The organism is Tardiphaga sp. 862_B3_N4_1 (assembly GCF_051811085.1).
In the GTDB taxonomy this organism is placed as follows: domain Bacteria; phylum Pseudomonadota; class Alphaproteobacteria; order Rhizobiales; family Xanthobacteraceae; genus Tardiphaga; species Tardiphaga robiniae.
The window spans coordinates 571,337-628,503 of record NZ_JBPWQB010000002.1 but is presented as its reverse complement, the minus strand read 5'-3'; the positions used below and the strand labels follow the sequence as shown (position 1 = coordinate 628,503).

52 protein-coding genes (2 of these 52 running past the window's edge) are annotated in these 57,167 nt (G+C 62.5%); 27 read left to right on the top strand and 25 right to left on the bottom strand.

The window, feature by feature from the left end; all coding sequences use genetic code 11:
* On the bottom strand, positions 1-99 hold the 5' portion of the coding sequence (locus AB8B02_RS20195) for an ABC transporter substrate-binding protein (protein ID WP_439064996.1). 828 nt of this gene lie to the left of the window's left edge; 99 of the gene's 927 nt are visible here — the first part of the coding sequence; its start codon is at positions 97-99; its stop codon lies beyond the left edge, outside the window.
* Between the two features lie 122 nt (positions 100-221).
* On the opposite strand from AB8B02_RS20195, the gene AB8B02_RS20190 reads away from it, so the two are divergent.
* Together AB8B02_RS20190 and AB8B02_RS20185 are read left to right on the top strand one after the other, a co-directional pair.
* Entirely contained in the window at positions 222-1,220 is a 999-nt protein-coding gene (locus AB8B02_RS20190) for a fumarylacetoacetate hydrolase family protein (protein ID WP_439064995.1), read from the top strand.
* A 146-nt stretch (positions 1,221-1,366) separates the two neighbouring features.
* A complete protein-coding gene (locus AB8B02_RS20185; RefSeq protein WP_439064994.1) occupies positions 1,367-2,140 on the top strand; it encodes a cyclase family protein in 774 nt (257 codons plus the stop codon).
* A gap of 148 nt (positions 2,141-2,288) precedes the next feature.
* Here AB8B02_RS20185 and AB8B02_RS20180 read toward each other — a convergent pair whose 3' ends face one another.
* From AB8B02_RS20180 to AB8B02_RS20160, 5 genes are all read right to left on the bottom strand, one after another.
* Positions 2,289-3,026, bottom strand: a complete 738-nt coding sequence (locus tag AB8B02_RS20180) for an ABC transporter ATP-binding protein (protein ID WP_439064993.1) — start codon at positions 3,024-3,026, stop codon at positions 2,289-2,291.
* The gene (locus AB8B02_RS20175) at positions 3,007-4,806 is read right to left on the bottom strand and encodes a branched-chain amino acid ABC transporter ATP-binding protein/permease (protein ID WP_439064992.1); all 1,800 of its coding nucleotides are present in this window, start codon (positions 4,804-4,806) and stop codon (positions 3,007-3,009) included. Before AB8B02_RS20175 ends, AB8B02_RS20180 begins: the two co-directional genes overlap by 20 nt.
* Complete coding sequence (locus tag AB8B02_RS20170) at positions 4,806-5,663, bottom strand: branched-chain amino acid ABC transporter permease (RefSeq protein ID WP_068734444.1); 858 nt, start codon at positions 5,661-5,663, stop codon at positions 4,806-4,808. The genes AB8B02_RS20175 and AB8B02_RS20170 overlap by 1 nt, the downstream gene beginning before the upstream one ends.
* Positions 5,664-5,684: 21 nt before the next feature.
* Positions 5,685-6,884: an ABC transporter substrate-binding protein gene (locus tag AB8B02_RS20165; protein WP_089266254.1), complete on the bottom strand. Its 1,200-nt coding sequence runs from the start codon at positions 6,882-6,884 to the stop codon at positions 5,685-5,687.
* 336 nt (positions 6,885-7,220) lie between these two features.
* Positions 7,221-8,006 carry an SDR family NAD(P)-dependent oxidoreductase gene (locus AB8B02_RS20160; RefSeq protein WP_320445445.1) on the bottom strand — a complete coding sequence of 262 codons (786 nt, stop codon included), beginning with the start codon at positions 8,004-8,006 and terminating at the stop codon, positions 7,221-7,223.
* 91 nt (positions 8,007-8,097) lie between these two features.
* Here AB8B02_RS20160 and AB8B02_RS20155 point away from each other — a divergent pair, with 91 nt between their 5' ends.
* The 4 genes from AB8B02_RS20155 (at position 8,098) to AB8B02_RS20140 (ending at position 12,275) form a co-directional block, all read left to right on the top strand.
* Positions 8,098-8,583, top strand: a complete 486-nt coding sequence (locus AB8B02_RS20155; RefSeq protein ID WP_374725612.1) for a MarR family winged helix-turn-helix transcriptional regulator — start codon at positions 8,098-8,100, stop codon at positions 8,581-8,583.
* Positions 8,584-8,680: 97 nt separating this feature from the next.
* Positions 8,681-10,420 (top strand): L-arabinonate dehydratase, encoded by a 1,740-nt coding sequence (gene araD, locus AB8B02_RS20150; RefSeq protein ID WP_439064991.1) that lies wholly within the window; start codon positions 8,681-8,683, stop codon positions 10,418-10,420.
* 12 nt (positions 10,421-10,432) lie between these two features.
* Positions 10,433-11,152, top strand: a complete 720-nt coding sequence (locus AB8B02_RS20145) for a ribonuclease activity regulator RraA (protein WP_089265949.1) — start codon at positions 10,433-10,435, stop codon at positions 11,150-11,152.
* A 112-nt stretch (positions 11,153-11,264) separates the two neighbouring features.
* Entirely contained in the window at positions 11,265-12,275 is a 1,011-nt protein-coding gene (locus AB8B02_RS20140) for a L,D-transpeptidase family protein (RefSeq protein WP_439064990.1), read from the top strand.
* Positions 12,276-13,232: 957 nt separating this feature from the next.
* Here the strand turns inward: AB8B02_RS20140 and hemE are convergent.
* Positions 13,233-14,279: a uroporphyrinogen decarboxylase gene (gene hemE, locus AB8B02_RS20135; protein ID WP_439064989.1), complete on the bottom strand. Its 1,047-nt coding sequence runs from the start codon at positions 14,277-14,279 to the stop codon at positions 13,233-13,235.
* Positions 14,280-14,468: 189 nt separating this feature from the next.
* Here hemE and hemF point away from each other — a divergent pair, with 189 nt between their 5' ends.
* Positions 14,469-15,362, top strand: coding sequence for an oxygen-dependent coproporphyrinogen oxidase (gene hemF / locus AB8B02_RS20130; protein WP_309943510.1), 894 nt, complete (start codon positions 14,469-14,471; stop codon positions 15,360-15,362).
* A 159-nt stretch (positions 15,363-15,521) separates the two neighbouring features.
* On the opposite strand, the gene AB8B02_RS20125 is transcribed toward hemF, so the two are convergent.
* Together AB8B02_RS20125 and AB8B02_RS20120 are read right to left on the bottom strand one after the other, a co-directional pair.
* Positions 15,522-16,199 carry a heme oxygenase (biliverdin-producing) gene (locus AB8B02_RS20125; RefSeq protein ID WP_439064988.1) on the bottom strand — a complete coding sequence of 226 codons (678 nt, stop codon included), beginning with the start codon at positions 16,197-16,199 and terminating at the stop codon, positions 15,522-15,524.
* A gap of 98 nt (positions 16,200-16,297) precedes the next feature.
* Positions 16,298-17,269 carry a LysR family transcriptional regulator gene (locus AB8B02_RS20120; protein WP_175365608.1) on the bottom strand — a complete coding sequence of 324 codons (972 nt, stop codon included), beginning with the start codon at positions 17,267-17,269 and terminating at the stop codon, positions 16,298-16,300.
* Positions 17,270-17,424: 155 nt separating this feature from the next.
* On the opposite strand from AB8B02_RS20120, the gene AB8B02_RS20115 reads away from it, so the two are divergent.
* The 3 genes from AB8B02_RS20115 to AB8B02_RS20105 all read left to right on the top strand — a co-directional run bounded on the left by AB8B02_RS20115 (position 17,425) and on the right by AB8B02_RS20105 (position 20,806).
* Positions 17,425-18,435 (top strand): class 1 fructose-bisphosphatase, encoded by a 1,011-nt coding sequence (locus AB8B02_RS20115; protein ID WP_439064987.1) that lies wholly within the window; start codon positions 17,425-17,427, stop codon positions 18,433-18,435.
* A 141-nt stretch (positions 18,436-18,576) separates the two neighbouring features.
* Entirely contained in the window at positions 18,577-18,900 is a 324-nt protein-coding gene (locus AB8B02_RS20110) for a hypothetical protein (RefSeq protein ID WP_439064986.1), read from the top strand.
* Positions 18,901-19,108: 208 nt separating this feature from the next.
* Positions 19,109-20,806, top strand: coding sequence for a thiamine pyrophosphate-binding protein (locus AB8B02_RS20105; RefSeq protein ID WP_439064985.1), 1,698 nt, complete (start codon positions 19,109-19,111; stop codon positions 20,804-20,806).
* Between the two features lie 174 nt (positions 20,807-20,980).
* On the opposite strand, the gene AB8B02_RS20100 is transcribed toward AB8B02_RS20105, so the two are convergent.
* Complete coding sequence (locus AB8B02_RS20100; RefSeq protein ID WP_439064984.1) at positions 20,981-21,619, bottom strand: alpha/beta hydrolase; 639 nt, start codon at positions 21,617-21,619, stop codon at positions 20,981-20,983.
* Positions 21,616-22,557 (bottom strand): ring-cleaving dioxygenase, encoded by a 942-nt coding sequence (locus tag AB8B02_RS20095; protein WP_439064983.1) that lies wholly within the window; start codon positions 22,555-22,557, stop codon positions 21,616-21,618. Before AB8B02_RS20095 ends, AB8B02_RS20100 begins: the two co-directional genes overlap by 4 nt.
* A gap of 127 nt (positions 22,558-22,684) precedes the next feature.
* On the opposite strand from AB8B02_RS20095, the gene AB8B02_RS20090 reads away from it, so the two are divergent.
* A complete protein-coding gene (locus AB8B02_RS20090; protein ID WP_184511936.1) occupies positions 22,685-23,596 on the top strand; it encodes a LysR family transcriptional regulator in 912 nt (303 codons plus the stop codon).
* Here AB8B02_RS20090 and AB8B02_RS20085 read toward each other — a convergent pair.
* The 4 genes from AB8B02_RS20085 to AB8B02_RS20070 all read right to left on the bottom strand — a co-directional run bounded on the left by AB8B02_RS20085 (position 23,593) and on the right by AB8B02_RS20070 (position 29,193).
* Positions 23,593-25,671, bottom strand: coding sequence for an ATP-dependent helicase (locus AB8B02_RS20085; protein WP_439064982.1), 2,079 nt, complete (start codon positions 25,669-25,671; stop codon positions 23,593-23,595). The two genes, AB8B02_RS20090 and AB8B02_RS20085, sit on opposite strands and share 4 nt — an antisense overlap.
* 201 nt (positions 25,672-25,872) lie before the next feature.
* Positions 25,873-27,834, bottom strand: coding sequence for a methyl-accepting chemotaxis protein (locus AB8B02_RS20080; RefSeq protein WP_439064981.1), 1,962 nt, complete (start codon positions 27,832-27,834; stop codon positions 25,873-25,875).
* Between the two features lie 194 nt (positions 27,835-28,028).
* On the bottom strand, positions 28,029-28,433 hold the full coding sequence (locus tag AB8B02_RS20075) for a response regulator (protein WP_175365617.1): 405 nt from the start codon (positions 28,431-28,433) through the stop codon (positions 28,029-28,031).
* Positions 28,434-28,497: 64 nt separating this feature from the next.
* Entirely contained in the window at positions 28,498-29,193 is a 696-nt protein-coding gene (locus AB8B02_RS20070) for a Crp/Fnr family transcriptional regulator (protein WP_439064980.1), read from the bottom strand.
* Positions 29,194-29,419: 226 nt separating this feature from the next.
* Between AB8B02_RS20070 and AB8B02_RS20065 the strand changes: the two genes are divergently transcribed.
* Both AB8B02_RS20065 and AB8B02_RS20060 read left to right on the top strand, forming a co-directional pair.
* Entirely contained in the window at positions 29,420-30,208 is a 789-nt protein-coding gene (locus tag AB8B02_RS20065; RefSeq protein WP_414716894.1) for an ABC transporter ATP-binding protein, read from the top strand.
* Positions 30,205-31,728, top strand: a complete 1,524-nt coding sequence (locus AB8B02_RS20060) for a permease (protein ID WP_439064979.1) — start codon at positions 30,205-30,207, stop codon at positions 31,726-31,728. Before AB8B02_RS20065 ends, AB8B02_RS20060 begins: the two co-directional genes overlap by 4 nt.
* A gap of 62 nt (positions 31,729-31,790) precedes the next feature.
* Here the strand turns inward: AB8B02_RS20060 and AB8B02_RS20055 are convergent, their stop codons facing one another.
* Both AB8B02_RS20055 and glgX read right to left on the bottom strand, forming a co-directional pair.
* On the bottom strand, positions 31,791-32,639 hold the full coding sequence (locus AB8B02_RS20055; RefSeq protein WP_439064978.1) for a transglutaminase-like domain-containing protein: 849 nt from the start codon (positions 32,637-32,639) through the stop codon (positions 31,791-31,793).
* A gap of 143 nt (positions 32,640-32,782) precedes the next feature.
* Entirely contained in the window at positions 32,783-34,888 is a 2,106-nt protein-coding gene (gene glgX, locus AB8B02_RS20050) for a glycogen debranching protein GlgX (RefSeq protein ID WP_439064977.1), read from the bottom strand.
* A 127-nt stretch (positions 34,889-35,015) separates the two neighbouring features.
* On the opposite strand from glgX, the gene rocF reads away from it, so the two are divergent.
* The 3 genes from rocF (at position 35,016) to AB8B02_RS20035 (ending at position 38,062) form a co-directional block, all read left to right on the top strand.
* Positions 35,016-35,984: an arginase gene (gene rocF, locus AB8B02_RS20045; RefSeq protein WP_439064976.1), complete on the top strand. Its 969-nt coding sequence runs from the start codon at positions 35,016-35,018 to the stop codon at positions 35,982-35,984.
* Between the two features lie 131 nt (positions 35,985-36,115).
* Positions 36,116-36,388, top strand: a complete 273-nt coding sequence (locus tag AB8B02_RS20040; RefSeq protein WP_120287064.1) for a hypothetical protein — start codon at positions 36,116-36,118, stop codon at positions 36,386-36,388.
* 87 nt (positions 36,389-36,475) lie between these two features.
* On the top strand, positions 36,476-38,062 hold the full coding sequence (locus AB8B02_RS20035) for an alpha-amylase family glycosyl hydrolase (RefSeq protein WP_439064975.1): 1,587 nt from the start codon (positions 36,476-36,478) through the stop codon (positions 38,060-38,062).
* A 91-nt stretch (positions 38,063-38,153) separates the two neighbouring features.
* On the opposite strand, the gene AB8B02_RS20030 is transcribed toward AB8B02_RS20035, so the two are convergent.
* Positions 38,154-39,752, bottom strand: coding sequence for an ABC transporter substrate-binding protein (locus AB8B02_RS20030; protein WP_231079357.1), 1,599 nt, complete (start codon positions 39,750-39,752; stop codon positions 38,154-38,156).
* Positions 39,753-39,986: 234 nt separating this feature from the next.
* Between AB8B02_RS20030 and AB8B02_RS20025 the strand changes: the two genes are divergently transcribed.
* From AB8B02_RS20025 to AB8B02_RS19995, 7 genes are all read left to right on the top strand, one after another.
* Entirely contained in the window at positions 39,987-41,654 is a 1,668-nt protein-coding gene (locus tag AB8B02_RS20025) for an ABC transporter substrate-binding protein (protein WP_439064974.1), read from the top strand.
* A gap of 175 nt (positions 41,655-41,829) precedes the next feature.
* Positions 41,830-42,783, top strand: a complete 954-nt coding sequence (locus tag AB8B02_RS20020) for an ABC transporter permease (RefSeq protein WP_089265970.1) — start codon at positions 41,830-41,832, stop codon at positions 42,781-42,783.
* Positions 42,784-42,811: 28 nt separating this feature from the next.
* Positions 42,812-43,690 carry an ABC transporter permease gene (locus tag AB8B02_RS20015; RefSeq protein ID WP_170849596.1) on the top strand — a complete coding sequence of 293 codons (879 nt, stop codon included), beginning with the start codon at positions 42,812-42,814 and terminating at the stop codon, positions 43,688-43,690.
* 4 nt (positions 43,691-43,694) lie between these two features.
* Positions 43,695-44,756 (top strand): ABC transporter ATP-binding protein, encoded by a 1,062-nt coding sequence (locus AB8B02_RS20010; protein WP_439064973.1) that lies wholly within the window; start codon positions 43,695-43,697, stop codon positions 44,754-44,756.
* 1 nt (position 44,757) lies between these two features.
* Complete coding sequence (locus AB8B02_RS20005; RefSeq protein ID WP_439064972.1) at positions 44,758-44,955, top strand: hypothetical protein; 198 nt, start codon at positions 44,758-44,760, stop codon at positions 44,953-44,955.
* On the top strand, positions 44,952-46,367 hold the full coding sequence (locus tag AB8B02_RS20000; protein ID WP_439064971.1) for an amidase: 1,416 nt from the start codon (positions 44,952-44,954) through the stop codon (positions 46,365-46,367). The genes AB8B02_RS20005 and AB8B02_RS20000 overlap by 4 nt, the downstream gene beginning before the upstream one ends.
* Positions 46,364-47,347, top strand: coding sequence for an ABC transporter ATP-binding protein (locus AB8B02_RS19995; RefSeq protein WP_439064970.1), 984 nt, complete (start codon positions 46,364-46,366; stop codon positions 47,345-47,347). Before AB8B02_RS20000 ends, AB8B02_RS19995 begins: the two co-directional genes overlap by 4 nt.
* Positions 47,348-47,354: 7 nt before the next feature.
* On the opposite strand, the gene AB8B02_RS19990 is transcribed toward AB8B02_RS19995, so the two are convergent.
* The 3 genes from AB8B02_RS19990 to AB8B02_RS19980 form a co-directional block, all read right to left on the bottom strand.
* Positions 47,355-47,843 carry a CinA family protein gene (locus tag AB8B02_RS19990; protein WP_439064969.1) on the bottom strand — a complete coding sequence of 163 codons (489 nt, stop codon included), beginning with the start codon at positions 47,841-47,843 and terminating at the stop codon, positions 47,355-47,357.
* Positions 47,840-48,811, bottom strand: coding sequence for an MBL fold metallo-hydrolase (locus tag AB8B02_RS19985; RefSeq protein ID WP_439064968.1), 972 nt, complete (start codon positions 48,809-48,811; stop codon positions 47,840-47,842). Before AB8B02_RS19985 ends, AB8B02_RS19990 begins: the two co-directional genes overlap by 4 nt.
* 86 nt (positions 48,812-48,897) lie before the next feature.
* The gene (locus AB8B02_RS19980) at positions 48,898-49,812 is read right to left on the bottom strand and encodes a transcriptional regulator GcvA (RefSeq protein WP_439064967.1); all 915 of its coding nucleotides are present in this window, start codon (positions 49,810-49,812) and stop codon (positions 48,898-48,900) included.
* A 137-nt stretch (positions 49,813-49,949) separates the two neighbouring features.
* Between AB8B02_RS19980 and AB8B02_RS19975 the strand changes: the two genes are divergently transcribed.
* Positions 49,950-50,153 carry a DUF1127 domain-containing protein gene (locus AB8B02_RS19975; RefSeq protein ID WP_439064966.1) on the top strand — a complete coding sequence of 68 codons (204 nt, stop codon included), beginning with the start codon at positions 49,950-49,952 and terminating at the stop codon, positions 50,151-50,153.
* A gap of 30 nt (positions 50,154-50,183) precedes the next feature.
* A complete protein-coding gene (locus AB8B02_RS19970) occupies positions 50,184-50,795 on the top strand; it encodes a GNAT family N-acetyltransferase (RefSeq protein ID WP_439064965.1) in 612 nt (203 codons plus the stop codon).
* A gap of 108 nt (positions 50,796-50,903) precedes the next feature.
* Here the strand turns inward: AB8B02_RS19970 and AB8B02_RS19965 are convergent, their stop codons facing one another.
* Entirely contained in the window at positions 50,904-51,743 is an 840-nt protein-coding gene (locus tag AB8B02_RS19965; RefSeq protein ID WP_439064964.1) for an oxidoreductase, read from the bottom strand.
* Between the two features lie 118 nt (positions 51,744-51,861).
* On the opposite strand from AB8B02_RS19965, the gene AB8B02_RS19960 reads away from it, so the two are divergent.
* A complete protein-coding gene (locus AB8B02_RS19960; protein ID WP_439064963.1) occupies positions 51,862-52,770 on the top strand; it encodes a LysR family transcriptional regulator in 909 nt (302 codons plus the stop codon).
* A gap of 7 nt (positions 52,771-52,777) precedes the next feature.
* Here the strand turns inward: AB8B02_RS19960 and AB8B02_RS19955 are convergent, their stop codons facing one another.
* Both AB8B02_RS19955 and AB8B02_RS19950 read right to left on the bottom strand, forming a co-directional pair.
* Complete coding sequence (locus AB8B02_RS19955; protein WP_439064962.1) at positions 52,778-53,611, bottom strand: enoyl-CoA hydratase; 834 nt, start codon at positions 53,609-53,611, stop codon at positions 52,778-52,780.
* A 21-nt stretch (positions 53,612-53,632) separates the two neighbouring features.
* The gene (locus AB8B02_RS19950) at positions 53,633-54,334 is read right to left on the bottom strand and encodes an SDR family NAD(P)-dependent oxidoreductase (protein ID WP_439064961.1); all 702 of its coding nucleotides are present in this window, start codon (positions 54,332-54,334) and stop codon (positions 53,633-53,635) included.
* A 91-nt stretch (positions 54,335-54,425) separates the two neighbouring features.
* Between AB8B02_RS19950 and AB8B02_RS19945 the strand changes: the two genes are divergently transcribed.
* Positions 54,426-56,183, top strand: coding sequence for an acyl-CoA dehydrogenase family protein (locus AB8B02_RS19945; protein ID WP_439064960.1), 1,758 nt, complete (start codon positions 54,426-54,428; stop codon positions 56,181-56,183).
* A gap of 14 nt (positions 56,184-56,197) precedes the next feature.
* Here the strand turns inward: AB8B02_RS19945 and AB8B02_RS19940 are convergent, their stop codons facing one another.
* Positions 56,198-57,167: the 3' portion of an alpha/beta fold hydrolase gene (locus AB8B02_RS19940; protein ID WP_439065906.1), read on the bottom strand. Its footprint extends 176 nt past the window's final position; 970 of the gene's 1,146 nt are visible here — the last part of the coding sequence; the start codon falls outside the window, past its right edge; it ends in the stop codon at positions 56,198-56,200.

Genomic DNA, 57,167 nt, shown 5'->3' with positions numbered 1-57,167 from the left:
CGTTGTTGCAGTGCAACCGATCTGGAGCTTGGTCTGGGCATGCGCGGTGCCCGTCACAGCGAGCGTGGCCAATAGGGCTGCCACCGTCCACCTGGTCATGGTCGTCTCCCTCACCCGAGCATTTTTCGATCGTGAAGCAATCTTTGCGATCGCCTCTTGTTTATCGATATTTTTTTTGATCATATATTTTATCGAAGAACAAAAGCAAGTGGGAGACGCCAGTGAAGCTCGCGACATTTCGTGCCGGCGGCCAGCAGGATGGCCAAGCCAGGGTCGGTATCGTTCACGCCAACGATACCAAGCTGTTCGATCTCGCCAGCGCCGCGGCCCGCGATGGAGGCAATCCGGCCTTCGACTCGATGCTGGCGCTGATCGATGCCGGTGAGGCTGCACTCGATGCGGCGCGCAGTGCCTTCGAGAAACACGGCAGTGACGCAACGCTATCCGTGAATGTCGCCGGCACGGACATTCTCGCACCACTACCCGAGCCGCGGCAGATGCGCGATGGCATGTCGTTTCCGCTGCATATCCGGCAGTCGCCGCGTGGCCAGTTGAAGCTGGCTGCCCGTGCGAAGGGTGACATGGAAGAACTGGCACGGCTCGAAGCCGAGCCACTCGGCGAATTGCCCGAAGTCTATCGCCGCCAGCCGATCTACTACATCACCAACCGCTTCAGCGTACGCGGTACGAATACGACGGTGAAGTGGCCGCGCTACAGCAAGGTCATGGACTACGAACTCGAATTCGGCATCGTCACCAAGAACAAGGGCGCGAATATTTCCGCGGCCAAGGCGAAGGATCACATCTTCGGCTACACCATCTTCAACGATTTCTCGGCCCGCGACGCGCAGCGGCTCGAGATGGAAGGCCGCCTCGGCCCGGCCAAGGGCAAGAGTTTCGATGGCGGCAACGTGCTGGGGCCGTGGATCGTCACGCCTGACGAGATCGGCGATCCCTACAGACTGAAGATGGAATGCCGCGTCAACGGCAAGGTGCGTTCGTCCTCGACCAGCGAGGGCATGCTGTTCTCCTTCGAGGAGATCATCGCCCATGTGACGCAGGACGAGACGCTGATGCCCGGCGAATTCATCGGCTCCGGCACCGTCGGCAACGGCTGCGGCCTCGAACTCGGCTGGTATCTCGAACACAATGACGAGATCGAGCTCGAGGTCGAGAAGATCGGCGTGTTGAAGAACAAGGTGGTGCGGCAGGATATGTAACGCACATGCCTCTCCACGTCATTGCGAGGAGCGAAGCGACGCGGCAATCCAGAAGCAACAAGCGCAGACTGGATTGCTTCGTCGCAAGGGCTCCTCGCAATGACGACCGATAGGATCAAACAAAAAACGAAAATCGAGGAAATCCCATGCCCCGTCGCCTCATCGACATTTCCGTTCCCCTGCAGAATGACGTCCCCGCCGATCCGCCGGGCAATCATCCCACCATCAATTATGTCGATCACCAGCAGGGCCTGCCGCGGATGCTGCAGTTTTTCGACGGGCTGAAGGCCGAGGATCTGCCGGACGGGCAGGGCTGGGCGGTGGAGCTGGTGCAGCTCTCGACCCATAACGGCACGCATCTCGATGCGCCCTATCATTTCCATCCCACCATGAATCGCGGCGAGCGGTCATGGACCATTGACGAAGTGCCGCTGGACTGGTGTTTGCAGCCCGGCGTGAAGCTCGACTTCCGGCATTTCCCCGATGGCTATGTCGCGACGGCCAAGGACGTTGAAGAAGAACTCAAGCGCATCGGCCATACGTTGAGCCCGCTGGAGATCGTCGTCGTCAACACGTCTGCCGGCGTCAAATACGGTCAGCAGGACTACGTCATCTCCGGCTGCGGCATGGGCTATGAGGCCACCATGTATCTGCTGGAGCGCGGCGTGCGCCTCACCGGCATCGATGGCTGGAGCTGGGATGCGCCGTTCGTCTACACCGCAAAGAAATATGCCGAGACGAAAGATGCCAGCCTGATCTGGGAAGGCCACAAGGCCGGCCGCCATATAGGCTATTGCCATCTCGAGAAGCTCCACAATCTCGAACAGCTGCCGTCCACCGGTTTCATGGTGTCGTGTTTCCCGGTGAAGATTGAGAAGGCATCGGCTGGGTGGACAAGGGCGGTAGCGATTATTGATTGACGCGAACTGCCCGGGCCCTTGCTCGGAGATGTACTGACAGACTCCGTTCTCTCACAACGTCATGGCCGGGCTTGTCCCGGCCATCCACGTCTTGGCAGCGTGTGCAAAAGACGTGGATGCCCGGGACAAGCCCGGGCATGACGGCGTGTTAAACGGCCGCTTCATGCCCGAAATAGGCCCGCTCCAGCCGCTGAGGCAGGTTCGCTTCCGTTGTCGCAGCTTCGAGCACGATCCGTCCCTGCGACAGCGCATAGACGCGGTTGGCCGCAGCGAGCGCTTTCTCCACCAACTGCTCCACCAGCAGCACCGCAGTGCCCTGTTTCTGCAATTGCGCGATCACCGTCAGCACGCGGTCGACCAGTACCGGCGAGAGGCCTGCAGAGGGCTCGTCGAGCATCAGCAGCCGCGGCCGTCGCACGAGGCCCTGTGCCACCACCAGCATCTGCTGTTGTCCGCCCGAGAGTGACGCTCCGCGCTCATTGCGCTTCTCGGCAATCTCCGGAAAGAACGACAGCGCCTCATCGACACGCGCGTTGCGTTCGCCGCGCGGTAGGTCGTAGGCCGCGAGCAGCAGGTTTTCGGTCACGGTCTGCTGCGTGAACACGCGGTGGCCCTCGATCACATGCACCAGTCCGGCGCGCGCCGCCTCGCGCGGCGTGCCGTTGCTGATGTCGCGGCCATCGAAGCGAACGCTCGCCGCATTGACCGGCAGCAGGCCGGAGATGGCGCGCAACAACGTCGATTTGCCGGCGCCGTTGGGGCCGAGCAATGTCACCACTTCGCCGGCGGCGATATGCAGGTCGATGCCATGGAGCACGCGGATCTTGCCGTAGCCGGATTCCAGCGCGGTGACTCTGAGCAGCGGTTCAGCCTCCGAGGTAAGCACTGACGACCTCCTTGTGAACGCGGATTTCCGCCGGCGTACCGGCGGCGAGGATCTTGCCGAGGTTCAACACCGTGACCTGATCGCAGATGTCGAAGATCAGGTCGGCGTGATGTTCGACCAGCAGCACGCCGGTGCCGCGGCGGCTGATCGCCTTGATCAGTGCGCCCAGCCTCGTGATCTCGTCGCTGGAGAGGCCTGCGGCGGGTTCGTCCAGCAGCAGGAAGTCCGGCTGCAGCATCAAGGCGCGGGCGATTTCGATGAAGCGCAGCTCGCTGTGTTGCAGGCGATCGGCGCGGACATCGGCCAGCGCCTCCAGCCCGACGACGCCGAGCATCGCACGCGCCTGTGCGGTGAGCTTGCGTTCGTCGCGATGATGCCGTGGCAGCGACAGCAGCGCCTCGGCGAATGTCGCTTCGCCCTCGATGGTGCCGCCGACCATCACATTCTCAAGCACCGAGGCTTCGCCGATCACGCGCGGCGTCTGGAAGGTGCGGGCGATGCCTTTGCCGGCGCGCAGTTCCGGCATGCCCGGTGGTAGCGCGTCATCGCCGAGCGTGATGGTGCCGCCTTTTGCGGCGTAGTAGCCGGAGATCACGTTCAGCGTCGTGGTCTTGCCGGAGCCATTGGGCCCGATCAGGCCGTGGATCTGGCCGGGCTTCACATCGAGATCGAGGCCGTCGATGGCCCGGACATTGCCGAAGGTGAGGACGACTTCGCGCAGTGTCAGCGTCTTGGTGGTGGCCGTCTTGCGCAGCACTTCGGAGAGTCCCGCGATGCGCGGCACGATGGCGCGGTTGCTGGCGAGCGGACGGCGGCTCTTGAAATCCAGCAGCGCCGCGATGCCGCCGGGCATCACCAGCACGATGAGCAACAGTAGCACCGCATAGAGAAAGGTCGACCACGCCGCGAGCGGTGCGGCGATCTCCGGCAGGATGGTGAGGATGATGGTGCCGAGCATCGGACCGAGGATCGAGCCGCGGCCGCCGATCAGGATGGCGATGAAAAACAGCACCGAGAGGTCGAAGGTGAACGCGTCCGGCGTGATATAGGTCTGCAGGCTGGCGAACAGCCCACCGGCAAAGGCCGCCATGGCGCCGGCCAGCAGGAAGATCGACACCAGCAGCTTCGGCTTGGAAATGCCGGTGGCTTCCGCCGCCACATCCGCATCGCGGATCGCAATCAGCGCGCGGCCGAATCGGCTATAGGCGATATTGGCGCTGAGCCATGTCGCCACCGACGCGAAGCCGATGCACAGATAGTAAAAGCCCCATGGCGTGTTGAACGGCGCGGAGAATTCCGGACCGACGATGCCGATGCCGCCGCCGGTCACGCTCTGCCAGGCCAGCGCGATCTGCGTGACGATGGTGGCGAATCCGAGCGTGGTCATGGCGAAGTAGAAGGTGCGCAGCCGCATCGCCGGCAGGCCGACAATGACGCCGAACACCGCGCCGACGCAGCTTGCGATGATCAGCGCGCCATAGATCGGCACCGGCGGCAGCACATTGCCGGCGGCGAGCACGCTGGTCGTGTAGGCACCCAGCGTCAGCAGTGCCACATAGCCGATGGCGAGATGGCCGGCGAAGCCGACCACGAGATTGAGTCCGGCCACCAGCACCCAGTAGATCGCCGCGCGGGTGCCGATCAGCGCCCAGTAGTCGTTGCTGACGAAGGGCAGGATCATCGCCAGCGCGAACACGCCGAGGAACGGCAGCAGTGCCGGCAATACGGAGTGTCTGGTCGTGGTCTCGCGCGATGTCGGAATATCGGTGATCGTCGTCATCACACCCTCCGCGCCGTTGCGGAGCCGAACAGGCCCGAGGGCGCTGCCAGCAACACGATGATGAAGATCGCGAACACCGCGACCGACGAGAAGATGCCGCCGACCAGGAAATTCGCCGCCTGCTGGAACAGGCCGAGCGCGAGGCCGCCGATCAGCGCGCCGCGATTGTTGCCGAGGCCGCCGAGCGCAACGGGCACGAAGCCGTAGAAATTAAGCAGCGCGCCATTGGCGAAGAAGGCCAGCATCAGTTCGCCGCCGGCAAAGCCCGCGACGCCGCCGATCACGCCGGCGAGGGCATAGCTCGCCACGCGCAGGTTACGCTCCGGCAGGCCGAGCGCACGCGCCGCAAAGTTGTCTTCCGCGATGGCCATGAAGGCGTGGCCCACCAGCGTGCGGCGATAGAGATATTCGAGGCCCAAGATGGTGAGGCCGCAGGCCACCACCGGCAGCCAGAATTTTTCGTCCCAGACGCCGGTGCCGAGGCCGACGATGCGCGGGAAGGGCTGCGGCTCGGTGCCCCATTTGATCGCCGTGACTTGCTGGATCATCAATGCGAGCGCCAGCGTCGACAGTACATAGAGATGCTGTTCGAGGCTTTTCAGCACCGGCCGCACCGCGACGAATTCGGTAATGACGCCGATGATCGCGCAGGCGATTAAAGTGAGGGCGAAGCCGACCAAAGTCGGCATCCCCATTTTCAGCATGAACAGCGAGCCGAACACCCCGCCGAGCATGGCCAGCTGTCCGGCGGTGAAGCTCATCACCCGCGAGGTCGAGAACATCGTGTTGTAGGTGATGCCGACGAGCGCATAGATTGCGCCCGCCGCGAGGCCTGAAGCTATGATCGAGCCGAGCATGTGTATCGTCCTCGCGCCGGCTTACGAGTAGCCGGGGGCGAGGGCGAAGGTGCCGTTCTTGGCGGAACGCGCTTCCGACATGACGATCTCGTCGGTCGGATAGCCGTTATGCTGGGTGGGCGAGAACGAGTAGTTGCCGAAATAGCCGGGATATTTCGACAGCGAGTTCCAGTATTTGACGATGCCCTCGCTGTCGGTCGATCCGCTGGCCTCGACAGCCCTGGCGATCAGCTCGACCGCGTCGATGCCGCCCGCAATCCACCACAGCAGCGTGTCGTTCAGCGGCACCTTGGCCTTGTTCAGGCGATCGACGAGATCCTGACTCTTCGGCGGCAGTTTGCCGGCTGAATCGTAACTGCAGCTCTTGTAGCCAATGGCGTAGACCTTCTCCCAGTTGGCGGGCTTCTCGATCAGGCTGGCGAGTTCGCCGGATGCCAGCGAGGGATGGCCGACAAAGGCAACGTCCCAGTTCATCGACGCGCGGGTGTTGAACATGCGCGCTTCCATGCCGGTGGACACACTCCACACCACGATGACCTGCGCAGCGGCATTCTTGGCGCGCAGCATGTCCGGCGTCATGTCGGGCTGTGTCGCGTCGATATTGGCGCTGTAGACGACATCCGCGCCGTCTTTCTTGAAGGCCTCGACCGAGGCTTTCACCGCGGTGACGCCGTAGCCGGTGGTGTCGCCGATCACGGCGATCTTGCTGACTTTCAGCACCTTGAGACAGTAGTTCCTGACAGCGTCGTCCCACTGGCCGTTGGATGGCGCGATGCGGAATGCGGCGGGGAATTTCGCGGGATCAATCAGCGTATCGACGACGCAAGGATGCAGGTCGGGCATCTTGGCGCGCGCCATCAATGGCGTCGTGGCCAGTGCCTCGCCGGAATTCACCGGCCCCCAGATCGCATGGACCTTGGCCTGGCTGATCAGTTCCTGGGTGGCGTTAACGGCCTTGGTCGGATCGCCTTGGGTGTCGCGGGTGATGATCTCGATCTTGCGGCCCTTGACGCCGCCGGCGGCATTGATGGCCTCCGTGGCAAATGTGACGCCGCGGTTGAAGCCGACGGTTGGCGCCGAACTCGGTCCGGTCATGGCGGCGAGCCAGCCGATCTTGATCGGTTCGGACGATTGCGCAATGGCGGGACGTGCGAGTGGAAAGCTTGCTGCGCCGAGTGCGCCGGCGCCGCCCAATAGAATACCACGACGAGAAATGCTCATCTTGACTTCCTCCCTGTGTTTTTCCCTTTGCGGTGCCTGTCATTGATGCAGGCATCCGTTTCGTCCGCCCGGTCGTTGCCGGATCATGTGTGTGATATCGTTGGTCGGTCAGATACTCCGGATCGTCATGACATATGCCGATGTTGCGCAGTGGCAGAGCGCGACGCGCAGATCCATCTCCATCGCCTCAGGCTGACCTGTCGCGGTGGCTTTGGCAATCGGCTTGTGATCTTTGACGATGGCAAGGACGTTGCCAAGGGCCTGGCTGTTGCAAGTCACACGGTGCTGCTCTGCAGTCCCGCTCGTCTGTTGCAACGCAATGATGCGCGGCCGCCGTCAGGTCGCGCTGAAGCCGCCATCTGCTGATAGCACATGGCCGACGATGTAGCCGGCATCGTCAGACGCGAGCCACACCACGGCTTCGGCGACTTCATGCGGCTGGCCCATACGCCGGATAGGCAGGCCGGCTGCGACGGCCGACATGTCGGCGATCCCCGAGGCGAGCATCATGTCGGTGACGACGCGCCCCGGTGCCACCGCATTGATGCGGATGCCGCGCGGCCCGCATTCCATCGCTGCCGAACGCATCAGTGAGATCACCGCGGCTTTCGAGGCAGAATACAGCGCAAGGCCGGGATTGGGATTGCGGATGCCGCTCACAGACGCATTGATGACGATGCGGCCGCCGCCATTCAGCTCCATGGCCTGGATCTGATGCTTCAGGCCGAGAAACACCGACCGGACATTGGCATCGAACACGGTGTCATAGACCGCCTCGGTCTGCTGCTCGATCGGCGCGCGCCGTTCCTGATAACCGGCATTGTTGAAGGCCACGTCGAGCCGTCCGAACCTGTCCATCACGCTCTTCACCAGACCGGCGACCTCGGCCTCCTCGGTTACGTCGGTGCGCACGAACAGCGTTTTGGCACCGAACCGGCCGCAGTCGTCGGCGGCGGCCTGTCCCTCGGCCTCGCGACGGCCTGCGATCACCACCGCAGCTGCGCCTTCCTGCGCCATCAGCAGCGCAGCCGCCCGGCCGATGCCGGTGCCGCCGCCGGTCACGAGGCAGATGCGTCCGGCCATGCGGTCGCGGGGGCGGAACTGGGCAGCGCTGGTTGTCATGATCATTCCTTGCACGGATCGTGCTAACACGGTCGTTATTCGTCGCCAGCAACATAGTTGTATCATGCAACTATCGTCAAGGAGCCTGCGATTGTCCGATATTGACGCCGATTTGATCGATCACATCCGCGCCGCGTCGCGTCTGATGGTGCGCGAACTCGGTTTCATGCAGGCAACGGTTGCAGCGACCGACTATCCGCCATCGGCGGTGCATACGCTGCTGGAGATCGGCGCGCGCGAGGCGATGACCGCGGTCGAATTATCGGCGTTTCTCGGCCTGGAGAAATCCAGCGTCAGCCGGATGATCCGCAAGCTGATCGACGCCGGCGAATTGAAGGAAGCCGCCAGTGCCGGCGACGGCCGCGTCAAGCGGCTGCTGCTGACGGCCAAGGGGCGGCGGACCCGCGAGGCGATCGAGGCCTATGGGCAGCGGCAGGTCACCAATGCCTTGCAGCAACTGGCCCCGGCCCAGCGTCAGAAGGTGGCCGAAGGTCTCGCGCTCTATGCCGAGGCACTGGAAGCGCATCGGCTGGCAGACGCACAGACGCCGGACCGGACATTGGCCAGGCGGTCTTGAACCGCTACAGTCGAATCCGGCACACTCGACCGGCTTGACCGGTTCGCATCGTGCAAAAGTAAGTCGTGCCAAAGCAAAAAGAAACAGGGATGGAATTATGCCGGGCCACAAGAAGACCCCCGATCAACTCCGCAGCGCACGCTGGTTCGCGCCGGACGACCTGCGTGCCTTCGGCCATCGCTCGCGCGCCATGCAGCAAGGCTATGCGCCGGTGGAGTGGGCCGGGCGTCCCGTCATCGCCATTCTCAATACCTGGTCGGAAGCGCAGCCGTGCCACATGCATTTCAAGACCCGCGTCGATGATGTGAAGCGCGGCATCCTGATGGCCGGCGGCTTCCCGATGGAGCTGCCGGCGCTGTCGCTGTCGGAGAGCTTCCTGAAGCCGACCACGATGCTCTATCGCAACATGCTGGCCATGGACGCCGAGGAACTGTTGCGCGGCCATCCCGTCGATGGCGTGGTGCTGATGGGCGGCTGCGACAAGACCACACCGGGTCTGCTGCTCGGCGCCACCAGCGCGGGCTATCCCGCGATCTATCTGCCGGCTGGCCCGATGCTGCGCGGCAACTGGAAGGGCAAGACGCTGGGCTCCGGCTCCGATGCCTGGAAATACTGGGACGAGCGCCGCGCCGGCAAGATCTCCGACAAGGAGTGGGTCGAGGTCGAGGGCGGCATCGCCAGAAGTTATGGCACATGCATGACCATGGGCACGGCCTCGACCATGACCGCGATTGCGGAATCCATCGGCATGACGCTGCCCGGCGCCTCGTCGATCCCCGCTGCAGACGCCGGTCACATCCGCATGGCCAGTGAATGCGGCCGTCGCATCGTCGAAATGGTGTGGGAAGATCTGACACCGCAGAAGATCCAGACGCGCAAGGCCTTCGAGAACGCGATCACCGTGGCGATGGCGATGGGCTGCTCGACCAATGCGATCATCCATCTGATCGCGCAGGCGCGCCGCGCCGGTCAGGATATCGGCCTCGACGATTTCGAGATCGCCAGCCGCAAGGTGCCGGTGATCGCCAATGTGCGCCCGTCCGGCGACACCTATCTGATGGAGGACTTCTTCTATGCGGGCGGTCTGCCGGGACTGATGAGCCGCATCAAGGAGCATCTGCATCTCGACGTGATGACCGTCACCGGCAAGACGCTGGGCGAGAACATTGCCGGTGCCGAAGTCTATAACGACGACGTCATCCGAACGGTGAAGGACCCGATCTATGCGGAGGGTGCGCTCGCGGTGCTGAAGGGCAACCTCGCGCCCGATGGCTGCGTCATCAAACCGTCAGCCTGCGAGCCGCGCTTCCTCAAGCATACTGGCCCGGCGATGGTGTTCGACGACTATCCCAGCATGAAGAAAGCGATCGATGACGAGAGCCTCGACGTCACAGCCGATCATGTGTTGATCCTGCGCAATGCGGGTCCGCAGGGCGGGCCGGGCATGCCGGAATGGGGCATGCTGCCGATCCCGAAGAAGCTGGTGAAGCAGGGCATCCGCGACATGGTGCGTCTGAGCGATGCACGCATGAGCGGCACCAGCTACGGCGCCTGCATCCTGCATGTGGCGCCGGAATCTTTCATCGGCGGCCCGCTGGCGCTGGTCGAGAATGGCGACATGATCACCCTCGACGTCGATGCCCGCACGATCAATCTCGACATCTCCGATGCCGAAATGGAAAAGCGCCGCGCGGCGTGGAAAGCCCCGGAGCGCAATTACGAACGCGGCTATGGCTGGATGTTCACCAAACATATCCAGCAGGCCAATGAAGGCTGCGACTTCGACTTCCTGCGCACCGACTTCGGCGCGCCGGTCAAAGAACCCGTGATTTATTGAGTGAGTGATCCCATGACCAAGCTCAGCGACGCGACCCGCGCCAAACTCAAGACCATCTCCACCGCCACCGTGGCCACCGCGCTCTACAAGCGCGGCTTCCGCAATCAGTGCATCCAGGATGTCCATCCGCTCGGACCGAACCAGCCGACACTGGTCGGCGAGGCCTTCACGCTGCGCTACATGCCGGCGCGCGAGGATCTCAACAAGCTCGACGTGTTCAGGGATCGCTCGCATCCCCAGCGCAAGGCTGTCGAGGATTGCCCGCCCGGTGCGGTGCTGGTGATGGACAGCCGCAAGGATGCGCGTGCGGCCTCCGCTGGCGCGATCCTGATCAACCGGCTGGCGCAGCGCGGCGTTGCCGGTGTCATCACCGATGGCGGCTTCCGCGACTCCGCCGAGATCGCCAAACTCGGCTTCCCCGCCTATCACCATCGTCCGAGCGCACCGACCAATCTGACGCTGCACCAGGCCATCGAGATCAACGGCCCGATCGGCTGCGGCGATGCGCCGGTGTTTCCCGGCGACGTGATCCTCGGCGACAGCGATGGCGTCATCGTCATCCCCGCGCATCTTGCCGACGAGATCGCCAACGAGGCCTTCGAGATGACCGCCTTCGAGGATTTCGTCACCGAACAGGTCCAGAAGGGGAAGGGCATCTTCGGGCTTTACCCCGCGACGGATGAGCAGACGCTGGTGGATTTCGCGGCGTGGCGGAAAGAGAAGGGGCGGTAGGGCGCGATCACGGCGTGCATCGCGTCAGGATGGAACCAGAGGCGGTTCTTGGCTTTGTCTTGGAGAGATGCGCCGGTGCGCATCATCCATCACTCAGCCGGAAAGAGACGCTATGCGCAGCCTCATCGTCGCGGTCGGACTGTCGCTGCTGGCGCAGGGCGCAGCCCTCGCCAAGGATTCCGACAAGCCGTCCAGGGCTTTCAATGCCGAGACGATCAATGCCGCCAATTTCACCGGCAAGCTGCCGCCCGACGAGAAGCTCAGCCCGCTGGCGGTGAAGCTCCAGGTGCTGCTCGACCGCGCGCATTTCTCGCCGGGCGAGATCGACGGGATGTTCGGCGACAATGTGGAGAAGGCGCTGCTGGCTTTCGCCGAGGCTAACAACCTGCCGCCCGGCAAGGTGCTGACACCGGAGATCTGGACCAAGTTACAGGCCGCGTCCTCCGAACCGGTCATGACCGATTACGTGCTGACCGAGAAAGACGTGAAGGGTCCATATCTCGACAAGCTTCCGGTCAAGATGGAAGAGATGAAATCGCTGAAGAAACTGGACTACACCAGCGCCCGCGAAGCCCTCGGCGAACGCTTCCATATGAGCCAGGATCTGCTCGAGACGCTCAATCCCAAAGCAAAGTTCGACAAGGTCGGTGAGACCATCACCATCGTCAAGCTCTCGGATCGCAAGCCCGACAAGGTCAGCCGCCTCGAGGTCGACAAGGTCCGCCAGACCGTGAAGGCCTTCGCCAAGGACGGCGCGTTGCTCGCCTTCTATGCCGCCAGTGTCGGCAGCGATGAGAAGCCGACGCCATCGGGTGCACTGAAAGTGACCTCGGTTCACGCCAACCCGGTCTATCGTTACGATCCGAAATACAAGTTCAAGGGCGTGGAATCGTCGAAGCCCTTCACCATCAATGGCGGCCCCAACAATCCCGTCGGTGCCATGTGGATCGGCCTGTCGGAGAAGAGTTATGGCATCCACGGCACGTCGGATCCGTCCCGCGTCAGCAAGAGCGATTCCCACGGCTGCGTGCGTCTGACCAACTGGGACGTGGAGCGCCTCGGTGCATCCGTGAAGAAGGGTGTGGAAGTCAGCTTCGTCGACGGCAAGCAGGCGGCGAAGTAGTGCGCGCGGTATTGCGCGTCCTCCTCGTCATTCCGGGGCGTGGGCGGCGCCAGCCGCACGCGAACCCGGAATCCCGGAGTGTTTTGCGCTGAACATGCTGGGATTCACCGCCACTCCAATTGGAGTGGCGGTGAATGACGGTGTGGGGCGGCAAGCCTGCACCAAACATTTTTTCCTATTCTCCGTTGACAACATCCCCATCGGGTTTATATTCCCCTTCGTCCTGCCCCACCGAGAGGGGCGATCGCGATCGTCACGTTCGCGGGGCAGGATGCGGTGGACGCCGGAGATGCGGCGTTACGCGGTTTGGGGGTGACGTCTGTCTTCGGGCAGGACGGATCTGCGCCAGCACTGCCACTGGCAAGGAGACGGCCGACCTTGGGATGGACAGAGCCCTGGACAGTGTGACGGACGACCAAATCGAAACGCGTTCGGCCAAGTGCTTTGCGGCTACCCTGTCCCTCCGCCCTGGGACATTAATTTTGGTGATGGGACCGTTCGCCATGGCAGATGTGCAAGCAACCGAAAAAACACCGCAGGCGGAACGTCGGGCACTTGCTCGGCGCCTCCGAAAGTCCTGATGCACTCTCAATTGCGGAAGACCGCATCGCATCAGGCCCAAGGGTGCAACGGGCACCTGGCGTTCCGCACGCCCTCTCACAAGGGGCGGGAATGCAAGCGACGACGGCGCCCCCGCGCCGCAAACAATGGGGGTGATGACGCATGTCTGAAGAGCCGTGGCTGTTTGAAATTCTCGGTTTGCGATGGCGCGACGGCGCCAGAAATATCCCTCCCCCGCGCGAAGCGAAGCTTCGCTAGGTGGGGAGGGTCGGCCGATAGGCCGGGGTGGGGGAGCCACAAGCGACGCTCTCACGTGGGGCACCCCCACCCGTCACGTTTGCTCGCTGCGCTCGCAACGCGCCACCCTCCCCGCAAGGGGGAGGGAGAAGGAAGATGCTATCCCCTGAAATCCCGCACCCGCTTCACCATCTGCTCCACATGGGCGATTGGCGTTTCCGGCTGGATGCCGTGGCCGAGATTGAAGATGAAACGTCCGCTTGCGTAGTTGGCCAGCACGTCATCGACGGCGCGATCGAGGGCCGCGCCGCCTGCAATCAGCACCAGCGGATCGAGATTGCCCTGCACGGCGACGTGGCTCTGCACCCGCTCGCGCACGAAGGACGGCTCCGCGGCCCAGTCGATGCTCACGGCATCGACACCGGTCGCGCCGACATAACTCGGCAGCAGCGCGCCGGCGCCGCGCGGGAAGCCGATGATCTTCGCATTCGGCACCTTGGCGCGCACGCCGGCGATGATGCGCTTGGTCGGCTCCACCGACCAACGCTGGAATTCCGCCGCGGGCAGTATGCCGGCCCAGGTATCGAAAATCTGCAGCACATCGGCGCCGGCGTTGAGCTGGCTGAGCAAGTAAGTGATCGAGTTCTCGACGATGGTGTCGATGATTTTTGCGAAGGCCTCCGGATGCCGATAGGCCATCATCCGCGCCGGCGCCTGATCCGGCGTGCCCTTGCCGGCGACCATGTAGGTCGCAACGGTCCAGGGCGCGCCGCAGAATCCGATCAGCGTAATCTTCGGATCGAGCTGCGCGCGCACGCGGCGCAGTGCTTCGAACACCGGCTCAAGCTTCGTGAAGTCGGCCTCGGGTGAGAGCGTCGCGACCTTTTCCGGCGTGTCCAGCGGATCGAGCCGCGGGCCTTCGCCGACCTCGAAGCGGACCGAGCGGCCAAGGGCATAAGGGATCACCAGGATGTCGGAGAAGATGATCGCGGCATCGAAGCCGAAACGCCGGATCGGCTGCAGCGTCACTTCAGTGGCGAAATCCGGATTGAAGCACAGATCGAGGAAACCACCGGCCTGCGCGCGGACCTCGCGATATTCAGGCAGATAACGCCCGGCCTGTCGCATCATCCAGAGCGGCGGCACCGCCTGGCGCTGGCCGGCGAGGACATCGAGGAACGGCTTGCGGGGCGTGGACTGGGTCAAATGCTTGGGTTCCGGAAACTGGTGCCGAAAGGCATGATTTTGCCGCCTCTGATACACCGCCGCTTCGCTCTTGGCGAGGCGCGGCAATTCCGCAAAACCGGCGATTCACCTCACGTTTTGACGCATCTCAAGGTGTCATCGCGCCGCAGGCGGCATATAGACTGTACGAACATCATGAGCGAAAAGACCATGAACATCATGACCCCGATCGTCAGTCCAGAAATCGAACAGAACCGCACCCGCGCCAAGGTCTGGTTCGAATCCCTCCGCGACCGCATCTGCGCCGAGATCGAGGCGCTGGAGCGCGAGGCGCCGCAGGCGCTGTTTCCGGGCACGCCTGCCACGTTCACCTACAAGCCGTGGACCCGCGCGACAGGCATCGGCGGCGGCGTCGGTGGTTTCCTCTCGGGCGGTCGCCTGTTCGAGAAGATCGGCATCCACACCTCGAGCGCGAACGGCAAGCTGTCGCCGGAGATGGCGCGGCAAATGCCCGGCGGCGGATCGCAGCTCGATTACGTCTCCAGCAGCATCAGCCTGATCATGCATCCGCGCAGCCCGCGCGTGCCGACCGTGCACATGAACACGCGCTTCCTGTCGACGGCCGTGGGCTGGTTCGGCGGCGGCGCGGATCTGACGCCGATGCTGCCCGAGCAGCGCAAGGTCGACGCGCCGGATACGATCACGTTCCACGACGCGATGCGCGGTGCCTGCGATGCGCATGACCCCGCTTACTACAAGAAGTTCAAGGCCTGGGCCGATGATTACTTCTTCCTGCCGCATCGCGGCGTGGCGCGCGGCGTCGGCGGCATCTTCTACGATCAGCTCAACACAGGTGATTTCGAGAAGGACTTCGCGTTCACGCGCGATGTCGGCTCCGCCTTCCTCGATGTCTATCCGCGCATCGTGCGTGCACGGATGCAGGAAGCCTGGACCGAGGAAGAGCGCGCGCAGCAGCTCGAAACGCGCGGCCTCTATGTCGAGTTCAATCTGCTCTACGACAAGGGCACGATGTTCGGCCTGCAGACCGGCGGCAACGTCGAGAACATTCTGAGCTCGATGCCGCCGCTGGTCAGCTGGAAGTAATTTCCTTCTCCCCGCTCGCGGGGAGAAGGTGTCTTGAATGACCGAAGGTCATTCAAGACGGATGAGGGGGAGCCAGAGAGTGAAACACTGGCTCCCCCTCATCCGTCTTCCACATGCTTCGCATGTGAAAGTCGATCTGTCCCCGCAGGCGGGGAGAGGCTAAGAAGCCACCTGCTCCGCTTCGATCGCACCCTGCACGGCCCAGGACAGATCCGTGTTGAGCTGGAACGCGACCGAGCCTTCATCGATGATCGCCTGCGGATTCTTGGAGAGCTTGCCGGCTTCATCGAGCGCGTTGCGATAGTCCGACTTCAGCGCGGCGAGATCGGCATAGGCCGGGAAGTCGTAGAACGACAATTCCTCCGGCGCGAGGCCGGGCTTCTTGGCGAGCAGGCGCTTGAGAATCTGGCCGCCGGAGAGATCGCCGAGATAGCGCGTATAGGCATGGGCAATCAGCAATTCGCCGTCGCCCTTGGCGGCATCCGCGATGCGCTTGGCATAGGCTTCGCCGGCAGGCAGCATCGGCACTGCCGAGAAATCGCCATCGCACAGCACATTGAGATCGGCTTGCATGGCCGATGCACGATCGAGCCGATACTGGGCGAGTGCGGCGAGCACAGGCGTGTCGCGATGGCTCTCAAGTCCGGCTTCCAGCGCCTGATAGGCCGCCAGCAGGTTTCGTTGCAGCAGGACATAGCCCTTGCGGCTGACGTCACCGCGCAACATGTCCTTGATGATGCCGGAGCGCTCGGCTTCGGTGTGAAGCACCTTGGTGCCGAGATAAAGGGCGGTCACGACGCTGACGGGCGCAGTGCTATCTGCCGAGACAGCAGGCATTGAATTCTCCGATGATTGGTAAATGGATGTGTTGGCGCTCGGGCTGGCGACACCATATCACCCTCGCCGGATGCCACAAGGTGAGGCCAGGCCTGTTGCTACAGCGCGCGGCTGCGGGACTTGCGGCGTACCGGCGCAGATTTGCCGGTTTCCGTCGCGGGCAGAAACTGCGCGCCCTGTGCGGCAAGGAAGGCGCGCATCGCCTGCGCCGGCGGCAGCAGCACCTTGTCCTTACGGTTGAGCACGAACCATTGCCGGATGATCGGCAGGCCGATCACATCCAGCATCACCAGTCGCCGCTGCTCCAGTTCGGTGGCCACCGTATGCGCGGAGATGAAGGCGATGCCGAGCCCGGCCATCACGGCCTGTTTGATGGTCTCGTTGCTGTCCATCTCCATGCCGATCGTGGCGCGCAAGCCTGCGCTCTCGAACAGTTGCTCCATCAATCCGCGCGTGCCCGAGCCGGGCTCGCGCGTCAGGAAAGTCTCGCCTGCGAGATCGCTCATGGAGAGGCGCGCCTTGCCCGCGAGGCGATGGTCGCTTCGCGCGATGATCGCATGCGGATGATCGCCGATCAGGTTCACATCCATGTCGATCCCGGCCGGCGGCCGGCCCATGATCGCGATATCGAGATCGTAGTTGCGCAGGCCTGCGATGGTCTCCTCGCGATTGCCGACCGTCAGCAAGATCTCGATCTTGGGATGGAGCTTCGCGAAGGCCGAGATGGCGAAGGGCACGAAGTATTTCGCGGTGCTGACGGCGCCGATGGAGATGCGCCCACCGGTCTTGCCGGCCATCATGTCCAGCGATGTTGCGCAGGCGGCCATCGCCGCCTCGATCCGTTCCGACAGCGCCAGCACCTCGCGGCCGGCATCGGTCAGAACCATCCCGTCGCCGGTGCGCTGGATCAGCGGCAGGCCGGCGAGGCCTTGCAGGTTGCGCAGCTGCAAGGTGACTGCCGGCTGTGTCAGGCGCAGCTTCAAAGCTGCCGCCGTAATGCTGCCGCTGGCGGCGACGGCGGCCAGTGCACGCAGCTGGCGGATCGAAATGTCGCGGAAGCGCTTCGTCATATAAGGAAAACTTTCGCCGCCTGATTTTTACGAAAGTTCCTTTATTTGGCCCAGCCGGTCAATATCTGTGGGCAAAATGGCCCATTTCTGCCATTCCCGGGCACTCCGGACGCGGCCATGTGCCAGAAGGAGCCCAGTATTTTGCGGAGATTGCGATGACCGACCACATGCCCCTGTCCCGATATACGGCTGACTACGCCGGACAGGACCCGCTGCGGCTGGCGGTGGCTGCTGCGGTCGATGCCTTCGCCAAGGCCTCCATTGAAATCTCCGACCTGATCGGCTGCGGTACGCTGGCCGGGATCACCGGCGAGGCGCAGGGCGCGCAGAATGCCGACGGCGACGTGCAGAAGGATCTCGATGTCCGCGCCGACGAGATCGTTCGCGCGGCACTGAAGCCGGTGTCCTGGGCCGCGCTGGCCTCTGAGGAAGCCGAGACGGCGGATATAAGTGACAGCGGCGGGTTGCTCGACATTGCCTATGACCCGCTCGATGGTTCGTCGAATATCGAAACCAATATGACGGTCGGAACGATCTTCTCGATCATGCCGACCTCGAAGGGCGCTGTGCCGTTCACGCAAAAAGGCAGCGCGCAGATCGCTGCCGGTTTCGTTGTCTATGGCCCGCAGACCTCGCTGGTCCTCACGCTCGGCGACGGCGTCGATATCTTCACGCTCGATCGCGCCGCTGGGAGCTACAAGCGCATTCGGGTGCGTGTGCAGATCCCGGCCGAGTGTTCGGAATATGCGATCAACGCGTCCAACCATCGTCATTGGGAAGCACCGGTGCGCGATTTCGTCGAAGAGTGTCTCGCCGGCGTCGAAGGCCCGCGCGGTAAGAATTTCAACATGCGCTGGATCGCAGCCTTGGTCGCCGAGGCCTATCGCATCCTGATCCGGGGCGGCGTATTTCTCTATCCGTCCGATGCGCGCAAGGGCTATGCCGATGGCCGGCTGCGTCTCGTCTATGAAGCGCATCCGATGGCTTTCATCGTCGAACAGGCCGGCGGCGGTGCGACCACGGGTCGTGTGCGTATTCTCGATCTCGCGCCGACGGCGATTCATCAGCGCGTGCCGCTGATCATGGGTTCGATCAGCAAGGTGAGACGTATCGAGGCCATGCATCTCGATGCCAGCGCGGGACAAGCGCAGGCTGCAGCTGAATAGCGGTGTGCGCACGATACATCCTGTTTTGAGCCATTCAAAACATGACAGGCTTGAGGGCTTCTAAGTCCAACCAGCCCGAAACAAGTTGAGCATGATGTGGCCGCGGCCTAGACAAACGCAGGGGTCGCAAAGGATACGCGCATGCTTCCGCAGCAGGTCAAGGTCTCTGATATCACCGACGAGAATTCGGCACAGACCTATCTCAACCAGGCCATCATGACGACATTCTGCCGCGTGCTCGACAGTTCGCGTCTGGCGCCCGATGTGGTCATGCGTCTTCTGGCAACCGCGATCGGCGCGACCTATCGCGAAGTTGCGGCGGCCCATCAGGACGGCCAGTGCCCTTGCGGATGGCGCCCGGTCCCGGATGCCGATATCGAGGCCCTGCGATCGTCGCTTGAAGGCGCTGCTGCGCCGAAGATGGCTGACGATTTGCACAGCATGGTGATCGCCGGACGGGCGTAGCCGCCAGTCGATCTGCCCTTAAATAAGGCTGCATTTACGCGGAATTGGCCACTGCGGATCACCGCAGATGGCAATTCTGCGTCTGTTCCGCTCTCCCGATCACGTGATTGGGCCAGCGCGATCGACATATGGCAATTCCTTTAGACCTAAACTACTTTGGCCCGATCCTTGAATGTCGAGGAGATCGCGATCGGTGCAAAGTGACCTCATGACATCCTCATCCGCTGCAGTTCTCGACCACACCACGGCCAATTCGACCGTCTGGCGCGAAGTCGCACGCGCGATCGCCGACATCGGCGCCAAGCGCTGTTTCGGCCTCGTCGGGGGCGCAAACTTCAAGGTGACACTCGGCCTCACCGAATTCGGCGTCGAATTCGTTGCTGCACGCCATGAGGGCGGCGCGGTGAGCATGGCCGATGTGGCTGCGCGTCTGACGCGCGATCTCACGATCGTCAGTGTGACGGCGGGGCCCGGTCTCACCAATGCGATCACCGGCATCGGCGAAGCTGCCAAGAGCGACACGCCATTGCTCGTTCTCGCAGGTGACGTGGTGCTCGGCGACAAGCAGTCGGCATTTGCCTTCAATCAGTCGGAACTTGTTCACGCGGTCGGCGGCGAGTGGCGGCAGATCGCCGATGCGCAGAGCGCGTATGCCGACACCTGGAAGGCCGCGTCGTTGGCGCTGCGCGAGCGCAAGCCGGTCGTGCTCAGCCTGCCGATCAATGTGCAGGAAATGCCGGTGACGGCGACGATGGGCAAGAAGCATTTGCCGATCATGCCGCGGGTCACGATCAATCCGGCGAAGCTGGATGAACTTGTTGCGACGATCCGGACATCGAAGCGACCGCTGATTCTGGCGGGTCATGGCGCTGTCGTGGCCGATGCGCAGCCGTTACTGGTTCAACTGGCAGACAGAATCGGCGCGTTGCTGGCGACGTCGTTGCAGGCGCATGGGATGTTTTCCGGTCATCCGTGGAATCTCGGCGTTGCCGGAGGCTTCTCCTCGAAAGCAACGGCTGAGCTAATCGCGCAGAGCGACATGATCCTCGCCTTCGGCATGTCGCTGAACATGTGGACCACGAAGAAGGGCAAGCTGATTTCGGACTATGCCCAGCTCGTGCAGATCGATGTCGAGAAGGGCCGCATCGGCGTGCATCGCCCGGTCGATCTCGAACTCGAAGGCGATGCATCGGCTGTGGCCACTGCCGTGTTGCAGGCGTTTGATAAGACGCCGCCCAGCGAGGCCGGCTGGCGCACGCCCGAGGTTGCCGCGGTGATGACTGCCAGAGGCAATCATAATCTGGCCTATGACGACACCAGCACTGCCGAGCACATCGATCCGCGCACGCTGAGCAAGGCGATGGACGATATCCTGCCGAAGGATCGCACGGTCGTTGTCGACGGTGGACATTTCGTCGGCTGGGTGACGCGTTATATTTCCGCGCCCGATCATAAAGGCTGGTGCATTCCGATCGCGTTCCAGTCCATCGGCCTCGGCCTTGCCGGCGCGATCGGTGCGGCAGTGACGCAGCCGGAGCGGCTGACAGTGCTCGCGGTCGGTGACGGCGGCTTCCTGATGTCGATCGCGGAGCTTGAAACTGCCGTCCGGCTGAAGAAGCGCATCTGCATCTTCATCTATAACGACAGCGCCTATAGCGCCGAAGTGCATCACTTCGGGCCGGAAGGCTACAACGCCGGCATGGCGCAATTCCCGGTGACCGATTTTGCGGCCATCGCGCGCGGATATGGCGCCGATGGCGTTGTTGTGCGGACGCTCGCCGATCTCGATGCCGTGAAGACCTGGGTCGCCGATGGTGCGCAGGGCGTGTTCATCGTCGACGGCCGGATCAATCCAAAGCTGATCGCGGATTGGTACAGCGAGATGTTCAGCGGCGCGAACTTGTAATTGGCCTTCTTACCTCTCCCCGCTTGGCGGGGAGAGGTCGGCTGAAGCGCGCGGAGCGCGTGAAAGCCGGGTGAGGGGGAGCGCATGATACACTTAAGCGCAAACCACTAACTCCCCCTCACCCGAAGGCTCCGCTGCGCTCGCCTTCGACCTCTCCCCGCAGGCGGGGAGAGGTTATGCCGCGGCTTGGTTCGTTGCTTCAACATTCCCCAACCATTCTTCCGCAATCGTCAGATCCGCCTGCGAGAGCTGATGCCCGACGGGCAACGTGCGATGCTGCACATCGGCCCCCGCCTTTGTCAGCATCACAGCCAGCCGTTGCGAATTGCTCGGCGGGATGATCGGGTCGGATTGGCCCGACACGATCAGTACCGGCTTGGCTGCGAGATCTGCCATCGGCGCGTCACGTAGCGGCACCATCGCCCGCAACAATATGCCGCCGGCCAGCGCCTCGGGGCGCAACAGCATCATTGCCGCGGCGATATTAGCGCCGTTGGAATAGCCGAGCGCGATCGGTGCTTTGAGCCCGTAGCGCTTGCGGGCTTCGACTACGAAGTCCGCGAGCTCGTTGGCGCGTCTGACTACGTCGTCCTCGTCGAACACGCCTTCGGCGAGCCGGCGGAAGAAGCGCGGCATGCCGTGCTCCAGCACCTGACCGCGGGGCGACAGCAGTGCTGCGCCCGGCGCAATTGCCTCGCCGAGCGGGAGCAGGTCGCTTTCGTCACCGCCGGTGCCATGCAGCAGGAGGAGCGGCGTTGCCTCGCGCCGGTTGCCCGGCGCGAAGCGATGAATGTGGGACAGGTCGTTGCTCATGACGTCACCTTTTCAGTGTCGAGCACCGGCAATACGCGCTCGATCTCGCCGCGATGCTTTTCGAGGAACGCGGGCAGTTTCAGATGCTCGCCGAGGGATTCGACGGGCTCGTCCACGGCGAAGCCGGGGATGTCGGTCGCAATCTCGAACAGCACGCCGCCGGGTTCGCGGAAATAGACCGAGCGGAAGTAGTTGCGGTCCTTCTGCTCCGTCGGCTGCTGGCCGTGGGTCTTCACCAGCTTGTTGGCCATCACCTGTTGATCGGCGTCATCGACGGCGCGGAAGGCGATGTGATGCACCGAGCCGCGGCCCTGACGACCCGGCAGGAAACCGCCGGCCTCATAGATATCGACGATACCGCCTTCGACACTGTCGGCACTCAGCCGGATGATCGAACCTTCGCGCGCGGTTTCCTTAAAGCCGAACACGTCGGTGAGGATCGCGCTGGTCTTCTCGGCCTTCTCCAGCAGCAGCGTCACGCCATGGAAGCCGCGGATCGCGTGCTCCGCCGGAACGTCGCCACTGCTCCAGCCGGGCTCGTTCTCCGCGCCGGCAACGCCGACCAGAGCGAGGCTCATGCCGTCCGGATCGGTGAAGGGCAGCACGGCTTCGCCGAAGCGCTTTTCGAGCGCCTCATGGGCAATGCCCTTCTCGATGAAGCGATGCGTCCAGTAGCCGAGCGAGCGGGCAGGGACCCGGAACGAAGTCTGCTGGGTCTGGCCCACGCCGCCGCGGCCGGGGGCTGCATGTTCCCACGGGAAAAAGGTCAGGATGGTGCCCGGCTTGCCGGTCTCATCGCCGTAGTAGAAGTGGTAGGTGCCCGGATCGTCGAAATTGACGGTCTTCTTGACGAAGCGCATGCCCAGCGCGCGGGTGTAAAAATCGAAATTCCGCAAGGCGTTACCGGCGATTGCGGTGACATGGTGGATGCCTGACATGGTCTGTCTCCTGGTTGGGAAGGCGTCTCGTCTTCCGTTGCCGGGATAATTGGGTCATCCCCGTTCAAAGACAATCTGGCCATTTGTGACATGACTGTCTATGAATTGGGGACAGTCGGGATGCTCCATGGATAAGCTCAACAGCCTGCGCGCCTTCGTCAAAGTCGTCGAACTCGGCAGCTTCTCCGAAGCAGGGCGGCAGCTGCGGCTGTCGCGCTCGGCGATCTCGAAATATGTCGGCGAGCTCGAACAGGACCTCGGCGTGCAATTGCTCAACCGCACCACGCGCCATGCCAGCGCGACCGAGAACGGTCAGGCCTATTTCGAGCGCGCGCTGACCATCCTCGCCGATCTCGATGCGGCCGATCAGGCGGTGGCGCAGGCGCAATCGACGCCGCGCGGACTGCTGCGCGTCAATGCGCCGATGTCATTCGGCACGCTGCAGCTCGGGCCTGCCATTGCCGATTTCATGGCGCAGTGTCCGGAGCTGCAGATCCAGCTTGTGCTGTCGGACGATCAGGTCGACCCGATGCAGGGCGGTTTCGACGTGACGCTTCGCATCGCCGACCTGGAGTCTTCAAGTCTCATCGCGCGAAAAATCGTCGCCATCGATCGCGCGGTTTGCGCGTCGCCGGACTATCTCAAGCAACATGGCACACCGAAGCTGCCGGAGGATCTGCGCAGCCACGCGCTGCTCACCTATGGCTTCCTACTCACGGGCAATCAGTGGAAGCTGACCGGCAGGGATGGCAACGATCATTGGATCCAGCCGAGCTGGACACTCTGCGTCAACAATGCTGAAGTACTGCGCGATGCCGCGATCAAGGGCAGGGGCGTCGCGTTGCTGCCGACCTTCATTGCCGGCGACGCGTTGCGTGCGGGGACGTTGCGCAGTGTACTCTCCGCCTACAAGGCGCCGCCGCTGACGCTCTATGCGATCTATCCGCCGACGCGGCACCTCGCCGTGAAGGTGCGCCTGTTCATCGATTTCCTGGTGGCGCGCTTCAGCGGCGTGCCGGAGTGGGATGAGAAGCTCTAGCGCCAGATCGCGCGCATCCGCGAATTGATGTCCATGCGCACACCCTGCGCTGCCGCGCGCGCGGGATCAGCGGCGGCCACTTGCGGCCAGGTTGTGCGCTCGAACAGGCCGAGTAGCGCTTCCGGAATGAAGCGGGTGCGCGACGCATAGACGTGTCGGTCACCTTGTGCGTGCTGGCCGTGGGTGAAGAAACGCTGCGGCACCATCAGATGCAGATCGTCCTTGGCCCGCGTCATCGCCACATAGAGTAGCCGACGTTCCTCTTCGATCTCGGCTGATGTCCCGGTGCCCAGATCCGACGGCATGCAGCCATCGACCACATTCAGCACATAGACTGATTTCCATTCCTGCCCCTTGGCGGAATGGATGGTCGAGAGGATCAGATAGTCCTCGTCGAGCAGCGGCACGCCGGACTGATCGCTGGTCGCGTCCGGCGGATCGAGCGTGAGTTCGGTGAGAAAACGTTCGCGCGACGGATAGCCTGACGCGATCGCTTCGAGCTGGATCAGATCGGCGCGGCGCGTCAGCGAATCCTCGTGAATGCGATCGAGATGCGGCTCATACCAGCGTCGCGCCAGTTCCAGTTCGGCGGGCCAACCCGCACGGCGTGACTTGATCTCGCTGATGACCTCGACAAAGCCGCGCCAGTCGGCTGCTGCGCGGGGCGGGGCCGGCGCGTGAGCGAGGGCGTCGATCGGATCGGGTGCCGCGATCATGTGATCCAGCGCGCGCTGTGCGGAAGCAGGTCCCACACCGGGTAGCAATTGCATTAGCCGGAAACCGGCGACGCGGTCACGTGGGTTCTCCACGAAACGCAGCAGCGCCAGCATGTCCTTCACATGCGCGGCGTCGAGAAACTTCAGGCCGCCGAATTTGACGAATGGAATGTTCCGCCGTGTCAGCTCTACCTCAAGCGACCCGCTATGCGACGACGTCCGGAACAGCACGGCCTGTTCCTTCAGCTTCATGCCGCCTTCGCGATTGTCGAGCACGCGCGCGACGATGGCGCGGGCCTGATCGGTCTCGTCCCGGATGGTGACGAGTTGCGGCTTGGCGGAGGAGACGCGGTCGGTCCAGAGATTTTTGGTGAAGCGCTCGCGCGCAAGATCGATCACGCCATTGGCCGCCGCCAGGATCGGTTGCGTAGAGCGATAGTTGCGGTCGAGCGTGATGATGTCAGCCGGCGGGCTGAACTGCCCGGGGAAATCCAGAATGTTGCGTACGGTGGCGGCGCGAAACGAATAGATCGACTGCGCGTCATCGCCGACAACCGTGAGGCCCGCCCCGTTGGGCTTCAAAGCCATCAGGATCGCCGATTGCAGGCGGTTGGTGTCCTGATATTCGTCCACGAGCACGTGATCGAAGCGACCGCCGATATCGCTAGCCAGTAGCGGTTCGCTCGCCATCTGCGCCCAGTACAGAAGCAGGTCGTCGTAATCGAGCACGTTCTGCTTCTGCTTGGCTTCGACATAGCCGGCGAACAGTTCGCGCAGCTCGGCTGACCACGCCGCGCACCACGGATAGGACGCGCCGAGCACCTGATCGAGTTCGGTCTCGGAATTGACGCAGCGGGAATAGATCGCGAGGCATGTGCCTTTTGTCGGGAAGCGCGTCTCGGTTTTGGAGAAGCCGAGTTCGTGCCGGACCAGATTCATCAGGTCGGCGGAATCCTCGCGGTCGTGAATGGTGAAACCGGGATCGAGTCCGATTTGTTCGGCATAGTCCCGCAGCAGCCGCGCGCCGATGCCATGGAATGTGCCAGCCCAGGCCAGCGCATCGGTCATGACGCCGGCATTGTCGCCCATCACTTGGCGCGCGATGCGCTCGACGCGGCGGCTCATCTCGCTGGCCGCGCGCCGTGAGAAGGTCATCAGCAGGATGCGGCGCGGATCGGCGCCGTTGACGAGCAGATGCGCGACGCGGTGGGCGAGGGTGTTGGTCTTGCCGGAACCGGCACCGGCGATGACCAACAGCGGAGCAGACGTGATGCTGTTCCCATGCGGGAACACGCCATGCTCGACGGCACGGCGTTGTTCTGGATTGAGGGCGTCGAGATAAGAGGCTTGAGCGAGCAAGGCATGTATCCGAGGTGACGAATCACGCTCGCTGATTCCCGCTTTGTTCGCAATGGACGGTTTGAGGCGCTTTTTTCTCAGCTGTCATCACCCGCGAAAGCGGGTGATCCAGTAAACGCGGTTGCTTGCGAAATGCGCTGACGGCGCCTTGTACTGGATCGCCCGGTCAAGCCGGGCGATGACATCCGAATTTGTAGCGGCTTAAGCCGCCCGTACTTCGCGGAGGAACACATCGACCTGCGTGCGCAGATCTTCGCCGTTGCGTGACAGGTCCGCGGCCGATTCCACCACGCGCGACGCGGCGAGGCCGGTCTCGCGGGCGGCGTCATTGACGCCGGCAATGTTTTGCGAGACCTCGCCGGTGCCGCGGGCGGCTTCGGCGACGTTGCGGGCGATTTCGAGCGTGGCTGCGCCCTGTTCCTCGACGGCGGCGGCGATGGCGCTTGCGATCTCGCTGACGCGGCCGATGGTCGAGGTAATGCTTTGGATCGAACCCACCGAGAGCTTCGTGGCACTCTGAATCGCGCCGACCTGTGCCGAGATTTCGTCCGTTGCCTTCGACGTCTGGGTGGCCAGGGCTTTCACTTCGGAAGCGACGACGGCGAAGCCGCGGCCGGCTTCACCCGCCCGTGCCGCTTCGATGGTGGCGTTGAGTGCGAGCAGGTTGGTCTGCGCAGCGATCTCGCTAATCAGCTTGACGACGTCACCGATCTTCTGCGCGGCCTCCGCAAGGCTCTGCACTTCGCTATTGGTGACGTTGGCCTGCGATACCGCATCGCCGGCGACGCGGGCAGATTCGTTGACCTGCTGTGCGATCTCGCTGATCGAGGCGTTGAGCTCCTCGATAGCAGCGGCGACCGCCTGTGCGCTCTGCGTGGCCTCCTCGGACGCTGCTGCGACGGCTGCGGTCTGCCGGGTCGATTCCTCGGCGGTGGCCGCCATCGATTGCGCGGTGTTGCGGAGTTCGCCGGCAGCCGAACCGACGGCGGTGACTACGGTACCAACGCTGCCCTCGAAGCGCGAGGCGAGAGCACTCATGGTGTCGCGGCGATCAAGCTGGGCGCGCTCGCGCTGCTCTTCCTGGGCGGCCCGCAGCTGCTCGGTTTCGATCAGCCCGGTCTTGAAGATTTCGACGGCGCCGGCCATCGAGCCGATCTCGTCCTTGCGGCCTGCACCCGGCACCGCGATCGTGTGATTACCGCCCGCAATGGTCCGCATCGCAGTTTCGAGTGCGCGGATCGGCTTCGCCATCGAGCGGCCCATGAAGGTTGCGATGGCACCGGCGAGCAGCAGCACGCAGGCAGAAATGATGGCCAGCCAATTCAGCGAGGATCGCATCAGGCTGTGATATCCGCTGGTATCACGGGTGATTTCGAAGACGGCGATGTTGTCGCCCGAAAAGCTCTTGATTGCGCCGAAGGTCGTGGCAACGGGCTTGTTGTCGAGTTCGCCATATTGGGTCACAACTTCGCCGGCAAGCGCGCGACGCAGCATATCGACCCCCGGAGCAGCCGACTTCAGGGTGGACGCCAGCGTCTTGCCGGCCTGGCCGTCGATCTGGTGAATGCCGACATCGACACCGAAACGCGACTTCATGGTGTCGACGAAAGTCTTGCCGAACGGAGCGCCGACATCGATCGTGCCGAGAATGGTATCACCATCCATCGCCGGTGCTACGCCAAAGACGTTGAGCGCATCACGGCCGGGCTCGATGCCGCCGACCGACTTCTTGCTGGTCATCGCCTGCACCACCATCTTGCGGCGTTCGGAAACGTTGTCTCCGAAGGTGCCGGGATTGTGGATGCGGGCGAAGCTGATGGCCGGCGGTGTTTGAATGGTGATCAGTTCGAGGCCGCGCGGCTTGATACGCTGATGGGCCTCCTTCAGATTCGCGAGCGCACTGGCACGATCGTTCGCCTTGATGGCGTCCTTGATCGGCTGTGACGACGCGATCGACTCGGCAACCGCGAGCAGCGTGCGCGTTTCGGCATTCAGCGCTGCCGTGAGATTGGCGTAGTCGTCATGCGCCTCGCGACTAAGGGCTGTGTCGATGATCGCCTGTTGCTGCCACATGCTGAAGGCAGCGAGCGCGCCGCACGATCCGGCAGCGACGAGCGTGATGGCGACAATCATACGTGCTGAAATAGAATTGAGTGCTTGCATCGACATGCCCCTTGGACCGCGACAAGCAATTTTGCTGCGGCACTGAAATTCCACGTGAAAATAGGGAAGCCGAGTGAAGGAGCTCTTAATTACCTCTGATGTGTAGGTATCCTGGTATCATGGTTCCATTATGCCGCAGCAGATTTTGGCTTCGGGCGATGCCAGCATCAGTCGTGATCGAATGTGCGACGATACTAGTGGAGCCGAGACGAGCCATTCCCCGGCGCAAGGCACCGGTCCACGTGCGAGAGAAGAACTGCTGATTTGAGGGGCTTCTGGAGGCGACAGACGGCGCCGAGCTCGGTGGACATCGCGAGAAAATCGGGCGCGGACACGCCTGCCGGTGAGGCCGCGTGACCTGACATGACGATGATCGGGATCTCCGGACGGCACCGATGCGCCAGCTTCATCGTCTCGAGCCCGTTCATCCCGGGCATGAAGATATCGATGATGAGCAGATCGAAATCGGCGTTGCGGAGAATGTGGCGCGCGCGCGGGCCGTCGCTCGCGCAGGTGACGCGGTGGCCTTCGCGCTCAAGCATCAATTTGGTGAAGATCTGAACGACCTTGTCATCGTCGACGATCAGGATGCTTGCCATCTGCCGGTCCCCCGGATGCCGTCGCGCCAGTGCGGAGCATGGTTGTCTGGTTACGCACGCATCGCTACATGCCACGTTGCAAATGTGGCTTCTCGTTAAACGCCGCATCGAGCAGCGACCTGTGGACCTGAATATGTCCGTCATAGCTGACGAAGCCGAGCTTGCGAAACTTGTTCATGAAGAAGCTGACGCGCGACCGCGTGGTGCCGATCATCTCCGCCAGCATTTCCTGACTGATGTCGATATCGATGGGATGGCTGGCGCCTCCCTCGCCATAGTGAGCGAGGATCAGCAACAGGCGCGCGAGGCGCTTCTCGCTTGAATTGAACAACTGATCGATCAAGTCTTCTTCGATGCGGTTGTTGCGCGACAGAAGATAGGCGACGAAGAATTCTGCGAAAGCTGGCTCGTCGCGCAGATGGGCGAGCATCACCGACTTGCTGATGGTAACAATGGTGCAGTCTTCCATCGCCGTCGTTGTGACGGTGCGCAGCGGATGACCATTCAGGCAACCCTCACCCAGGAACTGTCCGGGTTCGAGCAGGCCGACGACGGCTTCCTTGCCTTGTTCGGACAGGACCGTGAGCTTGATACGTCCGCTCAGGATGTAGCAAACAGAATCTGCCGTCTCACCCTGACAAAAGATGTTCTGGTTTTTCTTGTAGTCGGCCGTGACCCTTCCGATGCCGGGACAGGTCAGAAAATACGGCGCATCGAACTCGGCTACAGCAGGAACCTTCAAGGCAGCTAGCCGTGTCATCGCGAATCTCCGGAGATCGATCTTTGCAGGTCAGCGTAAATCTATTCAGGGTTGTATTGTTCCCCTCAGATCTAGTTAAATTGCCGGCATAAGAGATCACAAACGCACATGCGTGAGTGGGAGGATTGATGGAGGCATCAATCCCGATGTGCACATAGATACCACCAGGCGCGTGAGGCGGCGTAGTTATGTCATCGGATTCACTGCCCTGAAACAACTTCCCTCCATGTTGCTACGCAACTTAACGCGCAGATCGTCTGTCATGTCCGCAACACACGCTGCCCTCGAATTGCGAGGGTTAACGAAACGTTTCGATCGGCCAGCTGTCGACGGACTTGATCTCACGGTTCGTGCTGGCGAGTTCTATGCGCTGCTGGGCGCCAACGGAGCCGGCAAGACGACGACATTGCGCATGGTCGCGGGATTGCTGCGTCCCGATGCCGGATCGGTGTCGATACTTGGTATCGACGCGCTCGCCGATCCGGTGGCAGCGAAACAGATCATGGCCTGGGTGTCCGATGAGCCGATGATCTATGACAAGCTGACGCCGCTCGAATATCTCGAATTCGTTGCCGGCTTGTGGGGCTGCGATGCTGAAACGGCAGAGCGCACGTCGCATGAATTGTTGGCATCGCTAGGTCTTGGTCCACATCTGCATGAGCGATGCGAAGGCTTCTCCAAGGGGATGCGCCAGAAGGTAGCGCTGGCCGGCGCGCTGGTGCACGAACCTCGGCTGATCATTCTCGACGAACCTTTGACCGGGCTCGATGCCGTGTCGGCGCGTCATGTCAAAGGCCTGCTGCAGGATCGGGTGCGCTCCGGCTGCACCGTGATCATGACCACGCATATTCTCGAAGTCGCCGAACGCATGGCCGACCGGATCGGTGTGATCGCCGCAGGCAGGCTGATCGCCGAAGGTACGCTTGCCGAATTGCGTCAGCAGAACGGACAGGGCGACACCAGCCTCGAGGACATGTTCGTGGCGCTGGTGGACGGCGCGCCGGTTGCCGCATGACACCATCCGCCAGCGTGATGTGGTTTGCCGGCCATGAAGTCCGGCTGGCGTGGCGAGAGATGCTGGGCATGCTCACGGCGGGCCGTCGCTGGCGTCCGCGCAGCGTTTCGCTTCTGCTGATTGTCTTCGTGATCTTTCTGCATCTGCCGGCTTATGCGGTGGTCGGCCGTTTCGCAGATGTGCAGACGCCGCTCGATCAATCGACGGCGATTGTCATCACCGCCAGTATCTTCCTCGCCTGGGCGCTCGTTTTGTCGCAGGCGATTGAGTCCGTCACCCGCGTCTTCTATGCGCGCGCCGATCTCGATCTCATCATGTCGTCGCCGGCGCCGCTCACCAACCTGTTCTCCGTCCGCATCGCAGCCATCGCATTGACGGTGACCCTGATGGCGATGTTGCTGGCGACGCCGTTTGTCAACGTACTGGTGATCGGCGGCGGTGCGCGCTGGTTCTCCGCCTATGCCGTCGTCATTGCCATGGGCCTGTCGGCGTCTGCGTGCGCTATCGCCATCACTGTCGGATTGTTTCAGCTCTGCGGCCCTGCCAAGACGCGGCTAGTGGCACAGATCATTTCTGCAGTCACGGGCGCAGGTTTCGTCATCGCATTGCAGGTCGCGGCGATTCTCTCTTACGGCACGCTGTCGCGTTTCGCCGTGCTGACCTCCGATGCCGCAGCCGCCTTTGCGCCGGCGGCGGACAGCGTCGTGTGGTGGCCCGCGCGCGCGATGCTTGGCGATATCGCAGCACTGGTGCCGCTGCTGGCGGCCGGATTGATCCTGCTGGGAAGCGCCATGGCGATCTTCTCGCCGCGATTCAGCAACTACGTGGCCAGTGCAGCACCATTGGCGCAAGTTCGACGCAAGAAAGTCGCAAGGCGGTTTCGACCGGGCTCTCGACGTAACGCCTTGCGCCGCAAGGAGTTTATCCTGTTGTGGCGCGATCCGTGGCTGGTCTCGCAAACCCTGATGCAGCTGCTGTATCTGTTACCGCCAGCCCTGATGCTGTGGCGCAGTTTCGGCGAGGGGGCAGGCGCGTTCATCGTGCTGGCGCCGGTGATCGTGATGGCCGCGGGTCAGCTCGCCGGCGGTTTAGCCTGGCTGACGATCTCCGGTGAGGACGCTGCGGATCTGGTCACAACCGCGCCGCTTCTGGCAAACACGATCATCACGGCCAAGATCGAAGTCGTGCTGGTCATCATAGCTGTCGTGTTCACGCCGATGGTCGTGGGTCTCGCGCTGGTCTCGCCGCGGCTGGCGGCAGTGACAGCGCTGGCGACCGTCGTGGCCGCGGGATCGGCTACCGCCATCCAGCTCTGGTTCAGGGTGCAGGCGCGGCGCAGCCAGTTCAGGCGACGTCAGACGTCATCGCGCATTGCGACCTTCGCCGAAGCTTTCTCGTCGATCGGCTGGGCTGCGACAGCGGCGCTGGCACTGGTGCTGCCGATTGCCTCGGTGATCTCGGGTGCCATGACGGCAGGTCTCATGGCGCTGACGTGGAAGATCAGTCCTGTCAGGACCTGAAATAACAAAGCCACCCGCGGATACGGGTGGCTTTGAAATTTACAACGGTCTCGAGACGACGATCAGGCCACCATCGACATCGGCGTGATGGCGGGGGTGGCTTCGCTAAAAACCTCCTCCGTGACCACGGTAAAACGCACCAGCGGCGTCGGGCCGAAATTGGTGGAGATCGCTACGTCAGCAGCGTCGCGACCGCGGGCCATCACGATGCGCCCGATGCGCGGATGATTGTGACGCGCATCGAAGGTGTACCACTTGCTTCCGAGGTAGACTTCGAACCAGGCGCTGAAGTCCATCGGCGCGGGATCGATGGGCACGCCGATATCGCCGAGATAGCCGGTGCAATAGCGCGCCGGAATGTTCATGCAGCGGCACAGCGTGACCGCCAGATGGGCGAAGTCGCGGCACACGCCGATACGCTCTTCATGACCTTCAAAGGCGGTGCGATCGTTGCGGGCATGGTGATAGCCGAACTCGATGCGCTGATGCACGTAATCGACAATGGCCTGGACGCGCGCCGCGCCGTCTTCGATATGGCCGAACAGTGACCAGGCAAGATCTGACAGCTTCTGCGTGTCGCAATAGCGGCTGCCGAGCAGGAAGACCATGACATCGTCAGGCAGATCGCCAACCGCCTGCAACGGCCCTGATGGCGGAGCCGCATCCGGCAATCCGCTATCTGAAATCAGAAAGTCATTCTTGATCTCGATTAGCCCGGGCGGCGCGACGATGCGCGTGCAAGTATTGCCGAACATGTCGAGATAGTCATGCGCCTGTACGTCATGGGAAAACTGGATGCGATGCGGACTCTGGAGATCCTTCGCGCGCGAAGGATGAATGCTGAGCATCAGGATCATGGGTGTTTCCTGCAAACACTGGAAAGCGATGTCGTAGCCCGCGCGAATCTTCACTTTTACGTCTCCACTAGCTCGGCAAATCAGGAATTCATCGTTGCCAGACAAGTGTAGTCACCAAACATCGTTCCGAGGTTCAGTGACAGGAATGTGCAGAAAATGTGGGCAGTGAGGCCGCGTCGGCCCCGCTGCGCCATAAGCTATTTCTTCAGGGACAACAGCAGCAGCGAGCGGGCAGTTACCTGATACATATGGCCGAACGGGAAATCCTCGCCGCCTTTCGTATCGGGAATGTTGGTATCCACCAGAAGTTCCCATGCCTGTCCGCCAAACGCCTCGGGCATCGTGAAATCGACCAGCCCTTCGAAGCCGTTCAGGATCATCAGCATGGTCTGATCCTCCGCCGGCTTGTGAATTCCGGTCTTCTGCGCGCGGCCGTCCAGCAGCATGCCGAAGCATTTCATGTTACCGTCTTTCCAATGTGCGTCCTGCATCGGGCCGCCATTGGCGTTGATCCATGCCACGTCGCGAACGTCGAGGTCGGGGTCGTGCTCGCCGGTCAGGAAGCGGCTGCGACGCAGTACCGAGCAGCCGCCGAGCAGTTTGATGAGCCGCTTGGTGAAAGCGAGCAGGTCCTTGCCCTCGGTCGTCAGGCTCCAGTTGAACCAGGAAATCTCGCTGTCCTGGCAATAGGCATTGTTGTTGCCGTTCTGCGTGCGGCCGAATTCGTCGCCGCCGAGCAGCATCGGCGTGCCCTGAGAGAACAGCAGCGTCGCCAGCATATTGCGCTTCTGGCGCTCGCGCAGGGCGATGATGGCCTTGTCGTCGGTCGGGCCCTCAACGCCGCAATTCCATGAGCGGTTGCTGGAGCTGCCGTCCTTGTTGTTCTCGCCATTGGCCTCGTTGTGTTTCTCGTTGTAGCTCGCCCAATCGTTCAGCGTGAAGCCGTCGTGAGCGGTGACGAAATTGACGCTGGCCCAGGCGCGGCGACCCTGATGGTTGAACATGTCCGCAGACGCGACGAGACGCGGTGCCAGTGCCGAGACCGGCGCTTTGCCGCGCCAGAAATCACGCGCGGTATCACGGAACTTGTCGTTCCATTCCGCCCAGCCGGGCGGGAAACCGCCGACCTGATAACCACCGGGGCCGATATCCCAGGGTTCGGCGATCAACTTCACTGTCGTCAGCAATGGGTCCTGATCGACGGCTTTCAGGAAGCCGCTTTGTTCGGTGAAGCCATAGACTTCGCGCGCCAGGATGGTGCCGAGATCGAAGCGGAAGCCGTCGATATGCATCTCCCGCACCCAGTAGCGCAGGCTGTCCGCCACCATCTGGATGACGCGGGCATTGGACAGGTTCACTGTGTTTCCGGTGCCGGTGTCGTTGATGTAATAGCGTGGCTTGTCCGGAAGCAGCCGATAATAACTGGCATTATCGATGCCCTTGAAGGACAGAGTCGGGCCAAGCTCGTTGCCTTCGGCGGTGTGATTATAGACGACATCGAGGATGACCTCGAGCCCGCCGGCATGCAGCGCTGACACCATCTCCTTGAACTCGCGCAGCGAGTTCGGCACGTCCGATGCGTAGCGCGGATCGGGCGCAAAGAAGCCGATGGAATTGTAGCCCCAGTAGTTCACCAGCTTCTTGTTCAGCAGATAGTCGTCATTGATGAAAGTATGGATCGGAAGCAGCTCGACCGAGGTGATGCCGAGGCCGCAGAGATAATCCACCACAGGCTTGCTGCCGAAGCCGGCATAGGTGCCGCGCAGCTTCTCGGGCACGTCGGGATGCAGCCTGGTGAAGCCCTTGACGTGGGTCTCGTAGATGATGGTCTGGTCCCATGGCACGGGCTGCCGGCCAGCCTCGCCGGCCCAGTCGAAGTCGCGATCGACGATCACGCATTTCGGCATGAAAGGCGCCGAGTCGCGTTCGTCGAAGGTGGTGTCGTCGCCGCTCTCCATCTTGTAGCCGAACACGGCCGGATTCCATTCGAGCTGCCCGGCATGGGCGCGGGCATAGGGATCCAGCAGCAGCTTGTTCGGATTGAAGCGATGGCCCTTTTCTGGCTCATAGGGGCCATGGACGCGATAGCCGTAAAAGGTGCCGGGGCCGACGTCGGGGATGTAGCCGTGAAACACCTCGTCGGTATATTCCGGCAGCTCGATTCGCGTTTCCTTGTCGCCGTCGAACAGGCAGACCTCGACCTTGGTGGCATTGGCCGAGAAGAGCGCGAAGTTGGTGCCCTTTCCGTCCCAATGCGCGCCAAAGGGATAGGGGAGACCTTCTTCGACTACTCTGTGCGTCACGATTGCCCCACTGTCTGGTGATGAAAATGCGCGGGATAACTGCGCCGCCGCATTTCCGTTGCAATGCAAACAGGCTGTTTCGGAATATATCTTGGCCTGCGAGGGTCGCTAGCCCGGAGTTTTGCTTATGACCGACGTCTCCCATCACAAACGCATCGCATTGCTGGGCGCGCCAGTCGAAGTCGGGGCCTCGCAGCGCGGGACCTTGATGGGGCCGGCGGCCATGCGGACGGCAGGCCTGGGGCCGCTGCTGGAAGAGCTTGGCTTCGAGGTGGAAGACCACGGTGACCTCATGCCACCGTCTGTGCCTCTGTCGACCGATGCGCCGCCGGAGAATGCCAAGCATTACCGTGTGATCCAGAGCTGGATCCAGGCGCTGAGTGCGCGTGCCTACACGCTTGCCAAATCGGGCGCGCTGCCGATCTTCGTGGGCGGTGATCACAGCCTGTCTATGGGATCGGTCAATGGCGTGGCGCGGCACTGGCACGAGCAGGGGCGCGAATTGTTCGTGCTGTGGCTCGACGCGCATGCCGATTACAATACGCCGCACACGACCATCACCGGCAACATGCACGGCATGTCCGCGGCCTTTCTGTGCGGCGAGCCCGGTCTGGATGGATTACTCGGCGCTGAGCCGCGCGCATCGATCAAGCCCGATAATCTCGATCTGTTCGGCATCCGCTCCATCGATAAGCTTGAGAAAGAGCTAGTCCACACGCGCAAGGTGGCCATCGCAGACATGCGGCAGATTGACGAGTTCGGTGTTGGCGTCCTGATCCGCCGCGTCATCGAGCGGGTCAAGGCGCGCAACGGCGTGTTGCATGTGTCCTTCGATGTGGACTTCCTCGATCCCGCGGCAGCGCCCGGCGTTGGCACCATGGTGCCCGGCGGCGCCACCTATCGCGAGGCGCATCTGATCATGGAGCTGCTGCATGATTCCGGGCTGATGTGCTCACTGGATGTCGTCGAGCTCAATCCGTTTCTCGACGAGCGCGGGCGTACCGCACGGGTGATGGTCGAGCTGGTCGGCAGCCTGTTCGGGCAGCAGATCACCGATCGGCCGACACCGAGCAACGCAATTATACCGCCCGGCTAGCTCGCGGTCGGCAAAACCTCGATTGGTTCCGGGTCTTTGCGCGCGTTACGCATGATCGTTTTGTTATCGTCTCGGAACTAACCCTGCAGCGCGGGATTGCTCCCTCATGGTTCACACACGAGGAGCACGTCATGATTAAGCATCTTGCCATCATCGCCGTTGCTGCGGCGGGCATTAGCAGCGCAATTCCAGCCAAGGCCCAGGAGTTCGGCGTTGGCGTCGGTCCGGGAGGCGTTACGGTTGGCGCCGTCGGCCGCGACCGCTATCGCGACGACTATGATCGCGGGTACTACCGCGATCGTCGTGACCGCAATGAGACCGTGATCATCAAGCGCAGCCGCGACCGCGATCGTGGCTATTACGATGGCGGCGTCGAACGTCGTACTGTCATCGAACGCTACTAATATTGCACCGAACGAGAGGCGGCCCTTCCTCGGAAGGGCCGTTTTTTCGTGCGTGATGGAAGCCTCAGAACATTGAGTGACAGGACCATGGCAACTGCAGCGACAGTCTGGTGGCAGGCCGGCACCATCTATCAGATCTATCCGCGATCGTTTCAGGACTCCAATGGAGACGGTATCGGCGATCTCGCGGGCATCGTCGGCCGGCTTCCTTATCTGCGGCAGCTCGGCATCGACGCGATCTGGCTGTCACCGATCTTCCCATCTCCGATGGCAGACTTCGGCTATGACATATCAGACTATATCGGCATCGATCCGATCTTCGGTACATCGGCCGATTTCGACGCGCTGGTGGCTGCGGCTCACGGTCATGGTCTGAAGATTATTCTCGATCTGGTGCCGAACCACACCTCGGATCAGCATCCGTGGTTTGTCGAAAGCCGGTCGTCACGCGATAATCCCAAACGCGATTGGTATATCTGGCACGATCCGAAGCCGGACGGCAGCGCGCCGACCAACTGGATGTCCGAATTCGGCGGCAGCTCCTGGCAGTATGACGAGGCCACAGGGCAATATTACTATCACGCCTTTCTCGACAAACAGCCGGACCTGAATTGGCGCAATCCTGCTGTTCGCAACGCCATCTATGAGGTGATGCGGTTCTGGATGCGACGCGGCGTCGACGGCTTCCGCGTCGACGTGATCTGGCATCTCATCAAGGACGGGGAGTTTCGCGACAACCCGACAAATCCGAGTTTCACGGCCGGGCGCCCGCCACACGAGGCTTTCCTGCCGCTCTATTCGACCGATCGGCCGGAGACGCTGGACGTGGTCGTCGAAATGCGCCGCGTCGTCGATGAATTCGACGATCGCGTGCTGATAGGCGAGATTTATCTCCCCTTCGATCGGCTGGTCGCCTATTACGGCAGTGACCTGTCAGGCGCTCATCTGCCGTTCAACTTCGCACTGCTCTCCGCGCCGTGGAATGCTTTCGCCATCGGCGAATTGATCGCGCGCTACGAAGCCGCGCTGCCGCTCGGCGCCTGGCCTAACTGGGTGCTCGGCAATCACGACCGGCCGCGCGTCGCCAGCCGGGTTGGCATGGCTCAGGCGCGCGTCGCCGCGATGTTGTTGCTGACGCTGCGCGGGACGCCGACGCTATATTATGGCGACGAGATCGGTATGAAGCAGGTGCCTATTGCACCGGATCAGGTTCAGGATCCGTTCGAAAAGAACGTGCCTGGGATCGGTCTCGGCCGCGACGGATGCCGCACGCCGATGCAATGGGGTGCCACCGAGCACGCGGGTTTTACGACCGGCGAGCCCTGGCTGCCGCTGGACACGGACTACCACCATCAGAATGCGGCTGCTCTCGCGGCCGATCCCCATTCGATTCTCAGCCTCTATGTGAAGCTGATCGACTTGCGCAAGCACATGCCTGAACTAGTGTTCGGCGGCTATGAGCCTGTGGACGCTGAGGGCGATGTGCTGGCCTATCGGCGCGTCTATGACGCGCAGACGGTTCTGATCGCCCTCAATCTCAGCGGTGAGCCCGCATCATTGCATGTGGGGGGCGGTGAAATCCTGCTGGCGACAGGCCTCGATCGCCATGGTGAGAATGTTTCGGGCGCACTGGAGTTATCAGGCAATGAAGGCGTAATCGTCAGGCTGCGGTAGATATCCGCGTTCCGCGACCACATGCACGGCAAGAAAAAGCGCCGCCGATTGCTCGGCGGCGCTTCCTGATTTCGCAGTGGACCAGAGAGGCTCAGTCCAGACCAATCGTGGTCAGGTCCTGGAACCAGTGCTGGGCCTGCACGAACTTCTTCACCTTCGGCGACAGCGCATGCGGGTTGGTGTCGTGAACGACCCAGACCAGCACGGCGTCGTCGACGATCTGCGCATGGGCTTCGGCCAGCAACTCGTCCTGCTTCTTCGGATCGAAGGTGTTCTTGGCTTCGTCGATCAGCGCATCGACCTTCGGGTTCTTGTAGCCGCCCCAGTTCACGCCGACCGGTGCGATCTGGCCGGAGTGAAAAAAGCGGACGATGGCGTACAAGGGATCCGAGGTGACGTAGGCGATGTTGTTGGACGTGATGCCCTTCATGCTCTCGTCAGCCGCGCCCTTGCGCCACGCGGTGTAGAGCACTTCGAGTTCGACGACCTTGAATTCGACCTCGACGCCGATTTCCTTGAAGCTCTGCTGCAGGAATTCGTTGATCGGCAATGACAGCATTTGGCCGGTGCCGCCATTGGCGATGATGAAGGTCGCCTTCAGCGGCTTCTCCGGGCCGTAGCCGGCTTCCTTCACCAGCTTCTTGGCTTCGGCCAGATCATATTTGATCTTGAAGGTCGGCTTGCCGAACCACGGGCTCGACGGATCGACCTGGCCGATGGCGGGCTTGGCGAGACCGTTCATCAGCGCGACGACGGCATCGCGATCGATGGCGAGGTTCAGCGCCTTGCGCAGGCGGACGTCGGTCCAGGGCGAACCCGGCAGCACGCTGAGGTGATAATTCCAGACATGCGGCGTGACGTTGTCGACGATCTTCATGCCGGCGCCCTTGAGCTGCGGCACAGCGTCGGGAGCAGGGGTCTCGATCAGATCGACCTGACCGGCGAGCAGGGCATTGGTGCGGGTGAGCGCTTCCGGCATCGGGACGAGCACGAGCTTGTCAGCTTTCGGGATACGCTTCTTGTCCCAATAGTCGGAGTTTTTGCTGAGTTCGGCGAGTTCACGCGGCACGAGCTTGGTCAGCTTGAACGGACCGGTGCCCGAGGGCTGCGATGCGAACTTGTCCCAGTCCTTGCCGACCTTCTCGTACTGCGCCGGGCTGGAGACCAGGAACCAGAGCATCTGATAGGGGAAGAAGGAGTCGACGTTCTTGGTGGTGATCTCGACGGTGCCGTCATCGATCTTGGCGTAGCTCGCGACCGAGGGCAGACGGGTCTTGACCTGCGCGCTCTGGCGCTTGTCGAATTGCGGCGCCTTCTCGTTCAGCACCTTGTCGAGATTCCAGATCACCGCATCGGCGTTGAAGTCGCTGCCGTCGTGAAACTTGACACCCTTGCGCAAGGTGAAGCGCCACTTGGTCTTGTCGGTATCGTCGACCTTCCATTCGGTGGCGAGGCCGGGAATGAGTTTGCCGGGACGATCGGCGACATCCATTTCCCAGGCGACGAGCGGATCGTAGATCGTGTAGCCGGTGAACTGGTAGCCTCCGGCGCCGCGATCAGGCTGGCCTGTGGTCAGCGGCACGTCCGCCATCGAGATGCCATAGCGCACCACCGTTTCGGCTTGCGCCGGCGCGGCTGCACCTATGGCGGCGGCGATGGCCGCAACAAATAACGAGCTTCGAACGCGCATAAACCAGACTCCGTATGGTGGGATATTGTCCGCCAGATACCTGCAATCCTGATGCCAGATTGGGCATATCGAACGGTTGGTGTGTGCTGGTGTGCTGCAGTGCCGCAGTTTGAGTCATTGCGGTGCAAGGTTGCAGGCCTTGGCACAAGCGTTGCATAAGAATTAGCCAGTTTAGAACAAGCCAACACTGGCGAAAGCCAACGTGTCATCCAAAGCCAAGAGGGACTGATTACGATGCGTATCGAAAAGCCGACAAAGAGCCGTCTCGCGACAGCAATCACCTTGCTGACGCTTGCCACGGCCCTGACCTTGCCACAGGTGGCGCGCGCCGAAACGGTGCTGCGCATCGGCATGACCGCTGCCGATATTCCGCGCACGCTCGGCCAGCCCGATCAGGGCTTCGAAGGCAATCGTTTCACCGGCAATACGATGTATGACGGCCTGACCGGCTGGGATCTGTCGTCCGCGACCAAAGCGAGTGTTGTTATCCCGGCGCTCGCCACTGAGTGGGCAGTGGACGACGCCGACAAGAAGAAATGGACCTTCAAGCTGCGTCCCGGCGTCACATTCCACGACGGTTCGGCCTTCAATGCGGATGCCGTGGTCTGGAATGTGGACAAGGTGCTCAAACAAGATGCAGTCCAGTTCGACGCCAGCCAGGTCGGTGTAACCGCCTCGCGCATGCCGACCCTGGTGTCCGCGAAGAAGATCGACGACATGACCGTCGAACTGACCACCAAGGAGCCGGACTCCTTCCTGCCGATCAATCTTACCAACCTCTTTATGGCGAGCCCCACCAAGTGGCAGGCGCTGTTCGACAAGGCCGAAGGCGCCGATGCCAAGGCCAAGTCGCAGGCCGCATGGGCGGCCTTCGCGCGCGAAGCCTCCGGCACCGGCCCGTGGAAGATGTCGAAGTTCACGCCGCGCGAGCGTCTCGAACTGGTGAAGAACGACGCCTACTGGAACAAGGACCGCGTTCCGAAGACCGACAAGATGGTGCTGCTGCCGATGCCGGAAGCCAACGCACGCACCGCTGCGCTGCTGTCCGGTCAGGTCGACTGGGTCGAGGCGCCGGCGCCTGACGCCGTCAAGGAAATCACCGCACGCGGCTTCAAGATCGAGAAGAACGAGCAGCCGCATGTCTGGCCGTGGCAGTTCTCCCGTGCCGAAGGCTCGCCGTGGAACGACATCCGCGTCCGCAAGGCCGCCAATCTCTGCATCGATCGCGAAGGCCTGAAGGACGGTCTGCTCGCCGGCCTGATGGTGCCGGCAAGCGGCACTTTCGAGCCGGGCCACCCCTGGCGCGGCAAGCCGAGTTTCGAGATCAAGTATGACCTGAAGGCTGCACAAGCGTTGATGAAGGAAGCCGGTTACGGTCCCACCAAGAAGCTCGAAGTGAAGACGCAGACCTCGGCGTCCGGCTCCGGCCAGATGCTGCCGCTGCCGATGAACGAATATCTGCAGCAGGCGCTGGCGGAGTGCTACTTCGACGTCAAGCTCGACGTTATCGAATGGAACACGCTGTTCACCAACTGGCGCCGCGGCGTCAAGGATCCCTCGGCGAACGGCTCCAACGCCACCAACGTCACCTATGCGGCGATGGATCCGTTCTTCGCACTGGTTCGCTTCCTGCAGTCGTCGATGGCACCGCCGGTCTCGAACAATTGGGGCTTCATCAACAATCCGAAGTTCGATGAACTCGTGACCAAGGCACGCACCACCTTCGATGCGACGGCACGTGATGCGGCTCTGGCCGAGCTGCACGCCGCGTCGGTCGATGACGCAGCCTTCCTCTACGTGGCCCATGACGTCGGTCCGCGTGCGCTGAGCCCGAAGATCAAGGGCTTCGTGCAGCCGAAGAGCTGGTTCGTCGACTTCTCGCCGGTGTCGATCACGCCGTAAGCAACAAGCGAATATCGGCCGCATATTGTGCAGCCGATATTCGCACGAACCTCTCCACGTCATGGCCGGGCTTGACCCGGCCATCCACGCCTTCTTCGCTGCAAAGACGTGGATGCCCGGGTCAGGCCCGGGCATGACGAACGAGGGGGCAGAGTTTCTGAATCGAAGGTGATCAGTGTTCGTCTACATCGCGCGACGCGTCGTCTATGTGATTCCTATCGTCCTCAGCGTGGCGCTGGTGTGTTTCCTGCTGGTGCACATTACGCCCGGGGATCCTCTCGTTGCCATTCTTCCCGCTGACGCATCGCAGGAGCTGGCGCAGCAACTGCGCGTCGCCTACGGCTTCGATCGTCCGCTGCCGGTGCAGTTCGGCCTTTGGCTGTGGCGCGCGCTACACGGCGATCTCGGCAGCTCCATCGCCACCGGACGTCCTGTTCTGGCGGAGGTGATGAAAGCCGTCGGCAATACCGTGACGCTGGCGATCGCCGCCGCCGCCATCGGCTTCACGCTCGGTCTGTTCTTCGGGCTGATCGCCGGCTACTTCCGCGATACCTGGATCGACAAGGTCGCGACCTCGATTGCCATCGCCGGCGTCTCCGTGCCGCATTACTGGCTCGGCATGGTGCTGGTCATCATCTTCTCGGTGCAGCTCAATTGGCTGCCTGCGGTCGGTGCCGGGCCGGGCGGTTCGGGCTCATGGGCCTGGGACTGGGAGCACATCAAATATCTCGTGCTGCCGGCGATCACGACATCGGTCATTCCGATGGGCATCGTGACGCGCACAGTGCGCGCGCTTACCGGCGATATCCTGTCGCAGGATTTCGTCGAAGCGCTGCGCGCCAAGGGCTTGCAAGAAACCAAGGTGTTTCGTCACGTCATCAAGAACGCTGCGCCGACGGCGCTGGCCGTGATGGGCCTGCAGCTTGGCTACATGCTCGGCGGTTCGATCCTGATCGAGACTGTGTTCTCGTGGCCCGGTTCGGGGCTTCTTTTGAACTCCGCAATCTTCCAGCGCGACCTGCCGCTGCTGCAGGGCACGATCCTGGTGCTGGCGCTGTTCTTCGTGTTCCTCAATCTTCTGGTCGATATCGCGCAGGCGTCGATCGATCCGCGCATCAAGCGGAGCTGACCATGCTGGATATCCTCTCATGACCGCGATGACAGACACTGCACTGCAGGCGGCGCCTGCCACCAAGGCCCGCGGCTATTGGGCCACGGTCGGCCGCCGCATCGTGCGCGACAAGGTCAGCATGGCCTGCGCGTTCATTCTGCTGCTGATCTTCCTGGCAGCGATCTTTGCGCCCTATCTGCATCTCGCAGATCCCTATCAGGGCTCCATGATCCGCCGTTTGCGTTTCATCGGCACACCCAACTATCCGCTCGGCACCGACGAACTCGGTCGCGACATGCTGGCCAGGTTGATCTATGGCGGGCGACTGTCGCTGCTGATCGGCATCCTGCCGGTGATCCTTGCCTTCTTCATCGGGACGGGGCTTGGCGTTGTGGCCGGCTATGTCGGAGGGAAGCTCAATACCGCGATCATGCGCACCGTCGACGTGTTCTACGCGTTCCCCTCGGTTCTGCTGGCCATTGCGATTTCCGGTGCCCTGGGCGCCGGCATCGTCAATTCGATCGTGTCGCTGACCATCGTGTTCGTGCCGCAGATCACGCGCGTCGCCGAGAGCGTCACGACTGGCGTGCGCAACATGGACTATGTGGAAGCGGCACGTGCCTCCGGCGCGAACGCCTTCACCATCATGCGGGTGCACATGCTCGGCAACGTGCTGGGCTCCATCTTCGTCTACGCGACCGGCCTGATCTCGGTGTCGATGATCCTCGCCGCCGGTCTGTCGTTCCTCGGCCTCGGCACCAAGCCGCCGGAGCCGGAATGGGGTCTGATGCTGAACACGCTGCGCACTGCGATCTACGTCAATCCATGGGTGGCAGCACTCCCCGGCGCGATGATCTTCGCCGTGTCGATCTGTTTCAATCTGCTGAGCGACGGCATGCGCAGTGCCATGGACATCCGGAACTGATGGCATGAGTGATATTGTAGAAGAAATCGACAAGCTGGAACCGCTCGAAGATATTGGCGGTGTTGCGCAGCCGCTGTTACAGGTGGTCAGCCTGACCAAGCATTTCCCGGTACGCGGCGGGCTGTTCGCGCCGAGCAAGACCGTGCGCGCGGTGGACGATGTGTCCTTCGCCATCGCCAAGGGGGAGACTGTCGGCATCGTCGGCGAGTCCGGTTGCGGCAAGTCCACCACGGCGCGGCTGCTGATGCATCTGATGCCGCGCAATTCCGGCGATATCATCTATGACGGCCGCACCGTCGGGCGCGAACTTTCGCTGCGCGAGCTGCGCCGCGGCATGCAGATGGTGTTTCAGGACAGCTATGCGTCGCTCAACCCGCGCCTGACCATCGAGGAATCGATCGCCTTCGGACCGAAGGTGCACGGCATGGCCGACAAGGCCGCGCGACTGCTGGCGCGCGAGCTGCTCGGCAAGGTTGGCTTGCGGCCCGAGACATTCGCCAACCGCTATCCGCATGAGGTCTCCGGTGGCCAGCGTCAGCGTGTCAACATCGCGCGTGCGCTCGCGCTGTCGCCGCGTCTTGTCATTCTCGATGAGGCCGTCTCGGCGCTCGACAAGTCGGTCGAGGCGCAGGTGCTCAACCTGCTGGTCGATCTCAAGCGCGAGTTCGGCCTGACCTATCTGTTCATCAGCCACGATCTCAACGTGGTGCGCTATATCTCCGACCGCGTGCTGGTGATGTATCTCGGTGAGGTTGTCGAACTCGGGCCGGTGGACGAGGTCTGGGACGGGCCGGCGCATCCCTATACCCGCGCGCTGCTCGCGGCGATGCCATCGTCCGATCCTGACAAGCGCACGGAAACGCCGCCGATCACCGGAGATCCGCCGAACCCGATCGATCCACCGTCCGGTTGTCGTTTCCACACACGCTGCCCCTTTGCCGAAGCGATGTGCGGGGAGGCGACGCCGAAACTGACTGAAATCACGGTGACTGGCCATCAGGCTGCCTGTTACATGGCGATCCCGGGTTCGGGACACAGCAAAGCACCTGCCGCAGGAGTGCACTGACATGACCAAACCGACTGCCAAGCAGATCAAGGCGCTGACCGAAGTCAGCGGCCTTCCCGCATCCGACGAGGTTGCCGAGCGCATCGCCAATTCGATCGGCCCGGCGTTCGAAGGATTCGCGGCTGTGTCCGGGACCCTACCGTTCGATCTCGAACCCGCGACCTTCCTCGCTGTCCAGAATACCAAGGCTGCCAAATGAGCGTCACCGAACCCGCATTGCTGTCGCTGACGGAAGTCGCCGACGCTATCGCCACGAAGAAGATTTCGTCGCGCGAAGCCACGCAGTCGTGCCTCGATCGCGCCGTGAAATCGCAGCCGAGCCTCAACGCCTATATGTCGATCGAGGCCGATGCAGCGCTGAAGGCGGCGGACGCGGCCGATGCGTCGCTCGCTAGGGGGCAAAGCCGCGGCGTGCTGCATGGGGTGCCGCTGGCGCACAAGGACATGTATTACGACGAGGGACATGTCGTGACCTGCGGCTCGCATATTCGCCGCGACTGGGTTGCAACTACCACGGCGACATCGCTGCAGCGCCTGAAGGATGCCGGCACGGTGCGGCTCGGTTCGTTGCAGATGGTCGAATTCGCTTATGGCCCGCTCGGTCACAACGTGCATTACGGCGCCGTGCATAACCCGTGGCATGTCGATCACGTCACGGGTGGTTCGTCGTCGGGTTCGGGCTCGGCCGTCGCAGCGCGTTTGACTTTTGCAGCGCTGGGCTCGGACACCGGCGGATCGATCCGCCTGCCGGCGCATTTCTGCGGCGTCTCCGGTTTGAAGACGACCGTCGGTCTGGTCAGCCGCGCCGGTGCGATGCCGCTGTCGCAATCGCTCGATACGGTCGGCCCGCTGGCGCGGACCGTCGAGGATTGCGCGCTGCTGACCGGCCTGATGGCTGGTGCCGATCCGCTCGATCCAACCACCAGCACGCGCCCTGTGCCGGACTACATGGCGGCGACGTGTGCGTCCGCCAAAGGCATGACGGTCGGCATTCCCAAGGCATTCTATGTCGACGACCTCGACGCCGACACGGCTGCGATCTTGCAGAACACCATCGCGACGCTGAAGGATGAAGGCGTCAAGATCGTCGAGGTTGATCTGCCCAATCAGGGTCAGCTCACGGCGGCCTGCCAGTTCGTGCTCGCGACGGAAGCCGCGGCGATGCATAAGCGCTGGATGATCGAGCGGCCGCAGGATTACGGCGCGCAGGTCCTGATGCGGTTACAGAACGGTCTGGCGATCACTGGCGTCTCCTATATCGAGGCGCTGCGCTGGCGCGGTCCTGCGCTTGCGGCCTATCTCGCTGCGGTGACCGGCACTGACGCCGTGCTCGCACCGGTCTCGCCCGGGGCGGCTCCGACCATTGCCGAGACCGATGTCGGCAACAGCTCTGGCGCCGAAGCGATGATCCAGCGCCTGACGCGCTTCACGCGGCCGATCAATTATCTCGGTCTGCCCGGTCTCTCGATCCCGGCGGGTTTCACCAAGTCGAAACTTCCGGTGGGCATGCAGCTGATCGGTCGCCCGTTCGATGAAGCAACGCTGCTGACCATCGGTGCCGCCTTCCAGCGCGCCACGGACTTCCACAAACAGTGCCCGGAGTTGGCATGAGCAATCTTGTCGAGGTTCGCAATCTCAACGTCCGGTTCGGCGGCGAACGCACCGTCTATGCAGTCAACGATCTCAACCTGACGCTCGGCGAAGGCGAGGTGCTCGGGCTGCTCGGCGAGTCCGGTTCGGGCAAGAGCGTTACCTTGCGCGCGCTGATGCGGCTGCTGCCGAAGAAGCGCACGCGGATCACCGGCACGGTGAATGTGCTCGGCAAGGACGTTCTGGCGCTCGATGATGATGAGCTCTCGGCGTTTCGCGGCCAGACGGTGTCGATGATCTTCCAGGAACCGGCGCTGGCGCTGGACCCCGTCTATACGATCGGCCAGCAGATCGCCGAAAGCGTGATGCGGCACGAGGGCAAGAGCCAGGCCGAGGGCGTGAAGCGCGCGCTCGAAATGCTTGAGGTCGTGCGTATCCCCTCCGCCAAGCGTCGCCTCGATGCCTATCCGCATGAAATGTCCGGCGGCATGCGGCAGCGCGCAATGATCGCGCTGGCATTGGCCTGCAAGCCGAAGATCCTGCTCGCGGATGAGCCGACCACTGCGCTCGATGCCACCGTGCAGATCCAGATCCTGTTGCTGCTGCGCGAGCTGCAGCGCGAATTCGGCATGTCGATCATCTTCGTCACGCACGATATCGGCGTGGCCATCGAAATCTGCGATCGCGTGGCCGTGATGTATGCCGGCCAGATCGTCGAACAGGGCACGCTAAGCCAGATCGTACGCTCGGCCGTGCATCCCTATCCGCAGGGGCTGCTGGCCTCCACCGTGCACGGCGCCAAGCGCGGGGCGCGTCTGGAGACGATTCCGGGTACGCCGCCGTCGCTCGACAAGCCGCCGGTGAATTGCTCCTTCGCGCCGCGCTGCAAATTCGCCCAGCCGCGTTGCGTCGAGGCGGCGCCGCCGAATGTCGAACTCGCCGACAATCGTGTGGTGCGGTGTATTCTGGCGGAGCAGGCGGCAGCGGCACTGCCGGCCTGACGCCTTCTTACCCCGCCAAATTCTTCAGCAGGAACGTCAGCGCCGTCTGCGCGAAACTGTGCATGTTGCCGGAGCGGTCGTTGCTGCCGGTCTCCAGCGTCATGACCTCGTTTCGCGGGCCGGCGACGGCCATGCAGCTATGGCCTGCGGCGTCGCCATAACGATTGCCGGAGGGGCCGGTCGCGCCGGTTTCCGACAGGCCCCAGTCACAGCCGAGCCGCTCGCGGATCTGCGTCGCCAGCAGTTGTGCGTAGGGCTCTGAAGACGAGCGCATGCCCGGTATCCGAAACGCATCATCGGAAATATCCATCAGCACACGCCGCGCATCGCGCGTATAGATCACGCCGCCGCCGATGAAATAGGCGGAGGCGCCGGGCACTGTGAGCAGTGCAGCGGAGATCAAACCGCCGGTCGAGGATTCAGCTATGCCGATGGTCTGCTTGCGCGCGATCAGCTCAATGGCAATCTTCTCGGCGAGGGGAATGAGATCTCTCATGACTTCTTCCCCCAAGGTTTTGACCAGGGCCTGATCCACGGCTTTTTCGCCAGTGACCCATAGACAGCGCGAATGAAATTCTTGCTGGCGGTCTCGTTCGGCGCCCATTTGGCGTCGAGATCGGCGAACGGCTTGGCCGCCAGAACCTCGTCCTCGGTCTTGCCCTCCTTGATCAGCTTGGCCATGCGATCGCGCGCCGTCACCAGCATGGTGCGATAGTCGACCAGCGCAGCCTTGTTGGCGAGCGGACCGTGGCCGGGAACGATCTTGGTGTTGTCGTTCGCCAGTTTCAGATAGGCGTCGGTCGCTGCGATCATCCCCTTGATATTGCCGCCGTTGAGGACGTCGATGTTGGGATAGCGGCCGTTGGTGAATGTATCACCGGTCGCAATGACATTGGCGCTCTTGAAGTAGACGTAGGTGTCGCCATCGGTATGTGCGTTGTCGGGATGGCGCAGTTCGGCGATGCGGCCGCGCAGGCTGAGCTTGAGCTGATGCGTGTAGGTGTTGGTCGGCAGCGCCGCCTTCGGCGCGGGCGGATTCTGTGCGCCGGTCAGGAAATTCGTGGTGCCTTTTTTCAGGCGGGTTCTGACCTTGACGTTGGCGACGATGGTCGCGCCTTCATTGGCAAAGGCCTCGTTGCCGCCGGTGTGGTCGCCGTGGAAATGCGTGTTGACCAGATACTTCACCGGCTGCGGCGTCACCGCGGCGATGGCCGCCTTGATCTTGTCGTGCAGCGGGGCAAACTGGCTGTCGACGAGGATGGCGCCCGATTTGGCCGTGGCCAGCGTCATGTTGCCGCCTTGGCCTTCGAGCATGTAGACGCCGTCACCGAGGTCGGTGGTCTTGATCTCGACTTTTGAGAAGTCGGGCGGCGGCGGTGCTGCCGGCGGTGTGGACGCCTGCTGTGCGAGCGCAGGCGCCAGCGCCAGAAGGGTGAAAACCGCGGCCAGTGTCGTCCGATTCATCGCAAGCTCCATTCCGAAACAGGCCAGACTTCTAGCATGTTTCGGATGGCGATCTGCTCCCGAACACGTGATGTCGACAATGCCGATCAGCGGCCAGAACGGTCACGTTCCGGCGGGACCTGCGAGAGCAGCCAGTCGCGAAAGGCCTTCAGCTTCCGCGAGTCGGAAGAGGCTTCGGGGGACACCAGATAGAAGCCGGCGTCGGCGGGCATGCGCATGTCGAAGGGCACCACCAGCCGGCCCTTGGCGAGATCGCCCTCCACATAGGTGGTGCGGCCGATGGCGACGCCGAGGCCGTCGATCGCAGCCTGCAGGGTCATGAAGATCATGTCGAAGGTCAGGCCGGGCTGTTTCGAAATATCGGTTGGCAATCCGGCCGCGGTGAGCCAGAGCCGCCAGTCATCGTCATAGCCGCCGCTCGAATGCAGCAGCGTATAGTCCGCGAGATCCTGCGGCTTCAGCAGCGCCTTCTTTCCGGTGCGAAGCGCCGGGCTGCAGACCGGAAACAGATCGTCCGCCGTCAGCCAGTCGGCGCGGAGGCCAAGCCATTGGCCGCGGCCGTAGCGGATCGCGGCGTCGACATCGCCGCTCTTGAAATCGACCATGCTTGTCGATGTGGTGATGCGCACATCGATATCGGGATGGGCTTTCTGGAACGCTGAGATGCGCGGCAGGAGCCATTTCGATGCCATCGATGCGAGCGTGCTCACCGTCAGCACGTGGTCATTGTCGCGGCGCTTGAGCCGGTCTGTGGCAAGACGCAGGTCGTTGAAGGCGGCGCGAACGCCCGGCAGATAGTCGTGTCCTTGCGGGGTGAGTGCGAGCGCGCGGTTCTGCCGAATGAACAGCTTGAGACCAAGCTCTTCTTCCAGCCGCTTGATCTGATGGCTGATCGCCGTCTGCGTGACGTTCAGCTCGCTTGCCGCATTGGTGAAGCTCAGATGGCGTGCGGCGGCTTCGAAGGCGCGCAGCCCGTTGAGTGACGGCAACCGGGTGCTCATCCGTGCTCTCTCCCCTGGCGATTCACCCTTCGTCCCATCCATGAGTTTGTCTCATGTGATGCGGTGCACAATGTCGTTTGTGCAATGTGAGAATGAAGCCGATATTTCCTAAGTAAATTTAGCTTTAGGAGAGCAAAATGTCTACTTGCACCCATGAATCGATGACAAATCATCATGCTCCGCTCAGCGTGGCGGCCATCGCCGAGACGTTCCACGTCTGGCGGGAGCGCGCCCATCAACGCCGCGAACTGACCCATTGGAGCGAGCGTGACATCCACGACGCCGGCCTTTCGGTGGGCGACGTGATGGCCGAGGCCAGCAAGCCGTTCTGGCGCGCGTAAGGACGGTCCGATCGTCCGGGAGCAACTGTCATGCAACATCTCAACCTCGATGACCTCGGTCAGTATTCCGATGTGGTGTTGTCACGCAGCGGCGCTGCGGTGACGGTTCGGTTTGTCGAGCTTCACGATGCGGACGCGTTACAGGCCTATTTCCGCGGCCTGTCGGTGCGGTCGCGCTACAATCGCCTGATGGGCGCCGCCAGCGAATTGCCGGCGGGGCAGCTGGACAAATTCATCCATGTCGGTGAGGCCGACAGTTTCTCGGTCGTCGCGACGGTCTCGCGCGATGGCTCGGAGACCATTGTCGGCGAGGCCCGCTACGCGTTCGATGAAGCGACGTCCCGTTTCGAACTGGGCCTGTCCGTAGCTGATTCCATGCAAGGGCAGGGCATCGGCCTGGCACTCATGTCCAATTTGGAATGCCGTGCTGCTGCGCTCGGAGCCGACCAGCTCTTCGGAGATACATTGCGCTCAAACGAGGCAATGCTCGCACTGGCCCGTAAGGCCGGCTTCACATTCGCGCCGACGCCGGGCGATTGGAAGCAGGTGCGCTTCGTAAAGCAGATCGATGCGGCGTCAATCGCAAACCCATGTGCGGTCTGGCGCCTCGCAGCGCAATCCCTGCAGCCGATACTTGCCTAAGCGCGGCAACGCTCGCCACGTTTAGGCAAGGTATGATGCGACGAAGCAATTCAATCCGTCTCTAGCTCAGGATTTCTTCGTCGCATCTGCGTGTCTTGAAGACGGCGCCTATGCCGTTCCTTTCGCGAAGTCTGTCGATGTGGCCACGTCGCGCCACGCAGCCAGTTCCTTTTCGACAAAAGCATGCTTGCTCTCAATCCGCGCAACCGTGTCGCTGCCAAGCGGCAGACGGATCGGAGGAGTCTTGGCAGCTGCAAGCTGCATGAAGGCCTTCGCCAGCTTGCTGGGATCGCCGGGCTGCGCGTGATTGACGTCGGCGGCGTGGTTGCGGGTCTTGCCGACGGTGGCGTGATAGTCGCCGATCTCCAGTGCGGTACGCACCAGCGAGTTATCGTCCAGAAAGTCGGTGCGGAAGAAGCCGGGTTCGACCACGGTGACATGGATGCCGAGCGGCGCGACTTCGCCGGCCAGTGCTTCACTGATGCCTTCGACCGCGAACTTGGTCGAGCCATAGACGCCCCAGCCGGGGAAGCCGGCATATCCGCCGACGGATGAAATGTTCATAATGTGACCCGAGCCCTGCCGGCGCATATGCGGCAGCACGGCACGGGTGACGCCGAGCAGGCCGAACACGTTGGTGGCATAGAGGCGTTCGACTTCATTGGCACTGGCTTCCTCGATCGCGCCGAGCAGGCCATAACCGGCATTGTTGACCAGCACATCGATGCGGCCGAATTTCTTCACGGCCTGACCTGCGGCCTCATGGGCCTCGGTCTCGCTGGTGACATCGAGCCGCGTCGCCAGCAGGCGCTCATGGGTGCCGAGACGTGCAGTGACAGCATTGGGATCGCGGGCCGTTGCCACGACGGCATCGCCCTGGGCCAAGGCTTCTGCCGCGATGAGGGCGCCGAAACCGCGGGATGCTCCTGTGATGAACCAGACACGCATGGTGGTCTCTCCTGTGTTGGCCCCGCGTTAGTGCAGGGCTGATGGGAGGAAACTAGCGGCTCGCCAGAACTGAAATAATCCTCTATTTGTTCCATGTGTTCATGAGTCGGATTCAACAATGAGCCTGATCGGCCCGGCCGACCTCGCCACCTTTCTGGCGATTGCCCGGCATCGCAGCTTTCGCAATGCCGCCATTGAGCTGGGCGTATCCGCCTCCGCGCTGAGCCACGCCTTGCGCGGCATCGAGGAGCGTCTTGATGTCCGGCTGGTCAATCGCACCACCCGCAGCGTCGCGCTGACGGAGGCGGGCGAGCGGTTGTTCGCGCGGGTCAGTCCGGCGTTTCAGGACATCAATGATGCGCTGGAGGACCTCAACCATTTTCGCGGCAAGCCGGCGGGGACGTTGCGCTTCAACGCCGCCCGGCAATCCGCACAGCTCGTGCTGCTGCCGATCGTCACGCGATTTCTGAAAGCCTATCCGGAGATCAATGTCGAGATTGCCGTGAATGACGGTCTTGTCGACATGGTCTCGGCCGGTTTCGATGCGGGCATCCGCTTCGGCGAAACTGTTGCGGCGGACATGATTGCCGTGCCGATCGGCCCGCGGCAGCGATCGGCGGTCGTTGCGTCACCCGGCTTCTTCAAGCAACACAAGCCGCCGCAGACGCCGCACGAGCTGAAAGACCTGCCGTGTATCCGCTATCGCTTCTGGGGTGGCGCGCTGTATCGCTGGGAGTTCGAGCGCGGTGGCATCGAGGTCGAGATCGATGTCGCGGGCACGCTCACTTTGAACGATCAGGACCTGATGGTGGACGCTGCGCTGGACGGAGCCGGACTGGCTTACGTGTTCGAAGGGCAGGTCGAGGAGTTGATCGCCAAGCGCAAGCTGGTGCGGGTCCTCGCTGATTGGTGCCCGGCCTATCCCGGCTTCTTCATGTATTATCCCAGCCGCCGACAACTGCCGGCGGCATTGCGGGCCTTTGTCGATTTTGCCAAGACGCCGGCTTTAGTGAAGTCGAAGGTTTAGATGCGCATCAGTTGCCTTTGAAGTTCGGCTTGCGCTTCTCGATGAAGGCTTGCACCGCCTCGCGGTGATCTGCCGTCATGGTCGTGCGGATCAGCCGCTCGGCCTCATGGTCCCGCGCCGTCGCAAAATCGAAGGCCAGTGCCTCATCGAGATTGTCCTTCATGTAGCGCAACGCCAGCGTCGGCCCCTGCGCCATGCCGCGCGCCAGTGCGAAAGCCTCGTCCTGCAGCCTGTCGTCCGGCACCACGCGGTTGAACAGCCCGATGGCTTCGGCGCGGGTTGCCTCGACTTTGTCGGCAGTGAACATCAGCTCGCGCGCGCGGGCCGTGCCGACAAGACGCGTCAGCAGCCAGGCGATGCCGTAATCGCCGCTGAGGCCGACGCGCAGATAGCCGGTGGAAACGAAAGCCGATTGCGCCGCGATGCGGATGTCGCAGGCCATGGCTATGGCAAGGCCGGCGCCTGCAGCGGGGCCGGGCAGGGCGGCAATGGTCGGCTTGCGTACGGCGACCAGCGCACCGGTCAGCAGGCGCTGGCGCTCCTGCAGGTCGGCAACGCGTTCGTCGAAGGACATATCGAGCGTGGACTGCTTGCGATGAGCGCCCATGCCCTTCACGTCCCCGCCGGAGCAGAAGGCCGTGCCGGCGCCTGTAATCAGTAGCGCGCCGACATCGGGGTTTTCGCCGCAGGTGCGGATCATTGTGCGCAATGCAGGCGTGAGATGGTCCGACAGCGAGTTGCGCGCTTCCGGCCGGTTCAGGGTGATGACGGCAACGCGCTCGCGGATCTCGCACAGCAGCTCACCGGTGCCGGTGTTGATGACCTGTACGGCTTCACTCATGTATCTCGCCCCGTTCTCGCGTCAGAATTTTTCGACCCATGGACGGATTTCGAGCTCCGAACTCCAGGCACTGCGCGGCTGCTGTAGCACGTTCCAGTAATTCATGGCGATGGCATCGGGGTCGAGCATCGAGTCCGGCCTGTCCGCTGGCTCAACGCGGACTGAACTGCGAATGCCGCCATCGATGACAAAGTGGGCGATGTGGATCCCTTGCGGTGCAAACTCGCGGGCCAACGACTGCGCCATTCCGCGCAACGCGAACTTGCCCATGGCGAAGGGTGCCGATTGTGCGAAGCCTTTGATACTCGCGGAGGCACCAGTGAACAGGATGGCGCCGTGCTTGTTGGGCAACATGCGCTGCAATGCCTGTTGCGCGACCAGAAATCCGCCGAAGGCGCTAACGGCGATGGATTGTGCAACATCGGGAGGTGCGAGCTCGATGAAAGGCCCACGGGCGCGTTGGCTGGCGTTGTAGACGACGATATCGGGCGCGCCGATCTGGCGTTCGACATCTGCAAACAGCTTGGCGACATCTCCGGCCTGGGTCGCGTCGCAGGCAAAGGCCTTGGCGCCGGTCTCCTGGCACAGCGCATCCAGCTTGCCGGGATTGCGGGCGGCGAGTGCGACGCGGATGCCCTGTTTGGACAGCAGCCTCGCCAGCGATGCGCTGATGCCCCCACCGACGCCGACGATCAAAGCGGTTTCGTAATGCGGAATTTCCATGGATCAAATCTCCGGCTGGGGCACTTTATTCGCTGGCGCGGCAGGCGCATGATGAAGATGGAAACGCAACTGCCAAACACAAGAGGCCGTCATGAACGCCCACGCCCAGATTGCCGCCAATCTGATCGCACCCGACACGTCCGGCATGAATTTCTACCGGGCCGATCCGGCACTGACCGATTTGCTGCGTATTCATCTGCCGGAGGATCTGTTCAACCATATCGAGCCGCATCTCGATCGGCTGGGCGGTCTTGTCGGTGGGCCGCTCGATGAAGCCGGGCGGATGGCCGACAAGCATGGACCCGTGCTGCATCAGCGCGACAAGTTCGGCCAGGACGTGCAGTGGGTCGAATATCACCCGGCCTATCGCGAACTGGAGAACGCAGCCTTCGGCGAGTTCGGCATTCACGCGCTGTCGCATCGCAAGGGCATTATGGGCTGGCCCTCGACCTATCCGGTGGCGGCCAAACACGCCTTTACGTTCCTGTTCAACCAGGCCGAGTTCGGCATGGGCTGCCCGATCAATGTCACCGACGGTGCTGCGAAGCTGCTGTCGAATTACGGCGACGATGCGCTCAAGGCGAAATATCTCGACGGGCTGACGCAGACCGACATGAGCAAGCTGACCCAGGGCGGCCAGTTCATGACCGAGAAGGAAGGCGGCTCCGACGTCGGCAAGCTGACGACGCGGGCCGTGCAGGAGGGCGATCACTGGCGGCTGTATGGAGAAAAGTGGTTCTGCTCCAATGCCGATGCGAAGGTCGTGATGCTGCTGGCGCGGCCGGAAGGTGCGGTCGGCGGCACCAAGGGCGTCGGCCTGTTCCTGATGCCGCGGACGCTCGATGACGGCACGCCCAATCACTACCGGATCGTGCGCCTGAAGGACAAGCTCGGCACGCGGTCGATGGCATCAGGTGAGATCAAGCTTGAGGGCGCTATCGCTTATGCTGTCGGCAAGCTCGATCGCGGCTTCGTGCAGATGGCCGAGATGGTGAATTCGTCGCGCCTGTCGAATGGCGTGAAGTCGACCTCGCTGATGCGCCGCGCCTGGCACGATGCGATGGCAGTCGCGCGTGGACGTGTCGTGTTCGGCCAGCGCATTATCGACATGCCGCTGGCGCGGCGGCAGTTGATGAAGATCATGCTGGCGACCGAGCAGGCGTTGTCGATGAGCTTCCTCACCGCGGATGCGCTGGACCGTGCAGAGGCCGGCAGCCAGGACGCTGCAGCACTGCTGCGGATCCTGACGCCGACGCTGAAATTCCGTGCTACCCGTGACGCGCGCAAGGTCTGCGGCGACGCGATGGAGATGCGCGGCGGTGTCGGTTACATCGAGGAATTCGCCACCGCGCGGCTGCTGCGCGATGCGCATCTCGGCTCGATCTGGGAAGGCACCGGTAATATCGTCGCGCTCGATGCGCTGACACGTGCGGTTGGGCGGCACGGCGCGGAGGCTGCGCTTGCTGCCGACTTGCATGCGCGGCTCGATGACTCGCCAAGCGTGCCGCAGGCATGGCGGGATCGCCTGCGCGGTCTGACAGACAAGGCGATCGACTTTGCCCGTGAGGTGGCTGCACGTTCGGACAATGAGGGCGATGCCCGCCGCGCAACGAGCTCGCTGTATCATGTGGCCAGCGCCGTGGCACTCACATGGGAGGCGCACCGCATCCACGCCCGGCGCGGCGACGCCCGGCGCCTGCTGCTGTCGCGCCTCGTCATCGATCATCGCCTGATGGCGCCCGATCCGTTTGCTGTGATCGAAAGCGAAACCCAGAAGCAGATCGTCGCGCATCTGCTGGGTGAGCGCGATGTCAGCATGGAGGAGGCCAGTCGGCTGATGCTGGCCTGACCTGATCGCAGGGACTATGAGCGCGGACCGTTATCTTTCAGGAACTTGAGCAGCAAGCGGCTGACCTCTTGTGGTTGTTCCTGCTGCACCCAATGGCCTGCGCCGTCGATCAGGTGCACCGCGCGCATATTCGTGCAGGCGCTGTTTTGCATCGTCTCGATGGCGCCGGGACGCTGATAGATGCCCCAGTCCTGCTTGCCCGAAATGAAAGCTGAAGGGACGTCGATGGTGCGACCGGCAAAGGTCTCGTAGTCGGCATTGAACGCGCCTGTCGTGTTACAGCGGTACCATTGCAATCCGCCCTGGAAGCCGGTGCGGGCATATTCACCGGCATAGAAGGCCAGTTCATTGTCCGGCAGCCATTTGCATGATGCGATCTGTTCAGGCGTCGGCATCTCTGCCGCGACGGTCACGGCCATGGTCTGGTCGCGGTCCATCACATAATAGGTCGGCAGTTTCGCAAGTTCATTCGCCGTCCAGCCCTGCAATGGAGTGGGCGTGTTGCCCGGCCAGTCCGCACTCTTGTGATGATAATAGGCGCGCAGGAAATCATGCACACCTTGTGGCGCATGTTGCATATGAGCGTTGGCATCGCGTGTGGCGTAATACCACTGATAGTGGATGCGCGGCCGCGGCAATGCCGCGAGGTCGCGATGCACGGGATCTTCGGCCTTCGGCAGTGCCGGCTGATCGGCGGTGCCGAATGGCAGCGGCGGAGGCCCGGCAAAGGGCGCGCTCATCAGCACAACGGATCTGAAGATGTCCGGCCGCACCAGCGCACACCAGGCTGCGACCGAGCTGCCATAGTCGTGTCCGACCACGGCGTCGACATGGCGATAGCCGAAAGCTGCGACCAGCCCTACCGCGTCGCGCACGAGGTTGAGCAGATTGAAGGGACGCAGATCGCCATCATAGTCCGCGCTCCAGCCGGTGGTGCGGCCATAGCCGCGCTGGTCGGGCGCAATCACGTGATAGCCGGCAGCG

Bases quoted from the DNA above. Each gene is read 5' to 3' on its own strand.
- AB8B02_RS20060 (WP_439064979.1), top strand. From the start codon at position 30,205: ATGACACCATCCGCCAGCGTGATGTGGTTTGCCGGCCATGAAGTCCGG.
- AB8B02_RS19995 (WP_439064970.1), top strand. From the start codon at position 46,364: ATGAGCAATCTTGTCGAGGTTCGCAATCTCAACGTCCGGTTCGGCGGC.
- AB8B02_RS20070 (WP_439064980.1), bottom strand. From the start codon at position 29,193: ATGACACGGCTAGCTGCCTTGAAGGTTCCTGCTGTAGCCGAGTTCGAT.
- AB8B02_RS20090 (WP_184511936.1), top strand. From the start codon at position 22,685: ATGGATAAGCTCAACAGCCTGCGCGCCTTCGTCAAAGTCGTCGAACTC.
- AB8B02_RS20035 (WP_439064975.1), top strand. From the start codon at position 36,476: ATGGCAACTGCAGCGACAGTCTGGTGGCAGGCCGGCACCATCTATCAG.
- AB8B02_RS20100 (WP_439064984.1), bottom strand. From the start codon at position 21,619: ATGAGCAACGACCTGTCCCACATTCATCGCTTCGCGCCGGGCAACCGG.
- AB8B02_RS20005 (WP_439064972.1), top strand. From the start codon at position 44,758: ATGACCAAACCGACTGCCAAGCAGATCAAGGCGCTGACCGAAGTCAGC.
- AB8B02_RS20075 (WP_175365617.1), bottom strand. From the start codon at position 28,433: ATGGCAAGCATCCTGATCGTCGACGATGACAAGGTCGTTCAGATCTTC.
- AB8B02_RS19960 (WP_439064963.1), top strand. From the start codon at position 51,862: ATGAGCCTGATCGGCCCGGCCGACCTCGCCACCTTTCTGGCGATTGCC.
- AB8B02_RS20000 (WP_439064971.1), top strand. From the start codon at position 44,952: ATGAGCGTCACCGAACCCGCATTGCTGTCGCTGACGGAAGTCGCCGAC.
- AB8B02_RS19975 (WP_439064966.1), top strand. From the start codon at position 49,950: ATGTCTACTTGCACCCATGAATCGATGACAAATCATCATGCTCCGCTC.
- AB8B02_RS20165 (WP_089266254.1), bottom strand. From the start codon at position 6,884: ATGAGCATTTCTCGTCGTGGTATTCTATTGGGCGGCGCCGGCGCACTC.
- AB8B02_RS19965 (WP_439064964.1), bottom strand. From the start codon at position 51,743: ATGCGTGTCTGGTTCATCACAGGAGCATCCCGCGGTTTCGGCGCCCTC.
- AB8B02_RS19945 (WP_439064960.1), top strand. From the start codon at position 54,426: ATGAACGCCCACGCCCAGATTGCCGCCAATCTGATCGCACCCGACACG.
- AB8B02_RS20015 (WP_170849596.1), top strand. From the start codon at position 42,812: ATGACAGACACTGCACTGCAGGCGGCGCCTGCCACCAAGGCCCGCGGC.
- AB8B02_RS20025 (WP_439064974.1), top strand. From the start codon at position 39,987: ATGCGTATCGAAAAGCCGACAAAGAGCCGTCTCGCGACAGCAATCACC.
- AB8B02_RS20010 (WP_439064973.1), top strand. From the start codon at position 43,695: ATGAGTGATATTGTAGAAGAAATCGACAAGCTGGAACCGCTCGAAGAT.
- AB8B02_RS20185 (WP_439064994.1), top strand. From the start codon at position 1,367: ATGCCCCGTCGCCTCATCGACATTTCCGTTCCCCTGCAGAATGACGTC.
- AB8B02_RS20170 (WP_068734444.1), bottom strand. From the start codon at position 5,663: ATGCTCGGCTCGATCATAGCTTCAGGCCTCGCGGCGGGCGCAATCTAT.
- AB8B02_RS20125 (WP_439064988.1), bottom strand. From the start codon at position 16,199: ATGCCTGCTGTCTCGGCAGATAGCACTGCGCCCGTCAGCGTCGTGACC.
- AB8B02_RS19985 (WP_439064968.1), bottom strand. From the start codon at position 48,811: ATGAATCGGACGACACTGGCCGCGGTTTTCACCCTTCTGGCGCTGGCG.
- rocF (WP_439064976.1), top strand. From the start codon at position 35,016: ATGACCGACGTCTCCCATCACAAACGCATCGCATTGCTGGGCGCGCCA.
- AB8B02_RS19950 (WP_439064961.1), bottom strand. From the start codon at position 54,334: ATGGAAATTCCGCATTACGAAACCGCTTTGATCGTCGGCGTCGGTGGG.
- AB8B02_RS20105 (WP_439064985.1), top strand. From the start codon at position 19,109: ATGACATCCTCATCCGCTGCAGTTCTCGACCACACCACGGCCAATTCG.
- AB8B02_RS20120 (WP_175365608.1), bottom strand. From the start codon at position 17,269: ATGACGAAGCGCTTCCGCGACATTTCGATCCGCCAGCTGCGTGCACTG.
- AB8B02_RS20175 (WP_439064992.1), bottom strand. From the start codon at position 4,806: ATGACGACGATCACCGATATTCCGACATCGCGCGAGACCACGACCAGA.
- AB8B02_RS20080 (WP_439064981.1), bottom strand. From the start codon at position 27,834: ATGCAAGCACTCAATTCTATTTCAGCACGTATGATTGTCGCCATCACG.
- AB8B02_RS20115 (WP_439064987.1), top strand. From the start codon at position 17,425: ATGACCGACCACATGCCCCTGTCCCGATATACGGCTGACTACGCCGGA.
- AB8B02_RS20140 (WP_439064990.1), top strand. From the start codon at position 11,265: ATGCGCAGCCTCATCGTCGCGGTCGGACTGTCGCTGCTGGCGCAGGGC.
- hemF (WP_309943510.1), top strand. From the start codon at position 14,469: ATGAACATCATGACCCCGATCGTCAGTCCAGAAATCGAACAGAACCGC.
- AB8B02_RS20095 (WP_439064983.1), bottom strand. From the start codon at position 22,557: ATGTCAGGCATCCACCATGTCACCGCAATCGCCGGTAACGCCTTGCGG.
- AB8B02_RS19955 (WP_439064962.1), bottom strand. From the start codon at position 53,611: ATGAGTGAAGCCGTACAGGTCATCAACACCGGCACCGGTGAGCTGCTG.
- AB8B02_RS20145 (WP_089265949.1), top strand. From the start codon at position 10,433: ATGACCAAGCTCAGCGACGCGACCCGCGCCAAACTCAAGACCATCTCC.
- AB8B02_RS19970 (WP_439064965.1), top strand. From the start codon at position 50,184: ATGCAACATCTCAACCTCGATGACCTCGGTCAGTATTCCGATGTGGTG.
- AB8B02_RS19990 (WP_439064969.1), bottom strand. From the start codon at position 47,843: ATGAGAGATCTCATTCCCCTCGCCGAGAAGATTGCCATTGAGCTGATC.
- AB8B02_RS19980 (WP_439064967.1), bottom strand. From the start codon at position 49,812: ATGAGCACCCGGTTGCCGTCACTCAACGGGCTGCGCGCCTTCGAAGCC.
- araD (WP_439064991.1), top strand. From the start codon at position 8,681: ATGCCGGGCCACAAGAAGACCCCCGATCAACTCCGCAGCGCACGCTGG.
- AB8B02_RS20110 (WP_439064986.1), top strand. From the start codon at position 18,577: ATGCTTCCGCAGCAGGTCAAGGTCTCTGATATCACCGACGAGAATTCG.
- AB8B02_RS20030 (WP_231079357.1), bottom strand. From the start codon at position 39,752: ATGCGCGTTCGAAGCTCGTTATTTGTTGCGGCCATCGCCGCCGCCATA.
- AB8B02_RS20160 (WP_320445445.1), bottom strand. From the start codon at position 8,006: ATGACAACCAGCGCTGCCCAGTTCCGCCCCCGCGACCGCATGGCCGGA.
- AB8B02_RS20040 (WP_120287064.1), top strand. From the start codon at position 36,116: ATGATTAAGCATCTTGCCATCATCGCCGTTGCTGCGGCGGGCATTAGC.
- AB8B02_RS20065 (WP_414716894.1), top strand. From the start codon at position 29,420: ATGTTGCTACGCAACTTAACGCGCAGATCGTCTGTCATGTCCGCAACA.